This window comes from Acinetobacter sp. YH12102 (assembly GCF_013419125.1).
GTDB classification, from domain to species: domain Bacteria; phylum Pseudomonadota; class Gammaproteobacteria; order Pseudomonadales; family Moraxellaceae; genus Acinetobacter; species Acinetobacter pseudolwoffii.
This window is the reverse complement of the sequence record NZ_VPAS01000010.1, coordinates 1-57,671: the sequence shown is the minus strand read 5'-3', so window position 1 is coordinate 57,671 and position 57,671 is coordinate 1. Positions and strand designations below refer to the sequence as shown.

The following is a 57,671-nucleotide window of genomic DNA, read 5'->3' as shown; positions in this document are numbered from 1 at the left end:
CTCGCAAGTCGGTGCCAAGCTACAACTGGAACACTTACCGATCAATCCTGCCCTGCAGGCCTTAAGTGAAGCACAAAAATGGCAATATGCACTGGCCGGTGGCGACGATTATGAATTATGTTTTACAATAAGCCCGCAAAATTACGAAAAATTATTGCAAAAACAACTTGATGTTTCGATTAGTATAGTCGGCACAATTCAGCAGCAGCACGGCTTAACTTTTGAAAAAGATGGCGTAGATCATTTGCTTCAATTTAATGGGTATCAACATTTTGCATAAACCTGCGATCAATTTTAAAGCCATGTCATGGACCGACCGACTGATTGTGTTTATTGGCGTTGGCTTCGGCTCAGGACTGGTGCCTAAAGCACCGGGGACCTTTGGTTCGGCTTTTGCACTGTTATTTATCCCGATTTGGCTGCATCTTGATTTTTTAAACAGTCTTTTTGCCATTGCCATCATGTCCCTGATTGGCATATATATCTGCGGGCATACTGCCAAGGTCATGGGCGTTCATGATGATGGCCGCATTGTCTGGGATGAATTCGCCGGACAATCCATCACATTTTTACCCCTGATCTATCTCGGCCAGATGAACTGGCTCTGGCTGCTGGTCGGTTTTGCGCTATTCAGATTATTTGATATCTGGAAACCGTGGCCGATTCGGGTCATTGACCGTCAGGTCGACGGCGGTTTTGGCATCATGCTGGATGACATCATTGCTGGCCTGTGGGCGGCTCTTTGTATTTTGATTTATTTTTACTTCACCGTGGCATAAGCCATATTTAGGATTAGAACATGTCAACGACTGTTATTATTCTTGCTGCAGGTAAAGGCACGCGCATGCGTTCAAGCTTACCGAAAGTATTACAACCGCTTGCAGGACGTCCTTTACTGGGTCATGTCATTGACACAGCAAAAAAATTAAACGCAGATAATATTATTACCATTTACGGGCACGGTGGCGAGCAGGTTCAAGCTGCTTTTACAGCGCAAAAAATTAAATGGGTTGAACAGAGCGAACAGCTGGGGACCGGTCATGCCGTACAAATGACTTTACCTGTCCTGCCCCAAGACGGCGTATCGTTGATTCTTTCTGGTGATGTACCCTGTATTAACCCGTTCACCTTGCAAAAATTACTCGATGCCACTGCAGAAACTGGCATTGGTCTGGTCACGCTCACCTTGCCAGATGCCAATGGTTATGGTCGCATCGTGCGTAAAAATGGTCAGATTCAGGCCATTGTTGAACATAAAGATGCAACGAACGAGCAACGTCAGATCCAAGAAATTAATACTGGCATTTATGCGGTCAGCAATGCCAAGTTGCATCAATGGCTGCCAAATTTAAGCAATGAGAATGTTCAGGGTGAATACTATCTGACCGATATTGTGGCGATGGCTCTGGCCGATGGTATGCAGGTTGCTTCGGTAGAACCTGAACAAGCCTTTGAAGTTGAAGGCGTAAATGACCGTGTGCAACTGGCAGCATTAGAACGTCAGTTTCAGGCATGTCAGGCCAAACAGCTGATGCAGCAAGGTGTACATCTGATTGATCCGAGCCGTTTTGATTTGCGTGGTAATTTAACTGTCGGTCAAGATGTACAGATTGATATCAACGTGATTATCGAAGGTGATTGCGAGCTGGGCGACCATGTTGAAATTGGTGCTGGCTGTATCATCAAAAATACCAAGATTGCAGCTGGGACTAAAGTGCAACCTTATAGCATTTTTGACAATGCTATCGTTGGTGAAGATACCCAGATTGGCCCTTTTGCACGACTGCGTCCGGGTGCGAAGCTTGCTGCCGAGGTGCATATCGGTAACTTTGTAGAAGTGAAAAATACCACGATTGGCGTAGGCTCTAAAGCCAACCACTTCACCTATCTCGGTGATGCTGAAATCGGTGCCGGTTCTAATATTGGTGCAGGTACCATTACCTGCAATTATGATGGTGCGAATAAATTTAAAACCATCATTGGTGATCAGGCTTTCATTGGTTCGAACAGTTCATTGGTTGCACCTGTGAAAATTGGCAATGGGGCTACAGTGGGTGCAGGCTCGACGATTACTCGTGATGTGGAAGACAACAGTTTGGCGGTAGAACGTTCTAAGCAATTTGCCAAAGAAAACTATCCACGTCCGCAAAAAATCAAGAAATAAGGGGGAATAAATATGTGTGGTATCGTCGGTGGCATTGCAGAACGTAGCATTACCAATATTTTGATTGAAGGCTTAAAACGCCTGGAATACCGGGGTTATGATTCAGCAGGTTTGGCACTCATCAACAATAGCCAGGTCCTGCGTGAACGTCGTGTCGGCAAGGTCGCGAATCTTGAACAGGCCGTGAATGAATCACAGATCAGCGGTTCACTTGGCATTGCACATACACGCTGGGCAACCCATGGCAAACCGACTGAAGAAAATGCCCATCCGCATATTTCTGAAAATGTGGCAGTGGTTCATAACGGGATCATTGAGAACTATCAAGAACTCAAAGATGATCTTGAAGCTTTGGGTTATGTCTTTACTTCACAGACCGATACAGAAGTGGTTGCACATCTGATCAATGACGCCCTGAAATCCACCCCCAGCTTAATGGAAGCTGTGCGCCAGGTGGTACCACAACTCAAAGGTGCTTATGCCCTAGGTATCGTGCATACAGATCATCCGGATGAACTGATTACCGTACGTGAAGGTTCTCCACTCGTCATTGGTGTGGGGATTGGCGAGAACTTTATCAGTTCTGACCAGCTGGCACTGCTCCCGATTACCAACCGTTTTATCTACCTGGAAGAAGGTGATATTGCCCGTTTGACCCGCAGCACGATTGAAGTTTTCGTCGATGGTCAACTGGTCGATCGTCCGGTCAAGGAACTGGATGCTGCGGTCAGCAATGCCTCTAAAGGTGAATATAAACACTACATGCTCAAAGAAATTTATGAGCAGCCTGAAGCGATCAAACAGACCATTTCCCAGGCTTTAAATGGCAATGACCTGCGCAAAGACTTCCTTGCCAGTGCAGAACAGGACTTCACAAAAATCCAGCAAATCCAGATTATTGCCTGTGGTACCAGTTATCATGCCGGCATGATTGCCAAATACTGGTTTGAACAGCTGATTGATCTGCCGTGTCAGGTCGAGATTGCCAGCGAATTCCGTTATCGTACGCCAGTCATTGTGAATCACACACTCTATGTGTGTATTTCCCAATCCGGTGAAACTGCCGATACCTTGGCTGCATTACGTGATACACAGAAACGTGCAGCGGCCAAAGGGCTAGACATCACTACGATGACCATCTGTAATGTCGCTACATCATCGATGGTACGTGAGACCCAGCATAGTCTGTTGACACTGGCAGGCCCTGAAATTGGTGTGGCGTCTACCAAAGCCTTTACCACCCAGCTTGCTGCTTTAATGCTGTTGGTATTGAAAATTGGTTCGGTCAAAAATAGCATTTCTACAGAACAGATGACGAAGATCAGCACAGAACTCTGGCATTTGCCTAAAGTGATTCTGGACACTTTACGTCATGATAATGAAATTTTAGGTCTGTCTGAGCTGTTGGTTGAAAAGCAGCATTGCCTGTTCCTGGGCCGTGGTACGCACTTCCCGATCGCACTGGAAGGTGCACTCAAGCTGAAAGAAATTTCCTATATTCATGCTGAAGGCTATGCTGCAGGTGAGCTGAAACATGGTCCATTGGCACTGGTCGACAATGACATGCCGGTGGTGATTCTGGCACCGCAAGATGACATGCTGGATAAACTGAAATCCAATATGGAAGAAGTTCAGGCACGTGGTGGCGAACTGTTTGTCTTTGCCGATGAAAACAGCGGCATTAAAGCCAAAGAGCGTCAGCATGTGGTACATATTCCGGCAGTCAATGCAGTGCTGGCACCGATTGTATATAGCATCCCGGTGCAGTTACTGTCTTATCATGTGGCAGTGCTGCGTGGTACAGATGTCGATCAGCCACGTAATCTGGCAAAATCGGTTACGGTAGAATAATTAAAATTGAATCAGGGCTGGGGAACCGGCCTTTTTTCTTCTGAATGGAGAGCCTATAAATGACCAAACTGACTTGCTTCAAAGCCTATGACATTCGCGGCAAACTCGGCACCGAGCTCAATGAAGAGATTGCCTATAAAATTGGCCGTGCTTATGGACAGATTTATCAACCTAAAACGGTGGTCATTGGCTGTGACATCCGGCTCAGCAGTGAAGGTTTAAAACAGGCCACCATTCACGGTTTAAATGATGCGGGTGTCAATGTTCTGGATCTGGGCATGACCGGCACGGAAGAAGTTTATTTTGGCGCCTTCCATCTGGATGTTCAAGGTGGTATTGAAATCACGGCCAGCCATAATCCGATGGACTATAATGGCATGAAACTGGTACGTGAAAATGCCCGTCCAATCAGTGCCGATACTGGTCTTAAAGAGATTCAGGCTTTAGCAGAATCAGATGAATTTATTGACGTCAGTAATAAAGGCCGTACTGAGAAATACAATATTCTGCCTGAATTTGTAAATCATCTGATGAGCTATATTGATCCGGCAAAAATCCGTCCGATGAAACTGGTGATGAATGCCGGGAATGGAGCAGCAGGCCATGTGATTGATGCGATTGAGCAAAAGTTTCAACAACTCAATATTCCGGTCGAATTTATCAAAATTCATCATGAAGCTGACGGCAATTTCCCGAATGGGATTCCCAATCCGATTTTAACTGAAAACCGTGACAGCACCCGTGATGCGGTCATTCAGCATGGCGCAGATATGGGCATTGCCTGGGATGGTGACTTTGACCGCTGCTTCCTGTTCGATGAAAAAGGCCAGTTTATTGAAGGCTATTATATTGTCGGCCTTCTGGCTCAAGCGTTCTTGCTGAAGCAATCTGGCGAAAAAATTGTACATGATCCACGTCTGGTCTGGAATACACTGGATATTGTAGAGCAATACCAAGGGATCACGGTTCAGTCAAAATCAGGTCACGCCTTTATTAAAGATGTGATGCGTGAGCATAATGCGGCCTATGGTGGGGAAATGAGTGCCCATCATTATTTCCGTGACTTTGCCTATTGCGATAGCGGCATGATTCCATGGTTACTGGCGATAGTAGTACTGTCTGAAACAGGAAAATCCTTATCTTCTCTGGTGGAGGAGATGATCGCCAAGTTCCCATGTTCAGGTGAAATTAATTTTAAAGTGGCCGATACCCAGGCAACCATCCAAAAACTTTTCGATCATTATGCCGATCAGCAGCCGGAGATCGATCAGACCGATGGGGTCAGCCTTAATTTTGGTGCATGGCGTTTTAATGTGCGGGCATCGAATACTGAACCGCTATTGCGTCTGAATATTGAAAGCCGCCGTGATCATAATCCACGCCCAATGCAGGACTATGTCGATGAATTGACTCAGCTGATTCAGAGTTAATCTTCACGCATACAGCACAATAAAAATGGGAGCTGTTCATCAAAAGCTCCCGTTTTATATTTATATCGCTATAAAAATTTTAACGATAGCCATTCGGATTCTGCTTCTGCCAGTTCCAGCTGTCAGCGAGCATGTCCTCTAAACCATACTGAGGTTGCCAGCCCAACTCTTGGACTGCACGGGTATTGTCTGCAAAACAGGTGGCCACATCGCCTTCACGACGAGGGGCTAATTCAAATGCAATCGCAACACCATTCACCTGCTCAAACGTATCTTTAACTTGTAGAACCGAAATGCCATTACCTGTACCAATATTCCAGGCACGGCAACCTTGCGCAGTTAAACGATTATTGAGGGCACATAAGTGTGCATTGGCTAAGTCGACTACGTGTATATAATCGCGCACACCAGTCCCATCCACCGTGTCATAATCATGACCGAAAATAGATAGCTTTTCACGACGACCGACTGCCACTTGAGTCACAAAAGGCATCAGGTTATTGGGAATACCTTGTGGATCTTCCCCAATCTGGCCACTTTTATGCGCGCCGACCGGATTAAAATAACGTAATAAGGCAATCGACCAACGTTCATCCGCCACAGACAACTTTTCTAAGAGCTGCTCAACAATCAGTTTGGTATAGCCATAGTTATTGGTCGGCATTCCGGTAGGCATCTCTTCATTTAAAGGTGAAGGATTATTTTCGCCATACACCGTTGCTGAGGAACTAAACACCAGTTTAAAAACCTGTGCGCGTTGCATCGCCTGAACCAGGCTGATTGAACCGGCAATATTATTGTCAAAATAAGCCAATGGTATTTGCTGGCTTTCTCCGACCGCTTTCAGACCGGCAAAATGAATCACGGCCTCAATCGAGTGTTGCTGAAATACCTGATCTAATAATTGAGCATCACGGATATCACCTTGTATAAATGTCAGGCTTTTTTGGGTCAACTGTTGCACCCGATTTAAAGACTCAGCAGCGCTATTGCACAGATTATCTAAAACCACCACCTCATGGCCGGCATTTAATAACTCAACACAAGTATGCGAACCAATATAGCCTGCCCCGCCCGTTACCAGAATTTTAGCCATGCTGCTTCCCTAATAAAATGTTAATTAAACCTTGAGTTGAACCATCCAGACCACCTAGCTCAGACTGTTCACCATTCAAAATAGGCAGCAACTGGTTGGCAATTTCCTTACCTTTTTCCACGCCCCACTGGTCAAATGGGTTGATATTCCACAGCACCGATTGCACAAAAACTTTATGTTCATATAGAGCAATCAGCATACCCAGACTATAAGGATTCAGCTCTTGCATCAACAGCGTACTGCTCGGTTGGTTGCCTTCATACTGCTTATAAGCCGGCAAGCTCGCCAATTCATTTTGATCCAGCGCTTCATTACCAAAAGCCAGTAAACGCGATTGTGCCAGACAATTCGACAATGCCAAATGATGCTGTTCAATTAATGCCTCAGCACTATCGGCATAGGTATATTGCTGACTGTTATAGCGCTCTACCGGGGCAATAAAGTCACAACTGACCGACTGAGTTCCCTGATGCAGGAGTTGATAGAAGGCATGTTGCGCATTCGGGCCGACCTCTCCCCAAATAATCGGACAGGTATCTAGCTGTACTTTTTCACCATTGCGCTGGATCGACTTGCCATTCGATTCCATTTCCAGCTGCTGCAAGTAGGAAGCAAAATATTTTAGCCGCCCATCATAAGGCAGGATGGCATGGGTCTGAATATCCAGGAAATTATTATTCCAGGCCCCTAACAGTCCCATCAAGACCGGAATATTCTGTTCAAAAGGCTGATACTGAAAATGCTGATCTACTGCATAAGCACCTGCCAGCAGCTGCTTAAAACCTTCAATTCCGATACTCAAGGCAATCGGCAATCCGATACAGGACCACAGCGAATAACGCCCTCCGACCCAGTCCCACAACAACAGCTGGTTTTCCGGTGCAATCCCCCACGCTGTCATTTTCTCCGGTTTGGTCGATACCCCAATAAAATGATGCTTGAGAATATAGGGATGCTGACCCAATGCTTTTTCCAGCCACAAACGTACGGTCTGGGCATTGGTCAGGGTATCAATCGTGCCAAATGATTTGGATGAAATGATAAACAGTGTGGTTTCCGGACGCAGCTGATGCAACAACTCGGACAACTGACTGCCATCCATGGTCGAAACAAAATGTACGTTGAGTGGTTGGGCAGACTGATATTTAAAATCAGATAAGGCATGCGTGACCATCAACGGCCCAAGATCTGAACCACCGACCCCAATATTGACCACATCCTGAATCACTTCCCCGGTGGCACCACGACGCTGTCCGGCATGAATTTGTTCTACCAAGGCATACATACGCTCAAGTTGCGCATGCACATCAGCGGCCAGCTCGGCATGTTGCTGATCCTGTGCCGGTAAGCGTAAGGCCCAATGCATGGCTGCACGCTGCTCGGTATAGTTGATTGCCTGATTGGAAAATAAAGATCCGATCCAGGATCTGAGGTTTTGTGCATCCACCCATTCAATCAGGCCCTGCATCACCTTGTCATTGACTCTATGTTTACTGTAGTCGAAGACCAGCTGCTCAAACTGGATCGAATACTGGTTAAAACGCTGGGGATCTGCAGCAAACAGTTCTCGCAGATGAACCGCATCAAGTTGCTGTTTACTTGAGGCGAGATTCTGATACACCATTTCAGGATTTGGATCTGGATTAAACTGGCTCAACATTAGCGTCCCACCCCAATATAATTAAAACCACGTGCCTTGATATAAGCCGGATCATACAGATTACGCCCATCTAAAATCAGTGGATGCTGCATCAGTTTAATCAAATAAGGATAATCCGGACTGCCATACTGTTTCCACGCCGTCATCAGACACAAGGCATCTGCACCTTCGACGGCCTGATATTGATCTTCACACAAGATTAAATCGTCCCGTGCGCCATAGACCTTTTCAATATTAGCCAGTGCCTGTGGATCATGCAGTTTGACCGTCACCCCTTGCGCCCATAATGCAGTGAGCATGGCATGCACTGGAGATTGCTGGATGCTCGGGGTATTTTCTTTAAAGGCTGCGCCCCAAATCGCCACCACTTTGCCTTGTAAATCGCCACGGAAATAATTCCATAGTTTGCGGAACAGTAATTCTTTTTGTTGTTCGTTAATCTCCCAGACCTGTTCCAGCAACTGGTTTTTCACCCCTGAATCTGCTACTGCATGCGTCAAGGTGCGGATATCATGCGAGAAGTTCTCTCCACCAAAACCGACGCCCGGAAACAGATAAGCCGAACCAATCCGGTTATCCGCCGCCATGCCTTGGCGCACCTGTTCAATATCGATGCCGAGTTTTTCTGCCACGCTGGCCAGATCATTCATATAACTGATCCGGGTGGCCAGCATGCCGGAAATACTGAGTTTGGTAAATTCGGCATCCAGTACCGGCATAAACAGATACTGCTGCGCACGCGGAAATAAGGGACGTAACAGCTCTCTGATTTTAGCCTGTGTATCTGCATGATCACAGCCCACGATCAGCTGGGCGGCCTGAACAAAACTACGCAGGGCATTACCTTCCTGAATAATATCGGGCAGATAAATCCAGTCATCATTCGGCAGCAGTTGTTGAAAACGTTGGGTGCCATGCAAGCCAAAGGTCGAAGCATTAATCATCAGCTTCGGATGAGCAAAACAGGCATGCCGAATGGTATCCAGCATCTGAAATGCCTGCTGCTCTTCGGTGGCGTTAAAACTAAAGAAAAAAACATCCTGATTAAAATCCAGATGCTGAAAATCACAACAGTTTAAAAAACCGGATTTTTCCTGTTTGTGCAGCAATGACTGCAAGGATTCATCCTGAAAATAAGTCCGGGCCGGCTCATCTGCACTGAAGCTGTTACACCACACCACCTGATGACCACATTCAGACAAAAGGGCCGAAATGACCCCGGAAAATAAGGTTTTCCCCAGTACTGCGACTTTCATAGTATTCCTTTGTTATTATTTTTTATTATAAAGCGAGTTCTTGGATCAACGCTTTAAACTCGTGACCGAGCTTGGGATGATCAACCCCATAATGTAATACAGCTTTAAGATAGCCAAGTTTGTTGCCACAGTCAAAAGTTTGACCTTTCATACGATAAGCTTCCACTGCTTCAGTCTGCTGTAACATGGCAATCGCATCGGTGAGCTGAATTTCATTGCCTGCCCCGCGTGGTGTCTGTTCCAGAAGCTGCATGATTTTTGCCGGCAGGACATAACGTCCAACCACAGACAGATTCGATGGTGCAGTGCCGACTGCCGGTTTTTCAACAATCCCTTGCATGACAATGCTTTCGCCTTCGGCCGGAGATGCGGCCACATCGACAATCCCATACTGGTCCACCAGATGTTCAGGTACCGCTTCGACCATGATTTGTGCTGCTTGAGATACATCATAGCGTTGAATCATGCGAGACAAATCATTTTCCGGATCCTGATCCTTGACCAGCACATCTGGTAATAATACCGCAAAATCTTCATCGCCAATCACGGCTTTGGCACACAGTACCGCATGGCCCAAGCCCAAAGGCTGCGGTTGACGTACACTAATAATACTTACACCGCTAGGCAGAATTTCAGTAATTTCTTTAAGTAAATCGGTTTTGTTTTTTTGCTCAAGCGTGGTTTCAAGTTCAAAATTACGATCGAAGTAATTTTCAATCGATGCTTTTGAAGAATGAGTCACCAAAATAATTTGTTCAATCCCGGCGGCTACCGCTTCACGGACCACATATTCAATCGCCGGACGATCAACCACCGTGACCATTTCTTTGGGAATCGATTTGCTGGCCGGTAAAAAACGCGTACCAAGGCCGGCCACAGGAAGAATTGCTTTCTTAATCATATCTATAAATAACCTAGTTCACTTGAATTTCGTTGCCACGGACATAACCATCGACATAGTATTCCAGCTGCGCCAATGCCCATTCAATATCAGATTGGGTCGCTGAAAGTTCATGCATCCGGTTAAAGACCTCCAGGATTTCTGCCAATGGATAATGCTTCTCGACTGATCTCAAAATACGCTTATGCGAGGTGATTTCTGTATTTTCTTCATCAATCAGCAGTTCTTCATACAGCTTTTCACCCGGACGTAAGCCGGTATATTGAATTTCAATATCGCCATTTGGATTTTTTTCTTCACGGACTTTGAGTCCACTGAGTGAAATCATTTGTCGTGCCAGATCCTGAATCCGTACCGGTTCGCCCATATCCAGCAAGAATACATCTCCGCCCGTACCGAGGGCACCAGCCTGAATCACCAGCTGCGAGGCTTCCGGAATGGTCATAAAGAAACGGGTCACTTCAGGATCGGTCACCGTGATTGGCCCACCCTTGGCAATCTGCTGTTTAAACAGCGGTACCACTGAGCCAGAAGAACCCAGTACATTACCAAAGCGGACAATACTGATCTGGGTCTGGTCCTGAGCTTCTGCCATGGCCTGACAATACAGCTCTGCCATGCGCTTGGTCGCACCCATCACGTTAGTTGGACGTACCGCTTTATCGGTTGAAATCAGTACAAAGGTTTCGACGCCTTTTTTCACCGCAGCATTGACACTAAATGCCGTTCCCACCGCGTTATTTTTCAGGCCTGCTAATGGGTTACACTCCACCAGAGGTACATGTTTATAAGCTGCTGCATGATAAACTGTTTGGATCTCATATTGTTCAATCACCCGCTCCAGCTTGCGTTCATCCAGTACTGAGCCCAGGATCGGAATAATGTCACATGATGCTGTGAGACGTAATTCTTTATCAATACTATATAAAGCAAATTCTGTCAGTTCATAAATAATAATCTTGGCCGGCTGGTTTTTAATAATCTGACGACAAAGCTCAGAACCAATTGAGCCACCTGCGCCTGTCACCATCACCACTTTATCTTGAATATTTTTGGCTAAAAGTTCTGCCACCGGAGGGACAGGATCGCGGCCCAAGAGGTCAATAATATCCACTTCCTGAATATCGGAAATTCGAATTTCACCGTCGACCAGTTTAGTCAGGCCGGGAATTTCGGTAATTTTAAGATGCGCCGGTTCTAAAGATTTAACAATTTCACTTTTACGTATCCGCCCGACTGAGGGCAGTGCAATCAGAATTTCACTAATCTTTAATTTAGGGAAATATTTCAAGGCAATATCTGGTAAATAAACTTGAATACCCCCAATATTTTGGCCATTTAAAGACGGATTATCGTCAATAAATATAATCGGCACATGCTCATTGGAGCGATTTAAGGTGGCTGCCACCTGCTGCCCTGCATTGCCAGCGCCGTAAATCGCGATCCGTTTTTTAGGCACTCCGGCCTGTAAATAAGAACGCACGATAAAACGGATAAAACCGCGGCTAAACCAGACCCAGGCAAACATCATAAAGCCAAACATCAACGGGATGGATGTCGGAATAAAGGCATGGGTGCTATAAGCCAATAAATACAGGCCAATCACGGATAAGATCGTTGCCAAACCCAGTTTAACAATAAAAAATTCATTGAAGGTACGAACAATAAAGCGATATACACCGCAGAGAAATAGAGCCAATACAGCAATAGCACTGACCCAAACCGCACCAAAAGGAATATTGGGTACAACTTCTGCGCCGAGGTCAAATTGGCGGATGGCATAACACAGCCAGATTAGAACAGGGAAAATACAAAAGTCTAAAATGACTAAAAACGCGAGTTTTGCTGAACGTGGAGATTCGACTAAAGGCAGGATGATGGACTTCACGTGATATGTCTTCTCAATAGTACTTATAAGTTTCAATCCAATTTAGGTATTAGAATGACTAAATTGAAACTTGGGTAAATTTATCAAATGCACCTGTTGGTGCATTCTACGTGATTGAATCATGATTAGATTATATGCGACTAATGATCTGCTGGATGGCAGATTCAGTTGTTTGAATATTATTTTCTGTTAATGTCGGATGGACCAAGAACATCAAACTGGTTTCACCCAGTTTTTGCGCATTTTGCAAACGCTGTGTCGGTCGCCATGCTGTACCATCAAAAGCATGCTCCAAATACACCTCGGAACAAGATCCACTAAAACATGGCACACCCAAGGCATTCATCTCTGCCATAATCCGGTCACGTGACCAGCCTTCAGGCAACTGATCTGTATTGACCTGCACATAACATTTATATGCGGCATGGACATAATCATCGGATGGGCGATGCACGCTAAAATATGGACTGTCTGCAAATGCAGCATAAATTTTTTCCATATTGGCCATGCGTTTTGCAGTCCACTCGGGCATCATTTTAAGCTGAATACGGCCAATTACTGCCTGCATTTCCATCATGCGCCAGTTGGTACCAAAGGAATCATGTAACCAGCGGAATCCCGGTGGATGCTGCTTGTTATAGATGCTATCAAAATTCTTGCCATGGTCTTTATAAGACCACATTTTTTTCCACAGCTCTTCATCATTGGTGGTGACCATACCGCCTTCACCGCCTGTGGTCATGATCTTGTCCTGACAAAACGACCAGGCTGCGATATGACCGATGGAACCAGCCGACTTGCCTTTGTATTTTGCGCCATGTGCCTGTGCACAGTCTTCAATCACATACAGGCCTTTATCGGAAGCCAGCTGCATGATCGGATCCATGTCACACATCCAGCCAGCCAGATGCACACAAATAATCGCTTTGGTATTTGGGGTCAGTACTGCTTGGATGGTTTCAGCAGAAATATTCTGTGAATCCAGCTCAACATCAGCAAAAATTGGATTTGCTCCAGCCGTCACAATCGAACTGGCCGAGGCCAGAAAGGTGCGTGAAGTGACAATTACATCATCCCCAGCGCCAATCCCTAAGGCTTTTAAAGCAACATCGAGTGCCACGGTTCCATTGGCTAAAGCCACTGCATATTTGGTTTCTGCAAACTGGGCAAATTCTTTTTCAAACTCACGGCATTCTTGCCCTGTCCAGTAGTTGACTTTATTCGACAATAGAACCCGGGAAACCGCATCCGCTTCTTTCTGGGTAAAACTTGGCCATGGTTCAAATGCAGTATTTAGCATTTTTCTTCCTTAAATATAATCTTGGAAATTAATATCAATATTTGGAGTGGTATCTACAGGGCAAACAGCATTAATAAATTCAGATGCAGCAGGTAAAGCGTCAAACTCCCGCTTAAGAATAGCTACACTATATAAATCGTGCCATTCACCTTTACGGAAGATTGCTTCACGCTGACGTCCTTCAACTTTCCAGCCACATTTTTTGACATAGGCCCCCATGCTAGGACCATTAAAATCTAAAATTGCGCCATGTAAACGTCTTAGACCTACATTGTAAAAAGCCCAAGCCATACTCAGCATAATTGCTTCAGTACCAAAACCTTTTTTAGTTTTTTCTGGTAAAAGTTTTATTGCAGACATAGCAGCTTGATTGTGCCAGTCAATATCCCATAACCCTGTAATACCAATTGCTTCATTGGTTTCATTGTCAACAACAACTAAACGATAATTTAAATTATTTGTATTCGATTGGATCCAGTTTTTTTGTGAAAATAAGGAGACAGGAAAAGTCCAACCCACCACATTTTCAGAAACCAAAGGATTGTTAATTAGCTGTTGTAAAACAACATCATCATTCAATTCAATGGGTCTTAAAGACAATAGCTTACTTTTAATCATTTCGATCAATACTCATACTTTTCTATATAAAGGGAAGAAATCTGAAATATTATCTATTTCAACATCAGTAAAATTTAAATCTGAGCACAACGTTCTATAGATATTGTTATTGGTTATCAATCTAACTGTATAAAATGAATAATCATCTGCAGAAAATCCCTTTTTAAACTTATATAAGGCATCTTGCTGCCCACCAACACCGCCACCTAAATGTAAAAAGGTATAACCCTGTGAAGCTCCCCAATTTACCATATAATCTAAAATCAGTTTAGAAGGTTGATATTTTCGCCCTTCTATTGTTGTCCCTGATAAATGATATTGAATAATGGCATTCTCTAGCATAAACAAAGAGGCACCAATGATCTGGTCATTCAATTTAACCACAACTAATTTTAGCTTTTCGGCTAAAAGTTTCTTCATGGTATAGAAATATTCTTTATCAAAAAAATAGAAGTCAGATGCATCTAGATAACGCATTGTTTCCAAATAAATTTCAATAAAATCATCAAAATACAAAAAATCAGCATCATCTACAAGACAAATATTTTCATTCTTTTTCGATTTTTTTAAATCGTATTTATGACCAGAAGAGTATTTGCTATATATCTCAGGATAAGAGTTATTAAGCTTGATAGCTAAAGTAGTGCCATTCTCAAAAACGGCTCCACCCGCTACTACTACTTTATTTAATAAAGGATGTAATCTCAAAAATACTGAGATACAGTTTGTATTACTTAAGCAATCTTTTAGTAATTCAAAAATATTTTCTCTAAAATCGGTATCTGTATTTTTTTTAAAAGCTACCCCACCATAGCCATAAGGTGTGATTAAATCAAAAAAAGAGGTGTTTTTAATTTTTCGTTTAATCAATGGAAAGAAAGCACAGTTTTTTTCATCTTCTAAAAAAATACAGTAGATTTCTCCTTCCTGTAAGTCTTTATTCAGTAAAAGCCATTCTATCGAATGATATATATCTGTATCAAAATTCAACAATTGATTCTTGATAGTAGATAAATTATCCTCAGTGACTACAGAAAATTTATAATTCACAGAATATACCGTCCAAAATATTAGTTAATTTCTTTAGGTCTTGTAAATCGTACCTAAAATCTGCATGTAAAGAAACTAAAACATATCCATTAATTAAATGAATATCACCCTTATAATTTGGCCACAATACTATTGGGTATACATTATTATCAATAAGCTTTGATCTGATATGAGAGTAACCTTCTAATGACACACAAAAAGAAAAGTAGCTATTATTTTTAAAAATTTGAATAACAGTACTATTTTTATAGTATGAATACAAAAACTCTAAATTTTTTTTCTTATTTTTATAAAGAGTATCAATATCTAGTGTAGATAGGAGCGCTAAAGTATCTTCCGAAATACTATAAATATCAGTAGTATTATTCAGGAACTCTTCAAAAGCATTAAACTCGGTTAAAAAATCTTTCTTATCAATATCTCCACCATGTAAATATACTTTTTTAAGATACATTGCTCTTTTCAAGAATTTCAAATTATCATCATTTATTGATGATATTTTTTTAAGTGAAGAGCAAAGTTTTGGAAATAAAAAGCCACCTTCACCTGTTGGGAATATTTTACGCAAAGAGCCAAATTGAAATTCAGGCGTAAAAGAATAAGAAAACTTTGAAAGTGGGTTATGTGTTTTATCTATGATAACTTTTAATGAATTATCACCAATCGTTCTTACTTTATTTCCCATATATTCAACTAAAATGACTGTCGCATCTCTAGGGAATAATGAAAGATCGACAACAGAGATAGGCGAACACTCATACAATTTTACTTCAATCTGGCTTTCAATGAGTCGCGTAACATCATGACAATAGTACGAAGGCACATATATCTCTGTTAAACCTTCATAAGTCTTCTTATAAAGTACTAAATCCAATAAGGCATATCGACCACTTAAATAAAGTTCACAATCATTCCAAGATATATTAGAAACACTTGATATCAGCTCTGTTGAAATCTCATGAAATGAAGAGCCCATTTCCCAACGATTATTTTTCACTTTCTTTCTGCTTTTTTTCGATCAAATCTTTCAAACCGACATCATCGACTTCTTCAAACTTTTGTCCAGTTTTAATACCATCAGCACCTAATACTACCAATATCGTCTTGACTATAATTTTTATATCTAACCAAAGGCTTAGATTATCAACATATTTAACGTCTAAATCTGTTCTTTGTGTAAAGCTTAAAGATTGTCTACCCATCACTTGTGCCAGACCCGTCATACCAGGCTTAACATCATGTCTTTTTAATTGCTGATCATTAAAAAGTTCTAAATGTAAATCCAACAATGGTCTTGGTCCTACAAGGCTCATTTCACCTTTAATGACATTTATGATTTCTGGCAACTCATCTAAACTTGTTTTTCTTAAAAAAGCACCCACTTTTGTGACACGATCTGCATCAGACAACAATCGATTTTCACCCTCTTTAGGCTCACGCATAGTTCTGAATTTATACATAATAAAAGGTTTATTATTTTTCCCAATTCTTTCTTGTTTAAAGAAAATGGGACTACCCATTGAGAAAAAAACAAAAAATGAAAGTAGTACTAAGATAGGTAAAAGAAGTATAAAAATTATAAATCCAAAAAAAATATCCATTATACTTTTTAAATAGTCTCTATACATTCTATCTACCCAACCACTTCTAAAAATTTAATCAGTCTTTTATTTACAACATTTTCATCAAATTTTTCTTTTGCAATTTCATAACTTGCTGCACCCATCAACGATATCTGCTCAGGATTCTCAATAAAATAAATCATTTTTTCAGCCAAAGCCTCAGGATTCCATTTTGGTACTAAAAATCCATTTACACCATCAACAATTGTTTCTCTACAACCAGGAACATCCGTAGTGATAATTGCACGCCCTATAGCCATCGCTTCTTGTGTACTACGTGGAACACCTTCTCGATAGGATGGTAATACAAAAATATGGTTTTCTGCTATCCAATCACTCACATTACTGACGTGACCTGGATAATGAATAATATTAGTTTGAATAAGTTGATTAAGCTCAGCTTCAGATAAGGCACCTAAATTTGCATGGTCAATGGCACCGAGTACTGTAAACTCTGTTTCAGGATATTTTTCTTTTACCAGTTTTGCCGCCTGAACAAATTCATGTATTCCTTTTTCTTTAAGCAGGCGACCAATAAATAAAAACTTAATAGGTGTACGAATGCTGTTCAGTGGTTGATATGGGTAATCTTGTAAATTTAAGCCAATCCCACCTAAAACCTCTACATTTTTGACATGTATTGCATGTTTTTCAAGTAAATCTTTAGGGTCATCAGGATTTAAAAAAATAAGCTGATCAAGTTGTGGTAATGCTATTTTATATAAAAAAACCTGTGTTTTTTTAATAATTTGCGTTTTTTTTCTTAAGCCTTCTTGCTGCTCTGTAAATGTATAGCCTAAACCTTCAAGCATACCTATCACACGTGGTACTTTAGCTAATTTGGCTGCCAAAGTACCAAAAATGACGGGTTTAGAAAAATAAGAGAATACTAAATCAGGATTAATTGCTTTAATTTTTTTTGAGAGTTGATATGTTGCAATTATATCTGCGAGTGGGTTTAGTCCACCACGATTTAAAGTATAAGTAATGGGAATTGCGCCGAGTTGTTCGATTTTTTTTAGATCTTCTTCCGTATATTCAGACGTAAATGCATAGACTTGATGTCCATTCTTTAACAGTGTACGAATTAAATCTGCACGAAAGCCATAAAAACTTGTAGCAACCGTACCTATAATTAAAACTTTGGTCATATTTAAATCTTTTTAGTAACAACTTGGTTAAGTATTTGTTGATAATAATCTAGATCAATATTGTTGAATTTTTCATTTCTACGACGCGCCAACTTTTGCAAATTGCCAGTATAGTAAAAAACCTTACTCACTAATATCTTAAAATTTAATCTTAAAATTTCAATGTCTAAATTATTTTTTGAATGAGACTGAGAATATATTTTCAAAGTATCCCTATAAGAGTTTATTAATCTATCAAGTGATAAATTACCTTCTTCTCTATAATATAAAAGTAGATCAGGCATCACAGCCATCTTAAAGTCATTATCTACTATTGCTCTCGTCCATAACTCAAAATCCTCTGCCCTAGGAAATTTTTCAGAGTAATAATTACGTTCATACCAAGATTTCCGAGCCATTACAGAGGGATGTACAATAGGATAACTTAACTTAGGCAATGTAAAATCAAAATGTAGCTTTTTAACACTTCTAAAGCCTTTAACTTGATTATCACTATTAATTGAAATTAGACCAGAAGAAACCAAATCAAATTTTGTATTTTTTTTGAGAAAGTTAATCTGCTTTTCTAGTCTTTGAGGATGCATAATATCATCAGCATCCATTCTAGCTATAAAATTTCCCTTTGACTCTTTTATTATTTGATTTAATCTAAACGGTAGTTTTTTATTTCCCCCATCAGATATAACTTTTATACGTTTATCATATTTTGCATAACTATTAGCTATCTGAACAGAAGAATCAATTGATCCATCATCAACAAGTATTAACTCCCAGTTTTTGTATGATTGAGAAATCACAGATTGGATTGATAAAGCCAAATATTTTTCGGCATTATAAAATGGAATACCAACACTAACAATATCTTCATTGCGCATTTAAAACACCTCAAAAATCGGGTTAAGACTGTATGGAATCAAGTCCCCAAAACTAAATAAATTCAAATAAAAATAAATACAGGAAACAATTATAAATAAAAATGTAATGACTCTTGAGTTAAATCTCTCAATAATAATAGGAATTAAAAGCATAAGTAAAGGAGAGAAATAGCTTAGTAGACGTTGTGGACCCGACGGATTGGTGCCAAGTAAAGCAATAGGTATTACCAGTATAATACCTAAAATATAAATTTGCTCTAATACAGCATATTTAATATTTAAAATTCTTTCTTTACGGCCAAAAAAGTATAACAGAAATACCCAGAATAGATAAAATAGTAGTACAAAATAACCACCTGCTAATTCACTCGCTTGATTATATGCTTCATATCTTACATTATCTCTAGATAAATATGAAATGACCACACTACTAAAAACTGAGGAGAACAAAAACACTATAAGCATTTTATATTCTATTTTTATTTTAAATTGCAATAAAAAGGGGAATATCAACATAATCAATGCCGATACATGAAATAAAGAAGCTATAGCAACACTTAAAAAATAATATAAAAACTTTCTTTGAATAAGAAAATGTAATGCAAAGAAACAAATGGAAATAGCTAAACCTTGCCTTAAAATATTAAAAGAAAATGTATAAATACCAAATGTAATAAAAACAAAAATTGACAATAAGTAATTACTAGAGTATTTCCTTAAAATGTAAAAAAAACCTGAAAGAATAATAGAGCCACATAATAAAAATAACCAAAAATAATTGTGACTAAAGCTTAATACCAGATACTCCAATACCTGATATCCAAACTCAATATTATTATTAAAATTATAATACTCCACAAGAATTAGATTAATAAATTTATCAGTATAGACAATTGTATCTGTCCCCACAGAAAAATCACGCAACGAAAAAAGTAAAAGTAAACAAAAAAAGGGAAAATAAAGGGACTTTCTACCAAAAGATCGCTTCTCTATATAAATCCAAAGTGTAACCACAAATAATATAAAAAAATAAGGAATCATTTATCTTTCCTTAACATTTCTTTTAACTTTTCCACAAATAGCATACCAAATACTGAAACAATTAAACCATAGATTAAATACTTAAATTTATGTATTAAAGAGGTATTTATGGAAAAAGTTTCTTTAGCATATATAAAGTAGCTCAAATTATCAAAAATTAACCCATTATATAACAATCCTAAAACTTTTTTATTATCCTTTCTATGATAAGACTCATAATAAACACTGCGTTCTTTAAATATTTCTCTTGAAAAATCGAAATCGTAAGATCCTCTACCAATTAGAGACAAGTAAATATCATAGGCAATTTCTTCACTATAAAGTTTATTTGTATTAATCTCTATAGACGATTTAGTAAAACTAGAACCATGTTGCCTATAAAAATATAATACTTCCTGTATATTGTAAAAATTATAGTTTATACTTGCTCTTTGCAACCAATTATAATCAGCAGCACCTATTCGATTAAAAACTAAATCAAAGCCACCAATATTTTTATAGATTTCTTTCTTAAATAAACATGCTCCCCATATTATTGGCACCTGAATTCTATTCATAAAATTCAAAGGATATTCAGGATTTCTTATAACCCTCATAACTCTATTCTTAAATACTAAACCAACACTTGAGCTCACCAAGTCTACATTCTTTTCTTTAATCTTGGAGATTTGTTTTTCCAACCTATCCTTTGAGGAATAATCATCTGCGTCTTGTAAGGCAATAAAATCTCCTTGACAAGATTCCAATAATTTATTAGTTGTTAATAAGTTACCTAGATTATGTTCATTTAATAAAATCTTTATTCGATCATCTTTAAATGACTTAATCAACTCTAGGGTTCTATCTTGAGAACCATCATCACAAATAATTAACTCTAAGTTACTATATGTCTGATCTAAAATACTTTGAATAGCTATTTCAATAGTATTTTCTGAATTATATGCTGGTATAATAACTGAAATTAAATCACTCATTAATAAACCAATCTCCCAAAAATAAATTTAAATATATTTTATCATTTAAGCGCATTCAATAAAAATAATTTAGATTTACATCTTAAAGTCTCAAGCTTTTTATTAACTTCTAAATAATTAATAGGCTTAAAATCTACATCTATCTCACAATTTGGATCAACCAACCTATCTTGTAAATTCAAAATATTACAAAGTGAAATAAATCTATCTTTTCCTCTATTATCATTTAACAAAACCACGAATTGTTTATTAAAAATAATAGAGAAAACCATCCCATGAAATGAATCAGTTATTACAAAATTTGTAGTATAAAATGATGCTACCCAATCTTCTATAGATAACATAGAGCTCTTAGTTAATAGATTAGAAGTAATATTATGTTGATACTTTAGGTTTATTTTCTTTATTAATTCATTCTTCTTAGAATTATCATCAAGTATGTACGTAATACAATCATAATTGACTTGCGATGTATTCTTAATCATATCTAAATAAAAAGACTGATCTATAAGTAATGTTGGATCTAAAACCAATTCAGCATCCTGTCTGTCGAAATCTTTTTTACAAATTTCCTGCCCACTACTCTCTCGTACCGACACAGCATTAAATTCTGATAAATATTTTTTTATATTAAGATTTTCGCTAGGAGCTTCCCAAGTATTTATTCCAAAAGAAGCTGCATAAGATACTTTTTTGATTTTTTTACTTAATTTAAAATTTAGAAAATAAGTATCATATTCTGTATCATTAATGTACGTATAACGCCATACTTGATCGCTCCCCACAATAATCGCATATACTTTTTTTGTATTTAAAAAATTTTCTATTTCACTCCTATAAGTCATAATTTCTGTCTGATTTGGCATATAGCAATTAAAAAATCGGGTATTGTTTTTATATTTAATATAAGAAAACCTATAACCTTTTAAATTTTGAAAAGGGAATCTTTCTAGAATTCTAATAATAATAGATTTCCAGCCTTTTTGAATTGGATATTTTCTTAGCAAAACTGGATTAAAACCTTCTTTCTGTAGAAAATTATATAATGCTGCAGTCTGGAGTATTCCACCATAATTATACTTAAGACCTAAAGTTAAAATAGCAATATTCTTCATTTCACCTTCACTCGCAGACCACTTAGATATTTTTTGATATAAGCATTAAATCTTGTCAGCAATCTTAAACTAAATAAGCATTTTTTCATTTTCTCATTGAAACTTTTAATATTTCTTTCACTTCTCCAGTATTTCAAGCTATTAGCTCTTGTTTTACCTCTAAAGATTTGAATACTATTTAATAAGAAATCCTGATTAATTAAAAAACGCTTTCTCTTATGTAAGGAATATCCAATACTATTACTTGCCTCCTCCATTCTGAGTTTTAAACCATTATGCCTGTGATTAAAACTTCCTTGCTGCGATTTCAATACTATATTTTCTGACAAAGTATCTAAAACCAATTTATTAGATGTAAGGCCAAATTTAATAATGTCATCAGCTATTTGACTTCTAGTAATTACAATACTATTTCCCAACCCACTTTTATCATAAGGATCTATCCATGCATCTCCTAATGATATATCAGCTAATTCTGTTACAACATCATCACAAAAATCACAAGCATTTGATTTAAATAGTCCTGTACCCCACATATCACCCAATGTTTTCATTTCCACCATATGTATTTTATTAGTATTTTTCTCTACACAAGAAAACTTATAATCTAAAGCAAAACTTTCTTTATTTTTTACTCGGTATTCTGCATTTTGGTATTCAGAAAAACAACCTGCCGATTGCGCTAAAAAATCTGTATAATATTTACTTTTCAACCCCCCACAAATTATTCCCACAACAAATGGTATTTTATCTTTTAGCTCAGGATAGTAGTATTGCTTTAAGCGCACTGCCTTCACAAAGCAAGCCACTCCCGATACAGCGACCTTTCCATCTATAGTAGAAATTTTCTCAAATAACTCTGCCATTGTTACTGGCACATAACGGGTTTTTGAAATTTTTGTAATTTCTTGAAAGTTCGAAAAAAATTGATAAGAATATTCACCATTTTTTTCTTTAACTATAAATAAGTGATCTACAATTTTTTCTTCTAATAGTCTTTTAAACACATATGTTGCTATACCGCCAGAAGAAGAGGTTTCTCTAAACTGCTTAGCATATCCTGCATATAAATTAGTGTAATACCCAAGTTTACTATTATAATTCATAGAATTATCTTTTAAAAATAGCTCTCCTAGCTCATCTTCATTTTTTTGTTGTGTTGCAAATGGACAAACCATTACCATTTTTTCTTGAGTAGAGTTTAGCCCTAATTGTGGAACCAAAAAGCCATTTTCATCCCAAATCATTTTAGACTGCTTATAAAAATCTTCAGAAATACAAGCCCCACAACCTGTACATAAGTTGTTTTTAACTATTGACTCTATATTCATTTTATATAACCACTAATTTTAGAAAAAAGAAATAATCTTTCCGAGGATTTCAACCCAAATACTATAACACTAAGAAAAACACTTATAACTATGAGAAATGACTCTGATATAAATGATAAAAAAGAGCTATTTAAATCTAATTTGCCCAATAAAAAGTATATTAGTAAAATAGAACTAGTCACTACCAATAAAGACCTTAAAATAACTGACTTTAAGTATAAAGAAATACTAAATCTAGTCAAACTACTAATGAAATATAATCTCAATCCTAAACTCACGAAAGCCATTACTAAAGCAACCCAATAAATAACAATAGGCTCACATCCAGACTGTAATAAAAAATAACTGATAGGTAAGTTTAAAAATACAGCTATACTAACTACAGCCTGATAAGCTTTAACTTTTCCCGTTGCTTGTATCCCTGTCATTAAGGAACCAGAAAGACAGTCTACCAATAAAATAACAAGAGCCAACTGTACGAAATCTACTAAAAATAGTGGTAGTTGATTTAACCAAAGTTCTAACAAGAATTTAGTATTAAATAAAACAGGTAGTATAACTATAAAAGCTAAAAAAAAGCTAAACTTAGAAGCAGAATTAATTAGTATTATATTACGCTCATAATCTTCTTCTGCATAACTTTTATAAATTTGTGGGTTGATTGCTGTCACAATAGAGTTAATTAAACCACCAATAGCCGAACTCACATTAGTCGTAATAGCATAGGCAGAATTAGCAATAACACCTACAAAAATATTTAACAAAATATTCACACCCTGCGTTTTTGCCATAAAAGAAAAATTACCAAATATATTCCAGAAAGAATAAATTGTTATTTCTCTTAATAAACTCGGATTAACCTTATTAAAATTAAAACCCTTATCAAATTTTTTAAAACAATAAAAGTAATAAATTATAAAAACTACCACAACTGAAGTTAAATACATTAAAGAATATTTTTCTAAAATAGAATATTCAAATAAATATAATAAATATATTATAATGAGCTTGGCAACAGCATCAAACAAAGACAAAAATGCAAAAAAAGACATTTTTTCTTGAGCAAGTATTAATGAACTAAATGGTGCTTGTATAATTGATATAAAGACTGAAAAAATAGAGCAATAATAAACAAAATAAGCTGATTTTAAATATTTTAAGTCCACAACCAAAATTTTCTTCATCACCTGATCTTTCAATAAAAAAAGCAAAACCGCAATTAATATTGCAATACTTAAATGTAAAATAAGGCTACTCACCCAAACAGCACTCAGCATTCCTTCATCTTTTTTTCCAATATAATATGCTAAATATCTTTGAGTAGATGAAACCATTGCTCCATTAATAAATGAAAAAAGTACAGCAACCCCGAATACGAGATTGAATAAACCATATTCCTCAACACCTAATATGGATAAAAGTTCACGCACAGAGTACAAACCAACAATTGTTATCACGATAGTTCGTATTGCTAAAAAAACTGAATTTCTGACAATCAAACTATTATTTTTCATTGATTATTATCTGCCTAAATATAATTACATTATGATCGTAATGAACTCTCAGACTGATCAACTACATACTTTAAATCAAATAAAACATACTTACCCTTACCCAATGCATGTATTTCTGTAGCTGTCATCTTTTTAAACTGATCATGCACAACTGCTAAAATAATTGCGTCATATAAGGTATGGTGTTGACCACTTTTAAGTTCATCAATTCGTTTCTGGTAGATATCAAAGCCGACGACAGGTACTTTTTTCCCAAATTCAACTGCAAGTGGCAAGCCCACATAGCCCAAACCAATCACCGATTTTTTTAAATCTGCAATAGATAGCATTTCAACGCCTTATTAATGTACTGTACTTATGAAGATTAAATCTTTCGGCAGGCATACTAGCAGAAAACTATGAAATTTCTATTATGATTTGTGCTCAAATCCTCTCAAAAACAGCGTGGCGTATATTTTTTGTAAAAATTAATTATTTTATTTGTAATTATTAAATTATTTACACTTTAACTCTATTCAGTTTTTATCATCAATCCAGAAAGATAGTTACAAATTGCTATGTATATAGTCAATAACTTGGGTAGAATAGCGTCAATTTTAAAATTTAAAAATAATCTCTGGGAAAACGTGTGCGACACTTTCAACTAGCTGCTTTATTGGCATGTGGCATTGCTACTACAGGGTGTGCAGTCACCTCTGGTTTACAAACATATGACTTACCTAGCGAAGGCGTTTTTCAAACCGACCTCGGCACAGAAGTGAATGTCATAAAACTTACTCAAGATTCTATTATGGCTGTTCAGCCTGCCGTACAGAATATTCAACAAGAATATGCACATCTGTTTAACACACAGCATCGTAACTACAATCTGAGTTCAGGTGATATTTTATCGATTTACTTATGGGCTTATCCTGAACTCACATCTCCAACTAATATTAGTAGTGATCAGTCTGCTCAAGCGAATGGTTTCCAAATCGATTCCGAAGGCTATATTCAGTTTCCAATTATTGGCCGTTATAAAGCCGCAGGAAAATCACTGACCCAAGTCAATCGTGAATTACGTCATCAGCTATCACGTTACCTAAAAAATCCGGATGTAATCGCACGAGTATTATCTTATCAAGGTCAACGTTATTCGGTTCAAGGTAATGTTCTGAAAGGCGGTCAATTCTATTTAAGCGATCAACCTGTTAGTGTTTATACTGCTTTAGGGATGGCAGGCGGTGTAAATGCACAGCAAGGAGATAATTCTTCTATTACCTTAGTACGCCAAGGACGCTCATATAGTCTGAATACTGTAGAGCTAGAAAAAGCAGGCCTCTCACTCCATAATCTGCTGATTCAGCCCAATGACACCTTATATGTCAATAATCGTGAAAATCAGAAAATTTATGTGATGGGTGAATCCGGTAAAAATCAGTCATTGCCCATACGTGATCAAGGCATGAGTCTGAGTGATGTATTAGGAGAAAGTCTGGGCTTAAATCCACTTTCTGCCAGTCGCAGTAAGGTTTATGTGGTGCGTAGTCAGCCCACGACTACTCACACTGAAGTCTACCAGATGGACTTGACCAGTATTGCTGATTTTGGTCTGGCCAATCAGTTTAAGATGCGCAGCAATGATATTGTGTATGTTGATGCCTCTGGCTTGGCGCGCTGGCAGCGTGTCGTCAACCAGATTATCCCATTCTCAAATGCTTTGTATAATTTAGACCGTTTGGGGAATTAATGAAAATCAATCATATTTTAGTGGTTTGTATTGGCAATATTTGTCGTAGCCCCATGGCAGAATACTTTTTAAAACAGCAATATCCGCATTTACAGATTGAGTCTGCGGGTATTGCGGGTGTGGTTGGACATGCAGCCGATGAAAAAGCCAGTCTATGCATGCAACGCTTTGAGATTGATATGAGTGCGCATATTGCAAAAAAACTCAATGCTGAGCTGATTAAAAAAGCTGACCTAGTTCTTGTGATGAGTCAGAATCAGCAAAAACATATAGAACAGACCTGGCCATTTGCTAAAGGTAAAACCTTTAGACTGGGGCATTGGCAAAGTAAAAATATTGCCGATCCTTATCAGCATGATCAAACATTTTTTGATGACACCTGTCAATTAATTCAAGACTGTATTGCTGACTGGAAAAAATATATTTAATTTTTTTAATTTTTTCACTTTTTGATATTTAAATTATGAGCCAAACCGCCAACACCGAAGACACCATTGACTTAAAGGAATTGTTTTTTTCCTTGATTGCACAATGGAAACTGATTGCCCTGTGCGTTACTTTAAGTTTGATCTGTGCCTTACTCTACTTAAGAACCACACCAGATACATATACAGTCGATGCATTGGTACAAGTTGAAGATAGTAAAGGTACTTCAGCTGCACTATTGGGTGATTTATCCGGCATGATCGACCAAAAATCTCCAGCGCAAGCCGAAATTGAGATTTTAAAATCGCGTTTGGTGCTCGGCGAAGTCATCAATCATTTAAATTTAAATATTCGCATATCTGGTACAGAAGACAGTTTCTGGAACCGGTTAATGGCCAAGCATAAGTACAGCACTGAATACTCAAAAAAATCAGTATTATTTAAAGATAATCAGAATAGTTTTGATGTTCGCCAGTTTGATATTCCACAATATTTTCAGGATAAAAACTTAATTTTAAGTTTTAAAGAAGGCAAATATAGCCTGACTGATGAGACAACTGAACAGGTGGTTTTTTCTGCGCCTCTAAACCAGATCAGTCAATCCTCATCTGAATACGGCCTTTGGAAAGTAGGTGTTTTTAGTCAAGACCGTTTCGATGCCGCTTATAATATCCGAAAGCAAAGCTTGCCTGCTGCTATGCAGACTTTAACCGCCAGCTATTCCATCGCTGAAAAAGGAAAATTGACTGGCGTATTAGGTCTCAATTATCAAGGTGAAGATAAAAAGCATATTACGCAAGTACTGAATGCCATTCTAGCTGCTTATAGCCAACAGAATATTGAACGTCGATCTGCAGAAACTGCGCAGACACTTAAATTCCTAGAAAATCAATTACCGGAATTAAAACAACAACTTGATGTTGCAGAGCGTGAATTCAACCGCTTCCGCCAACAAGCAAATACAGTGGATGTTACCAAAGAATCGGAATTATATTTAACCCAAAGCATTACTTTAGAGACACAAAAAATCCAGCTAGAGCAGCAGGTTGCAGAAGCTTCATCCAAATATATGGATGAACATCCGATGATGCAGCAAATGAATGCACAACTCGCTGCAATCAATAAAAAAATTGCAGAGCTAGATGGAACATTAAAACGTTTACCTGAACTACAGCGCCAGTACTTACAATTGTTCCGTGAAGTTGAAGTCAAACAACAGCTATATACAGGTCTATTGAATTCATACCAGCAACTTCGTATTGCCAAAGCCGGTGAAATTGGCAATGTACGTATTGTCGATACTGCAGTTGAACCCATTCAACCGATTAAACCGAAGAAATTACAAATCCTGATTTTGTCGATTTTTCTGGGAGGATTCCTCGGTACATTATTAGCACTGTTACGTAATATGATGCGTTCAGGCATTAAGGATGCTGCTCAGATTGAAAATGAGCTGGATCTACCAGTATATGCCACCGTGCCACGTTCTTTAACTCAAGCGAGTCGTAATAATCTGCTAAATAAGAGAAAAAATATTCCTATTCTTGCAGTGAAAGACAGCGGTGATATTGCAATTGAAAGCCTGCGTAGTATGCGCACCGCAATTCACTTTGCCTTAATGAATGCCAGCAATAATGTGATTGCATTGTCAGGCCCTGCCCCTGAGATTGGGAAATCTTTTATTACTGTTAACCTTGCAACCATTTTGGCGCAAGGTGGAAAACGGGTACTCGTCATTGATGGTGATATGCGTCGTGGTTATTTGCATAAATATTTCAATGCAGAGCTAAGCCCTGGCTTAGCAGAACTGTTAAATCTTCAAAATAGCTATGAAGATATTGTCCAAAATTCTACTGTAGAAAACCTGTTCTTTGTTACTCGCGGCAAGAGTCCAGTCAATCCGTCTGAACTGTTAAGTACCGATAAATTCAAGGCTTTCCTGGATCAGGCATCTGCTCATTTTGATCATATTTTAATTGATACTCCGCCAGTACTTGCTGTGACTGATGGTATTATTATTGCGCAATATGCAGGGGTCAATTTATTGATTGCCCGTCATGGAAAAACGCAAATTAAAGAACTTGAAATTACGGTGAATCGTTTTGAACAGGCCAATGTAAAAGTTAATGGTGTGATTCTCAATGATGTACAAAAAGGTGCAGCGGGTAGCTATGGTTATAATTATGCCTATGCCTATACTGCACATAAAGATAATGACTAATCTATTCTAAACTCGACTTTCACACTCTGTCTGAGCAGGGTGTGAAATTATCCTTCCTTACATTTATTGCAAATGATTGTTGTTGAAAAAATCAACTAAAAAACCTATCGTGGTTATAGTTTAAAACTCCTGAGAATATACAAGAATGTTATCCAAAACACTGCTCGCTACCTTGGCATTAAGTTCTTCCCTCGCCTTTGCACAAGGCATCGTTTTAAATGACCAAAACTTACGTACCGATTTAAACTGGCTCAATCAGCAGGGTGTGATTCAAATCAGTACTTCCACTTGGCCCATCAGTGGTGATGAAATTCAACGTGCTCTTGCTCAAGCTAAAATCAGCAATAATACTCAGCAAAAAGTCATTGATACTGTATGGGCACATTTGAATGCCAATAACCAGTCGCTCAAAGCATCCTTATTTGCAGAAACTGATCAAAAGAATATTCCTCAAGCCTTTGGCGATCAGCAAAAAACGCAATATCAGGCAGGTATCGAGCTAAATGCGGGTAACGAGAACTGGGATGCCAGAATTCGTATGAATGCAGAAAAAGACCTACAGATTGAGAATGATCAAGATCTGAATATTGAAGGTTCATATATCGCTGGAAAATTATGGAATCAATGGTTGATTGCTGGACAGATCCCGACCTACTGGGGTCCTGCACATGATGGTAGTTTAATTCGTGGTGATGCCAGCCGCCCTGTCTATGGCGTGACGATGCAACGCGCCGAACAGAATGCTTTTGCAAACAAATGGTTGTCCTGGATTGGGCCTTGGCAATATCAAGCTTTTGCAGGGCAGTTGCAGGATTATGATGCTGTGCCTGATGCCAAACTGATTGGCTTACGTGTCACTGCACAACCCTTGCCTTATTTAGAACTGGGTGCATCGCGTGCTATGCAATGGGGTGGTGAAGGTCGACCTGAAAGCCTGAGCTCACTTTGGGATGCTTTTGTTGGCAATAAAGACAATGGTGGTACAGGTGAACCTGATCCATCAAATCAAATTGCCGGTTTTGATGCACGCTTAAATCTACATCCCCTCGTGCAAGTCCCGATGGGTATCTATGCGCAATATGTCGGTGAAGATGAAGCAGGCGGCTTGCCGGCCAAAAAAATGTATTTGGCTGGAATCGATTATTCATCAAGTTATAACAATATGCCTTTCCAACTGTATACCGAATGGGCAGATACCCGTACCAATGGTAAAGCACAAGGCATTTCCTATAATCACACCAACTACACCGATGGTTTTTACCAGCATGGTTATCCCTTGGCGCATGCCATAGGTGGTGATGGTCAAATGCTGTCTGTAGGTGGCGATATTCGTTTGGATCATCTCAATCGTGTTAATACACGCATCCTATTTGCGAAATTTGATCAAGCAGCTAATCGACGTGATAGAGGCATTACTAATTTAGCTTTTCCAGCGCAGGATGAATTAAAAGCGCTAGATCTAACCTGGACACATTATCTACGCCCAGATATTCCACTTAAACTGAATGGGTGGGTGGGTGACTCTGATGTACACGGTAACGATGGCGGTGTATCAATTGGTATCGAATTCCCCTTAGAAAAGGGCTTATTTTCCTATTAAGACCTATTCAACACTCAAGTTCGGGTGATAGCGACAACTTTTCCATACCTTCCAAAATACTGATGAAACTGAAAATAAAAAAACCAGCACTTGCTGGTTTTTTTATTAAGTATCCGGTAATGCATCGAGCTACCCTACACCGACTGAACCAGTCTTTAAAAAAGTAATCGACCCCAGCCCGCTGATAAATCAGCTACTGATGAGAGAGGGATCAATAATCACCATACTTATCAACTCATATATGGCTCAGTAGCTCAGGACTGGCTATACCTTTTATTAATCACTTGCGTCAGCATCAATTTTCTAACCTGAATGTCACCTTAGTCTCAAACCACTTGTCATACACTTAGTATTTTTTGTAGAACTGTCAATCTAACATTCAGTTTTTCAATAGTATTTCATTCGATACCTGTAGCTGGTAGCCATAGGTACATTATGCTAATACTCGCTTATGCTCAAAATTAATAGTTTAGATATAATCTTGCAGTACTCCGCATTTAGCTTTCGTGAAAGTCTTATTTATCCATGCTTGGTGTTATTTCACCTCTTTTGTAAATAAGCTAGTGTCATGAATACTTTTTTTTGAAAACCGCGCAGCACCGACTTCCTGATCAGGAGCATTAATTCCCTCTTGGCTTAGCATTACCTTAGCAGTTTTGAACATAATTTTAAAATCAAACCAAATATTATACTGTTCAACATATTGCACATCTAATTCAAATTTTTCTTCCCAAGATAAATTGTTGCGTCCACTCACCTGAGCAAGCCCTGTCATACCCGGTTTTACCTCATGGCGTCGCATTTGTTCATCTGTATAATGTTCTAGAAACTCTTTCATTTGAGGGCGAGGCCCAACAATACTCATATCCCCTTTTAAAACATTAATCAGTTGAGGCATTTCGTCTAAGCTGGTTGAACGTATTTTCTGCCCAAATGATGTGATACGAAATTTATCAGGCAAAAGATTGCCATCTTTATCTACTGCATTTCTCATAGATCGGAACTTAATCATTTTAAATAATTTACCATTTTTACCTGGGCGTTCTTGGTAAAAGAAAATGGGAGAGCCTAAATTTTTCCGCACTTTATAAGCCATAACGATAAAAACTGGAAATAATACTAATAAAGCTATTAGTGCAATAACTATATCCACTATTCTTTTAGATAATTTTTCTTTAGTAAAAATATTAGAAAAAGAATAAAAATGAACATGAGGAAATAAAGATTTTTTTAAACTAAAATTCTTTTTATCCATATAATGCCAAGAGCTTTTCTTATCTGTTTCATTAACTCCATTCTTCTTTGAGGAAAATTGTATTATTCCATTCTTATGCCCCTGTATATTTTTAGAATATTTATTTGATAAACTATTATCTTTTTCAATAAATAAAGGCTTATGCCTTACAATATTGCTTCCTTCAACGTTTTTGATCTTATTTTTTTCTTTTTTTAGATCCATTAATAAACACCTCAATATGTCTATTTATCAATCATAACAATTATATTTTTTTAAAAGTAGAAATATGTTTATCAAAAAAATATCAACTAACAATTTATTATAGATTAATCTTTCTTTATTAAAAAAATCATACAACTAGGTTCTATGATATTTCACTTAATTGAGAAATTAAGACTTTAAGAAAATTTCAATTAAATAAACCACTTTAGAAATTATATCTTTTCATGAGCTTTTAATATATTTAATAAATAATTGTGAAAGTTACTATTTATTGAAAAAAAATCTATTTTTTAAATACAACACACCTCACACTAAAAAATATGTGACAAAATGTAAAATAGTTTTAAATAAGGTGAATTAATTCACCTTATTAATTAATTTTAAGCAAGTCTAAGCCAGATAAGTAAAAAGAAGGAATCTTATTCAATATGACATCTAAGATTTATATAAAAATCTTATTGATATTTCTACGAGATAAATCCAAAAAAATTGGACAGCTTTAAAAGTAAACTACTTTATTTTTAGAATGTTGATGGCGTTTATTATCAGTATGAAACACTAAAAAAAAAGAGGCAGAAAATTCACCTCTTATAAAGTATTGATTTATGCTTCAAGGTGGAGGTATTTCTATATGAGTTAGGTCACTATACATCTATACTATAAAAATCATGCACAATCGCACGAGCACCAAAACTTTCTTTTTGATTAATCAGTCCTGTATTTAAAAACTTTCCTTCTTTTTCATTTGAGATACCGAAATCAAATATCTTAGTAGACTGCATATTTTTATTGATTAAAAAATCGATTAGAATATCTAAGGCTCTTTCTTCCCTTCCCTTATCATTACTGGCTAAATACTGTAAATGGACTACTTTCTCAGTTTCAAAAGTCACTGCTGCTGCAACAATCTGACTTTCAAAACAACATTTATAAGCCCTTATGTTATTAGGGAATCTACTTTTTAATAAATCTATTTCCGTTTCATTATGAACTGGCTTTTGATGATGATGTTGACCTAAGACTTCACGAATAACTTCCCAGACTATGCTTGGCTGTTCGACTTCTTCATAAGTTAATCCAGATTTTTTTGCTTTATTGATTGCCCATTTTTTAGATTTTGAATAGTAAATTTTTTCCTGTAAGTTAATAGAAGTACTAATATCCCGACGATAGAGCCTTGCTTCATTTAGAAATAAAGCATATAAATCCTCTTGAGCAGGATAATGATGATAAATATTAGGTATACATTTATATATAATTTTTTTAATATAATTTTCTTTTAAAAAACCTTTTAACTGAGAAAAAAGACTTAACATATCAATAGCACGACAATCCCTATCAATCAAAAAACCACCAAATGTTAAGCCTTGATGACTATAAAAAATATTATCTTTAATATTTCCAGGCAATAAAGCCACGATTTTATCTTTATCATTTTTAAACATTAAAGAAAAGTCTTCAAATCGATCAGAATGGTAGTCCATAAAATTCCGATTAAACATGAAATGATAATTTTTACAGTTTAATAAAAACTCATTCCATACTTCTTTATCAGCATCTTCATATTTTTTTATTTGAAAACTTACAGCTTCTTTCACCGTAATCTCCTTTATCATTATAAATTTTCATAAGGTATAAAATCTAAATAATATTTTTTAAAAATAATTATTAAAAAAACCTTAAGACTTATCAATTCCTAGCATTTTGGATAATCTATAATTGATCAAATCTGCATTAAAATTTTTTTTAGCATATAAAAATCCTTGATATCCCATCTTATTTACTTGTTCAGGATGCTCTATAAAATAAATCATTTTTTCCACTAATGCAGCTATATCCCATTTTGGAATAAGAAAACCAGTCACCCCATCTACTACAGTCTCATTACAGCCTGGAACATCAGTGGTAATCACTGGGCGTCCTATAGCCATCGCTTCTTGTGTGCTGCGAGGCACACCTTCACGATAGGATGGCAATACAAATACTGCGCTATTACATATTCGTTGAGCAACATCTGTGACGAAGCCAGCATATTCTATAATCCCTGTTTCTATCAATTGATCTAATTCTGCCTGTTTTAAACTTGTCAGGTTTTCAGTATCTAAGCCACCTATAATTTTAAACAGTATTTCAGGATATTGTTTTTTAACTATTCTGGCAGCTTCTAAATACTCAAATATGCCCTTTTCAGCGATTAATCGAGCTACAAAAATAAAAGATATACTTTTTTGATTATCCCATTTTTTGTAGGCATACTCTTTTAAATTAAGGCCTATCGGCCCCAAGACTTCAATGGCATTTTTTTTATGATAAATATTATAGCGTTGTACTAAGTCCTTAGGATCATCATGATTTAAGAATATAATTTTATCTAAATAAGGAAATACAATTCTGTATAAAGATACTTGTATAAAGCGTATAAATTTAGCTTTCAAACTTTGACCATGTTTATGCATTGTAAAAGGCGAACCTAAGCCTTCAATCATGCCATAGACATAAGGAACTTTATTCTTATATGCAGCCAAAGTTGCATAAATGACCGGCTTAGTTGAATATGAAAATACAATATCGGGTTGAATTTCTTTTATTTTCTGTATGAGTTGATAAGTTGAACGTAGATCAGTCAATGGATTTAACCCACCACGGCTAAGTTTATAGGTAATAGGAGTCACTCCAAGATTTTTTATTTTATCCAACCAGTCATTGCTATATTCAGATACGAAAGCATAAACATGATAATTTTTTGCTAAACAGGACAACATGAAATCTTTACGAAAACCATAAAGATTATATGCAGTGGTTCCAATTATAATAATTTTTTTATTTATCATTATTTTAATCGTCCTATAAGTTCTAATTGTGAAGCATAAGAAATTTTATCCTCGTCTGAAACAGTGGTCATCCTGCGCTTATGTAAAATATGCATTAAATTCAAAAAACTTAATATTTTTACAATCATTTTTTTTATTTCAAATTTCAATACAATCTTATTTTTGTCTATATCAGAAATAACATTATTATAATATTTTTTGATCACTTCAATTTGAGTATTATAACCACGAATCATTTTTTCTTTTTTTACATTTTCTACTTCTCTATAAAAATATAAGGGTTCTTGCATAACCACATAATTGAAATCATTTTTTATCGCTGCCGAGAGCCATAATTCATAATCTTCCGCTAGACAGTTATTAACTTGATAGGGATTTCTTTTACACCATGCCTTTCGTGCAAGCAGTGAAGGATGTAATAAATTGGTCAGGCCTTGCAAAATTTCTTTGGGTTGCATTTGATGATTAGAATAAATTCTTTTCCCTAAAATTTCATTTTTATTTCCAATCGAATACAAGCTGGTTACCACTAAATCAATCTCTGGATTTTCATTTAAGACTTTTATCTGTTTTTCCAGCCGGTCTACTGCCATTAAATCATCAGCATCCATACGTGCAATAATGTCATATTGTGCTTCATTAATAATTTGATTTAAGCGATAAGGTAATCTTCTATTGCATCCATCAGCAATGATACGAATCCGAGGATCGACAAATGATTGGGCTATCTCTAAAGACCGGTCTGTTGATCCATCATCTACCAATATCAATTCCCAATTTTGAAAAGTTTGAGCCAGTACTGACTTAATCGCATCTTCCAAGTATTTTTCTGCATTAAAAAATGGAATTCCTATAGAAATATACATATTTATTCTTCCTTCTTATTATTTGAAAATAGTAAAAAAGCCGCCAACAAAAACCAGAAAATAAGCGTTCTTGCACTATAAGTGGTAAACCCATATAACATTGGCCCTAATAATATCATTTTGTTTGAAAGTGAAAGTTTCCTGAATATTTGATATAAAAATATTAAAAATAAGAATATACCTACAATTCCATAATAAAATAAGATCCCTAACCAGGTTGAGTGAATTTCATTGCCTGTGGGGTTATATAACCAGTAAGCTCCTTGCCCAGCCCCAAAAATCAAATATTGAGGATAATCAAAGAAACTAAAAAGACCGCGTCCTTCTACTTGGCTATCTCTTTGATTTAATCCTTCTATAAATCGTAATACAACATTATCAAAAACCCCCATGTTATATAAAAAGTAGCTTAAAACACCAAAAAAAACCAAGGTCCCAAAGAATACAAATATTCTTTTATTTAAATCTCCTTTTTGACTAAAAATAAATCCTAACGTTAACATTAAAAATCCAATTGAAGCAGATCTTGACATGGTCAATAAAATCAAAAACAAGGCCAAAGAATAAACGATTATTTTTTTAGAGTTGCTTCCAGAAATATATAAATAAATTGCACAGGTACTGAGCACCCAAAATGCCATTTGATTAGGATCATTAAAAAGACCATTGTATCGTGGGTCAAAATCATAACGACCTAAGTTACTTGCCCAGATAATAATTTCAATGACATAGGAGAAAGGAATAAGAAATAATAGTTTTTCATGGAAAAAATTAATCTGAACCTGATTCAGGTTCATCATTAATAAAAAGAATAATAAATTGAAGACCCAGTAAATAGTTGACATCATATAACTGGAATCTAGGACGATTAAATACCAGGCAAAATTTATACAAATTGCATATGCGACAAACAATAAAATTATATTAGAGTATTCAATATTTATTGAAGAACTTTTATTAAATAATAATAAAATAGCCCCCATAATAAAGATGTGACTAAACTGAGGAATCCCACTGGACCAAAAATAAAACTGAGATAAAAAAAATGAAAACAATACAAGATATATAACAACTTTATCTCTTATATTACTATCACTTAAAAAAATAATGTTATTTTTTGAATTACTCTCATTTAAAATAATCATTATCTATTCCTTTTATATTATCTGATGCTTTAAAAAAGCAAAAGAACTGATTAATATTTCATATTGTTAATATTATTGTTTTTTATTTAAATTTTTTAAAACTATTAATATATTTTTCAAATTAACAATATTTATCAAACTTAATTTTTATTAAAACTCTTTTTTAATAAATAACCAGTAAAAAAATCTGAAAAAATCATATGTCAAAATTTCAGATGGATACTCTCTCAAAATTCCCAGCATTTTTTCTAATGATTTCTTTTTGGATATTAACCCTAATTCAAACGCATTTATCCATAACGCTCTTTTTTTTGCTTTATTAAAAAATATATGATTTTGGTACTCATTTAAAATCATCATTCTTGAATCATGCATGAGAGAGGTTTGCTTATGCATATTATTATCATGTAGCCTGTATTTAGCAAACAGGACGGGAAGATAACATAACTCCCCTTCTTGTGCTAAAAGCAACCACATATACCAGTCTTCAATTTTCACCTCAGCATCATAACCACCGATTTTTTTTAAAGCATTTGATCTAATCAGTTGTGTCATGGCGGGTAACTCATGCTCTAACAATAAAATTTGTTCAAAACTATAGTTTTTTCTTTTTTTAATTCTATTTTTTACCTGATTAGAATCATGATCAATAACTGATATTCCTCCAAACACTGCAATACAATTTTTGTTATGCTTTAAAAACTCGGATTGTATTTTTATTTTATCTTCCAAGATTATATCATCAGAAGCGAGAGAAGAAAAATATTCTCCTTGCGCCCATTCTAAGGCTTCATTCAAGGTTGCACTCAAGCCCTTATTCGGTCGATGCCTAAATTCAAACCGGGTAAATCGTTTTTCACATCGTGGAATCAGTTCTTGTATTTTTTCTACTGAAGAATCTGTAGATCCATCATCAATGACAATTAACTCAATATTCTGATAAGACTGGTTAATGACACTCTGAATACTATCGCATACAAATTTTTCATGATTATAACTTGGTATAATGACAGAAACTAAAGCTTGGCCATTTATCATATTATCTCTCTTTGTTTTAATGATTTAAATATAAAAAAACTGATGACGACCCAATACATTCCATAGTTTATGAGGTGGGCTATTGAAACACCTTCAAATCCAAAAAGCTGGGTACATACATAGGTCAAAGCAATAAGAGATAAGGTAAATATAATCTCTGTAGAGATGTACAGTTTGGTCATTGCTTTACTGAGCATCAAATAAGCCAGTATCCAGCTTCCTATTTTTAGTGCATCCCCCATCATTTGCCAAAAGAACAGGCTTTGCATGGGTGCGAAAGATGGACTGAATAAGACCTTGATAATCAAGTCACGCAGCACAAAAATGACTACTCCGCCTGCCACAGCCAGTGGAAAAAGAAATTTATAGCCTAAATAAACTTCTTTCTTAATTTCATCAATCATCTTGAGTTCTGACAAGCGCGGTAAGTAATAGACTCCCAATGTTGTTGTGACCAGCATCAGGTATACGGTGCTTAGACGGATCATGGCTTCCCAGTAACCGGCATACGCCAGGCCAAATTCCTGACTTAAATAGGCTCGAATTAAGATTTGCGATAAAGGCACACAGATCGCACTGACCAATGCCATCCAGATAAAAGAACTAAGTTTTTTAGTAATTTCTAAGTCTATTTTTCCAAACAGAGAGGAAAACTTAAACCAATCCGCTCGATAACACAGAAATAACGTCACTATAAACGCAATAGATTGATAAATGGATAATGCAATTAAGGCACCATATAAATGTAATTTTATTGCTAAAATACTCGTAACAATAAGCGCAAATAAACTACCCGCAATATTGGCAAGTACCAGCTTTAATATTTCTTTTTTGCCATTAAGTATCGCTAAAAACAGGGTATTAAAATTAAAGAATAATAAAAATACTGCAAACCATACAAAAACTGTTTGATATTCAAGTGTATGAAATATATAAAGTGATAGCTGCCTTTGGAAAATTAAAATTAAAAATGCGAACATCAGACTAAATACAAAAACAATACTGCCTGCTGTTTTCCAGATTGCACGTTGTTTGCTTTCATCTTCATGATATTCAGCAGTATATTTAATGACTGCGGTATTAATTGCACTACCCGCAAAAGTAGTCACCATTTGAATAAAATTTTGGAATTGACCTAAAGCTGCATATCCAGTCGGCCCCAGATATACAGCCAGAATTTTATTCAGTACAAACAGGGTTATGGTCTTAATCAGGACCGCCACCCCATTCAGTACACTGGTCTTAAGTAAATTCATCTATATTTGAAAACCATTACATAACTGAACAACTTGCTTTGCTTCATCCATGGATAAAGTAGGCCCTATCGGCAAGCTCAAGACCTGCGCATGAATTTGTTCTGAAATTGGTAAGTTTAAGTTATTCCATGCTTTATAAGCTTGCTGCTTATGGGGCGGAATCGGATAATGAATCAATGTCTGTACCCCATGCTCTGCCAAATATTTTTGTAATTCCTCCCGATATCTGGTCTGGATCACAAATAAATGCCAAACATGCTGCATATCAGTTGCGGTATTTATATTTTTAAGTGGAAGCACAATGGCTGGATTCTGAATTTCTTTTAAATAGAGATCTGCAATCTGACGACGATGCTGGTTTTCCTGATCTAAAAATGGCAGTTTTACATTCAGGATAGCCGCCTGAATTTCATCAAGGCGACTATTTACTCCCATGACCAGATTTTTATATTTTTCATGTGAGCCATAATTACGTATAGCCTTAAGCATATGGGCCAATTCAGCATCATTGGTGGTAATTGCCCCGGCATCACCCAGCGCACCCAGGTTTTTTCCTGGATAAAAACTGAAGCCTGAAGCATCTCCCCAATTCCCTGCTTTTTTACCCTCGATTTCAGCGCCATGGGCTTGTGCCGAATCCTCTAAAACCAGTAAATTATGTTTCTTGGCAATCGCCATAATTTCTGGCATGGCAGCAAGCTGTCCATATAAATGAACAGGCAAAATTGCCTTTGTTTTGATGGTAATCGCGGCTTCAATTTTTTTAACATCAATATTGAACGTATGGATATCCGGTTCGACCAATACCGGTTTCAGATGATTCTGTGAAATTGCCAAAATACTTGCAATATAGGTATTTGAAGGTACGATCACTTCATCGCCTTCATTCAGTTTACCCAGTTCTTTCCATGCACGCAGGGTCAGAATTAGAGCATCCAATCCATTGGCAACCCCTATGGCATACTCTGTACCACAATAATTCGCAAAATTTCGTTCAAAATCCTCTAACTCTTTGCCACAGATATACCAACCAGAATCAATGACCTGTGTACAAGCTGCTATAAGTTTGTCACGGTATTGAGCATTTATCGCTTTTAGCTCAAGAAAAGGTATCATTCTTATCAATCTCGTATAAAAATTTGTTATTCATTTTTTAATTTCACATTTATCAAAACTAATCTCTTGATATGAATTAAAGTGAAAACCCCAATATTATTTATTCAGTTCATAATTCTTAGATTTAAAACTTGGCTCTAATAAAAATTTCTTCATCTTTTTATTTAGAGGCTTTTCAATATATTTATACATTATAAAGCTGGCTATTAAAGTCACAATAAATATAATCAATGAAAACAACATTAAATCTATATCAAATAAAAACATCTTTTTTATATAATTTAAAACTTGTATTTCCAAAACATGAAGCAAATAAAAACAAAAACTGATTTCTCCCGCCAAAACCATATATTTATTTGATAGAAACTTGGTAATAATACTTTTTTCATTAACAACATGAGACAATGAAAAAACAAGAATAATGGTAGCCATAGGTAACCAATAATAAATTGAGTATCTATAACTGATATTTATCTTGCTATGAAATACAAAGAATAAGACAAAAAGTAAAATCGCTCCTGATTCAAATACAAAAGTAGGTATCTTCATTTTAGAATAATTAACTTTTATTTTCTCATAAAGATCAAACAGGATAATACCAAGTAAAAAATCTGAAAAACGTACCCATGGTGAAATGTACAGCCAATAGTGATTCTGGTTTTTATCAAGCTGCATATTCAAAACCAAAATAGCTATAAGATAAAAAATAAATATATAGCTTCTTATTTTTTCAGAAATTAAAAATACAAATGGAAAAAGTAAATAGAAGAACAATTCATCGGAAATGCTCCAGGATGGAGAGTTTAATGAAAAATGAATATTTTCTTCTAAAAAAAAGCTTTGTATTAGAAAAATGTGTTGAATTAAGTATTCCCATCCTTGTCCAGACTGGCTAAAGGTCAACAGAAGTACAATTGCCGTAGTTGCTAGATGTACTGGATATACTCTTGCTAAACGAGAAATATAAAACTCTTTTTTTGAAAAATTTCCTCTAAAAAATTTTTCTTTATAGTTATAGGATAAAATAAATCCGCTTAATATAAAGAAAAAACTGACGCCTAAAAATCCTTCGTCAAAAATACTGTTAAAAATATTTGCATAATGCGTGTCATTTTTTAAAAAGGCCAAATGACTAAGAAAAACAAATAGTGCAAAAAACATACGCAATGATGTAAGCGGCTTAATCATCTCATACATCTCCTTTATATTTATTATTATTTAAAATTCTATTTTCTGAAGTCTCTTGAGTAACAAAGCCATCATACTTGTGAATTATTTTTCTTAATTTTATGATCTCATTTTCTATGCAATAAAAGTTTTATCTGCTTCTTTTAAAAACTGGTCATAATTACGGATATAGTCACTTTCATCATAATAATCGCTTGCCAATACCAACAATATGCAATCTTCAGAAAAATCATGCATTTCATGCCAAACCATGGGCGGAATTAATAATCCTTTATTGGGCTGACTTACGCACACTTCTTGTTTTTCTTTACTGTTATCCATTAATATTTTACAGCTGCCTTGAATACAAAACCCAATTTGTTGAAGCTCTTTATGTGCATGAAACCCGCGAGGAACATCAGGCTGAGCGCCAAAAATATAGTAGAGCCTCTGTATATGAAAGGGAATATTCCGATTGGCTTCAGCGACCACCAAACTGCCACGATGATCTCCCAGATTAGGTAAATCAATCCATTCAATAAGATTCATCATGATTACCCCACCAAAGAAATCAGATATTGACCATAGCCATTTTTACTCATCGTTTGACCAATGGCTAACACTTGTTCTTTGCTTAACCAGCTATTATTCATTGCAATTTCTTCTAGACAGGCAACTTTATAACCTTGACGCTTTTCAAGGGTTTCCACAAATTGAGCTGCCTCAAGTAGACTTCCCTGTGTACCTGTATCTAACCAGGCAAAGCCACGTCCCAGCAATTCAACATTTAAATCACCACGTTCCAGATATGCCTGGTTAATGGAGGTAATTTCCAGTTCACCTCGCTCAGAAGGTTGTACTTGTTTGGCAATCTGAATCACATCATTGTCATAAAAATACAGACCCGTTACAGCAAAGTTAGATTTAGGTTTTTCCGGTTTTTCTTCAATTGAAATAGCACGTTGCTGTTGATCAAATTCCACCACCCCAAAGCGTTCAGGATCTTTTACCTGATAGCCAAAAACAGTGGCTCCTTTTTGACGTTCAGCAGCCTGACGCAGCATGGGGGTAAAACCTTGCCCATAAAAGATATTATCGCCGAGCACTAAGCACACATTACTTTGCCCAATAAACTTTTCACCCAGAATAAAGGCTTGTGCCAAACCATCAGGTCGAGGCTGAATCGCATAACTTAGCTGCATGCCAAATTGTGAGCCATCACCTAATAATCGCTTAAACCCATCAATATCTTCCGGGGTACTGATGACAAGAACCTCCTGAATACCGGCTAACATCAACACAGATAATGGGTAATAAACCATAGGTTTATCATAAATCGGAAGTAACTGTTTCGAGATTCCTTTAGTGATTGGATGCAAGCGTGTGCCCGAACCACCTGCTAAAATAATCCCCTTTGTTGATCTTGACATTAGACTGCCTCCCCTAAACGTTCACGCTGATAAGAACCATCCTGAACGCGACGGCACCATTGCAGATTATCCAGATACCACTGCACAGTTTTACGAATACCGGTCTCGAAGGACTCTTGTGGTTTCCAGCCAAGTTCACGCTCAATTTTTGAAGCATCAATGGCATAACGTAAATCATGACCAGGCCGATCACTGACGAAGCTAATCAGGCTTTCATATATTTGGCCATTGAGTCGTGGCTTAAGTTCATCCAAGATGGCGCAAATGGTTTTAACCACATCAATATTCTGTTTTTCATTATGCCCCCCAATATTATAGGTTTCGCCTACCCTGCCTTTGGTCGCAACCTGATATAAAGCACGGGCATGATCTTCTACAAAAAGCCAATCCCGAATCTGCTGACCATTGCCATAAACAGGTAAGGATTTTCCATCCAGCGCATTTAAGATGATCAAAGGAATCAGTTTTTCAGGAAAATGATAAGGCCCGTAATTATTTGAGCAATTTGTGACCACGACCGGCAAACCATAGGTTCGATGCCAAGCACGTACTAAATGATCCGAGCTGGCTTTACTTGCCGAGTAAGGTGAACTTGGCAAATAAGCTGTGGCTTCAGTAAATAAGTCGGTTGTCCCCTCTAAATCCCCATAGACTTCATCTGTTGAAATATGATGAAATTTAAATTTAGACTTTTTGATTTCACCCAAATTTTGCCAATATTTTCGTGCGACCTCCAAGAGGGTATATGTACCTACAATATTGGTGCTGATAAATTCAGCTGGACCATCGATCGAACGATCCACATGAGACTCTGCTGCCAAATGCATGACGATATCTGGCTGAAATTCTGAAAATAATCGTGTTAAAGATACATGATCACAAATATCAGTTTGAGCAAATTGATAACGGGGATGAGCTGATATAGAAATTAATGACTCCAAGTTGCCTGCATAAGTTAACTTATCAACATTTAAAACATGATGTTCAGTCGCTTTGATGATATGCCGGACGGTAGCAGATCCAATAAAACCAGCTCCACCAGTCACTAATATTTTTTTCACCATTCCCAGTATTCCTTTTATTTTTATTTTACTTTTCAAATATTTTTTTAATTCATTGATGCCTTCTGGCATAGATATTCTTATTTGATTATTTATAACATATATTAATTTTATTCAACACACCACCTATAAAAATATTATTCTCAAATATAGTTACATTTTATGGATAAGTATTTTTCTTATACCACTTACCCAATACTTTATAATTATTGTTTTTTTAAAACACTTTTCAACCAATAAAAATCAGCTTAAGCTTTACAACTACTGATATATTACTTTCAACTAATAAGAGATTATTAATTAACACTTCATTTATATAATCTAGTTAATGCCGAATAAATATATGTGAAATTTAATAAAAATAGAATCTAAAAAACCTTTAAAGTATACACAAATAATATGAAAATACTTTCATTGCTACTAAGTTTTTGTTTTGTATAGTTATACTGTGACAATCACCTTAATCTGCAAGCAATAAAATTTATAAACAATCCATTTTACCTGAATAAACTAAGCAGTGCTTGTATCTCGACACCTTAATTTAATGGAAGTTTTAGATACTTTTTTTAATAAATACTATTGATCTATTTTAATTCAAACGTATACTTAGAACTAAAAATAAGTATAGACAAGCTATATAATTTGTTATAACTTTTAGATGTTAATCACATAAACCATGTTAAAAAAATTAATAATTACGAATAAATACTAATTTTAAATATATAAAAATAAAGGGGTTTCAAGTGAACAATAGACACCTTATAGGCGTTTTAACCTTAAGCCTATCATTAGTCGGATGTGCAGCAACATCTGGCTTTCAAACCTATGATTTACCAGATGAAGGAATTTATCAAACCGAACTGGGAACTCAAGTTAATCTGGTAAAATTGACTCAGGACAATCTACCTGCAGTGCAGTCAGCCCAAACTCAAAACCTGAATCATTACGCACCTTTATTTCAGCATGAAATGCAGGATTATCGTTTGAATCCAGGTGATATTTTATCCTTTCAATTATGGGCCTACCCGGAAATTAGTGCAGTTCCAACAGCAACTGATAATACCAATGGTTATCAAATTGACCGAAATGGTTATATCCATTTTCCATTAATTGGACGCTATAAAACAGTAGGGAAAACCCTTCCGGAGGTTAATCGGGAAGTACGCCGACTATTAATTCCTTATTTAAACAATCCAGATGTGGTGGTGAGAGTACTTTCTTATCAAGGGCAGCGTTATTCAGTGGTGGGTAATGTGAAATCAGCTGGGCAGTTTTATTTGTCTGATCAGCCCGTGAGCGTTTATACAGCACTGGGTCTGGCCGGCGGCATTAACGAGCAAGGTAACTCTAGCTCTATTCAATTGGTGCGTCAGGGTGTGGCCTATGACCTCAATACAATTGCATTAGAAAAGGCAGGATATTCATTACATAAGCTGTTAATTCAACCCAATGACACCCTGTATATCAGTCCTCGTGAAAATCAGAAAATCTATGTCATGGGTGAAGCAGGCACGAATACCCCCTTACCCATACGTGACCAAGGGATGACTCTCGCGGATGTTCTCGGTGAAAGTGAAGGGATTAATCCCTATTCAGCCAGTGCTAGTCGCATTTACGTCTTACGTGACAATTCAAATAACCAAATGACTGAAATATATCATTTAAGTTTAAAAAATCTTGGAGATTTTGGCTTGGCCAAAAAGTTTAAAATGCACAGCAATGATATTGTCTATGTGGATGCCACAGGTCTGACTCGTTGGGAACGAGTGGTTAGCCAGATTCTTCCCTTTTCAAATGTTGCTGGTACAGCTATACGCTAGCAGGTAGTTCAGCTATGCATATTAAAAAGATTTTGGGGAGCTGTTTTGAAAATATTAACCATCGATTAATGACTGAATGTTTACTAACGAGATCTGCCCGTATTTGTAGATTAAATCTATAAATATAGATGGCTGAAGTAATGCTCAGCGCTGATCACAAGACAGCATTTTTACGTAATAGCATGGGATCTGCCTGCAACTCCATGTAGTTCAACACTAAATATGAAGCAGATTGAGTAAAAATAATCTTATCCTGATCATCATAAAAATATCTGGGTTTACCAGACTAGATTTTTTTTGAGGGAACAATAAAGCCAGCATATTTGGGATTCATTTTTGCAGGGGCAGCAGGTCTTTGATGAAGTTCTGTAATTTAATTCAACACGACGTCATCGACTGGAAAAATCACTTTTAAACTTTTAGAAAGCAAAATTATGAACAAAAATAACAATACCGAAAATATGATTGACCTAAAAGGGGTGTTATTTTCCTTGTTTGCGCAATGGAAACTTATCCTCGTATGTGCCTTGCTCAGCGTGCTTGCTGTCCTGCTCTATTTACGCACTGTAGCGATTAATTATAAGGTCGATGCCATCGTCCAAGTCGAAGAAAGTAGAGGTGCCTCAGCTGCTTTATTGGGTAACCTTTCAAGTGTCATTGGACAAATGTCTTCATCTAATGCTGAAGTTGAGGTATTAAAATCACGCAATATTCTGGAATCAGTAATTAATCGCTTAAATTTGGATCTTCAGATTGCCAGTACTGAAGACACTTTTGTTCAGCGACTATTTCAAGGTGTAAATTATCAAACCGAATATCAACCTGAAACTGTGCGCTTTAAAGAGGGTCAAAAAAGCTTCGACATTCGACAGTTTGAAGTTCCTGCCGCCTATTTGGATAAAAATCTGCTACTGCAATTTCAACAACAGGGTTTTAGTCTGATCAATCCTGTGACAGAAGAAACCATTTTCAAGGGTGCACTGAACCAGCCAGTACAATTCAAGACTGCGCAGGGCGACTGGAAAATCGCGATCTTTACTCAGGATCCGCTAGATAGCAGTTATCAGGTGCAAAAGCTCTCTTTGCCCTCAGCGATTGATTCTATTCTTGCCAATTATTCAATTGTAGAAAAAGGCGAACTTAGCGGGATTTTGCAGCTTCGCTACCAAGGTCATGACAAACAGCACATCACCAAAGTTCTGAATACTATTTTGGCAATTTATAGCCAAAATAATATTACCCGTCGTTCGGCAGAAACTGCTCAGACCCTCGCTTTCTTGGATGCTCAATTACCGGATTTAAGAAAACAGCTGGATGATGCAGAGCGGGTCTTTAACCAATTCCGTCAACAGCATAATACTGTCGACATCACCCGGGAGTCAGAATTATATTTAAATCAGAGTGTGACTTTAGAAACACAACGAGCTCTACTCGAACAGAGACAGGCGGAAATAGGCGCTAAATATGCAGCAGCACATCCGACCATGCGAGAAGTTACTGCTCAACTTCGTGTGATTAATGGCAAGATTCGTGAGCTCAATACGACACTTAAAAATCTTCCAGAAATACAACGCCAGTATTTACAACTGTCTCGTGAAGTCGAAGTCAAACAACAACTGTATACCAATTTGGTCAATTCCTACCAACAACTGCGAATTGCCAAAGCCGGCGAGATTGGCAATGTACATGTTATTGATACTGCGCTTGAACCGATTGACGTGATTAAACAGAAACAGCCATTAATTCTGTTCTTAACTTTTTGCTTCGGTACTTTCTTGGGAATTCTGGTGGCATTATTCCGCAATATGTTCCGTTCTGGAGTGAAAGATAGTAGCCAAATAGAATACCAACTGGATCTTCCCGTCTATGCCAATATTGCACACTCCCCTGTTCAGAAACCGGGACTGAAACTGCTGAAAAAGAAAAAACTGCCTTTCTTATTAGCCCTTAAACATAGTGATGATATGGCGATCGAAAGCTTGCGCAGCATCCGGACAGCAAGTCATTTCGCTCTGTCTCAGGCCAAAAACAATATTATTATGATCTCGGGTCCAGCGCCTAGAGTTGGAAAATCATTTGTTTCCAGCAATCTGGCAGTCATCATGGCAGAAAAACATAAACGCGTATTGATCATTGATGCGGACTTGCGTCGTGGTCATATACACAAATATTTTGATTTGGATAATCAATATGGATTAACTGAATACCTGAATGAGCAAATTACCTTGGAACAGATGGTGCAAAGCACCAATGTAGCAAACCTCAGCGTCATCACCTGTGGTGAAAATCCAGTCAATCCATCCGAACTTCTCAATTCGGTACGGTTTCAGGAATTACTGCAACACCTGACGCCACACTATGATCATATTATAATTGATACGCCTCCTGTCCTGGCGGTCACGGATGCGATCATCGTGTCCCGATATGTCGGACTCAATCTGGTGGTGGCCCGCTATGCAAAAACACAAATGAAGGAATTGGCACTGACAGTGAACCGTTTTAAACAAGCGGGAAGTACCGTAAATGGCTTTATCCTGAATGATATCCAGCGTTCAGCAGGTGGTAGTTATAGCTATGATTATACTTATAGCTATAAAACTGAAACAAAAACCAGTTGATCTTTTTGAATAAAAAAACCAGCCATTGCTGGTTTTTTTATTTTTTTAAAGCTCTACCAAACTGCGATATTTGCTTGCTAAAAAACCACCCATTCTACAAGATTTCTCAAAATTTTCTGCTAAGATGGAATGAACCTCAACGATAACATTAGATTGGAATAATACATGAGCAAGGCCTTACCGATTGCTGTCGCTGTTCTTCTAGGCGGTGCCGCGCTAGTACCTGTTTACTATGCAACTCAAAACCCAGCTGCTCAAACGACTAAAGCATCTAAAGATGCCTCTGCTGTTTCTAAAATCAGCTATGCTCTCGGTTATGAAGTGGCTCATCAAACCCCACCTGAACTCGATATTAATAGCTTCGTGACAGGCGTACGTGAAGGACATGCGCGTACTGAACCGGCGTATACTGAAGAAGAATTACAGGCAGCTTACGAACAGTTCCAGAAAGAAATGCAGCAAAAGCAACTCGATAGCACTAAACAGGCACAAGCATCGAGTGACAGTTTCCTGACAGAAAATGCCAAAAAAGCGGGTGTAAAAACCACAGCTTCCGGTTTGCAATACCTAGTGACTAAAGAAGGCACGGGCAAACAGCCAGCTGCTTCTTCAATCGTGAAAGTCCATTACACCGGCAAACTGGTGGATGGTACTGTATTTGACAGTTCGGTTGAACGTGGCGAGCCGATTGAGTTTCCACTCAATCAAGTGATTCCAGGCTGGACTGAAGGTCTGCAACTGATGAAAGAAGGCGGTAAAGCGACCCTGTATATCCCATCTCAACTTGGTTATGGTGAACAAGGCGTGCCAGGGACGATTCCTCCACACAGTACTTTGATTTTTGATGTGGAACTCATTGAAGTCAAATAATCTATAAATAAGGAGAGCAATGCGCTCTCCTTTATTTTGAGAATAAATATGAAAATACAAATAAGCTTGATGGTTTTACTGCTAAGTTCTGGCAATCTGCTTGCCAAAGATGTGACCAATAAAAGCCCGGAAGCTGAACAGGTCGGTTATAGCTTTGGTTATCTGATGGGAAAAAGTAATGCCGACTCTTTGCAAGGGATTGATCTGGATGCTTTCAGTGCCGGTTTAAAAGCTGCTGCTGCCGGAAAACAATCCACTTTAACTGAAGAAGACATGGCTCGAGTGCTGACCCAGTTTAAACGTCAAAGTGAAGCCAAAGAGCTGATTGAATTAAAACAAAAAGCTGAAGAAAACACCAAAATCGGTCAGGCTTTTCTGACAGAAAATGCCAAAAAAGCAGGGATAAAAACGACTAAATCTGGCCTGCAATATCAGATTCTTCAGGAAGGCAAAGGCAAATCGCCAAAAGCCGATAGCAATGTCCGCGTACATTATGAAGGCCGTTTGATTGATGGCACGGTTTTTGACAGTTCAATTGCCCGTAATCAGCCTGTGGTCTTCCGTACCACCCAAGTGATTACCGGTTGGACTGAAGGCCTGCAACTGATGAAAGAAGGTGCCAAATACCGCTTCTTCATTCCTGCAGAACTGGCCTATGGACAAATTGGTTCAGGTGATGTGATTGAGCCAAACAGTACCTTAATTTTTGATGTGGAATTACTGGAAATTATGAAGTAATCAATACTGTTTTTTTAAATATTCAATCAGAGAGGCGCGATAGCGGCCTCTCTTTTTTATATGGATGAAGCATAATTAATCGAATGTTTTCATGTCACATTCAGATCAGTTTTGCTATGTTATATGTTAATTAAACGGTTCAACAAGAATAGAGGACGTCAGCATGGCAGCAATCAAGACCCGTGAAATTCATTATACTGCGCCGGATGGTAGCGCATTGATTGGCTATTTTGCCGCTCCAGAAACAGATACACCCCTTGCAGGTGTGCTGGTCGCACCAGAATGGTGGGGTCGTAATGAATATACCGAACAGCGTGCTCGCGAACTTGCAGAACATGGCTATGCGGCCTTGGCGATTGACATGTATGGTGACAAAAAAGTGACCACCCATTCTGATCAGGCCTACCAGTGGATGATGCAGACCTTTGAAGATCCGGACACCATCGTTGATCGTGCGACAGCAGCTTTAAATACCTTGGCAGCACAGGATGAAGTCAATGCAGAGAAACTTGCTGCCATCGGTTTTTGTTACGGCGGTAAAGTGGTGCTGGACCTGGCGCGTGCCAATGCCCCTTTAAAAGCAGTGACCACCTTCCACGGGACACTTACTGCCAAAGCACCGGCTCAAGAAGGTCAGGTTCAGGCCGAAATACTAGTCTTGCACGGTGAGCTAGACAGCATGGTCACCTTAGATGATGTCGCCAGTTTCCGTGAAGAAATGCATGCGGCCAACGTCGAGCATGAGGTGATTGTCTTTGAAGATGCCAAACATGGCTTTAGCAACCCGCTCGCCGACGAACGGGCCAAAGCCAATGGCGTGGATCTTGGTTACAATGCTGAAGCGGAACAAAAAAGCTTGGCGGCGATGTATGCCTTATTGGAACGTCATTTGGCTTAAATAGATATAAGTGCTCGACTTGAAATCAAGCTGAGCACTTTAAAGAATCATTGAAGAAAAGAACGATAAATCCTACCAGAGGAGAATGCTGACTATGGCTGAAACCAACTGCCCTTACTGTAACTATGACGAATATGATGTCATTGCTAAAAATGATTATGGTGTGGTGCTGCCTGAACCGAATTCATTATCCGAAGGTCACTGTGTAGTGATTCCACTCCGGCATGTGGCTTCATTTTTTGAAGTGACGGACAAAGAACGTAAAAGCCTGATGTCTTTGCTCGAACAGGCACGTAATGAGCTCAATTTACGTTACCAGCCCGCCGGTTTCCATGTCGGTTTTATTGATGGCGAAGTGTTTCAGGAAAAGGTCGAACATCTGCATATTCATATTATTCCGCGCTATAAAGACAAAGTATTGAAGCTGGATGAACGCTGGGGGATTAGCGACTAAATCTTTGCTGTTTTAAAATAAATGCTCTTCGGAGCATTTATTGTTTGTGTTATTAAGCCGATATCCCTACACACTACTCCGCAGTTTTTATCTACTTTTCACATTTTAGGCCTGCCGATTCCGCTATAATGGCTGCTGCTTATTCGGTTGCTATTTATCCATGTTTGTATTTTCAGATGCCCTGTTAGAATGGTTTGATGTGCATGGTCGTCATGACTTGCCCTGGCAGGTGACAGATGATCCCTACAAAGTCTGGGTCTCTGAAATCATGTTGCAACAAACCCAGGTCAAAACTGTGCTGCAATATTATGAACGCTTTATTCAGCGTTTTCCGACCGTTCAGGACTTGGGTCAAGCCTCTTGGGATGAGGTTGCACCTTACTGGGCAGGACTGGGCTATTATGCCCGTGCCCGTAACCTGCACAAAGCTGCCGGCATGGTGACAGCACAGCAGCAGTTTCCTCAAACCCTGGAACAATGGATTGCCTTGCCGGGGATCGGCCGTTCCACCGCTGGTGCCTTAATGTCACTGGGTTTACGCCAATACGGCGTGATCATGGATGGCAATGTCAAACGGGTCTTGTCGCGTTTCTTCGCGATTGAAGATGATCTGTCCAAACCTATCCATGAACGTGCCTTATGGCAACTGGCCGAAGAATTATGTCCGGTCGAACGTAATCATGACTATACCCAGGCGATTATGGATCTCGGTGCTACGGTCTGCACTCCGAAAAAACCTCTGTGCCTATACTGTCCGATGCAGCAACATTGCAAAGCGCATCAGCAAGGTCTGGAAAATGAATTACCATTCAAGAAAGCCAAAAAACCGGTGCCAGTGCGCTCAGCACAAGTATTATTGATTCAGTCCTCTAATGAATGGCTGTGGCAACAACGACCCAACAGTGGCCTGTGGGGCGGACTCTGGTGTTTGCCAATTATTGAAAATGCCCATGAATTCGAACAGCAATGTCAGCAGCTTGGCCTAAAAAATATCCTCAAAAAAGTCCAGATCAGCCATAGTTTCACCCACTTCACCTGGCAGCTTGAAGCAACCGTTTTCGCAGTGGATCAGGATCAGCAGGAACATCTGGCGATTGAACTACAAAGCAACTGGATGCGTCCAGAGACAGCCATTGATTGCGGTCTGCCGACAGCAATGAAAAAATTGATCTCTGCCGTTAACCTATGACATAGTCTGGACAAAGCATCATATCGATCAGCTCAGAATGAGCATTGCCAATATTTAAGGATGAATAACGTGCGCCAATACCTTGCTTTGACCTGGGTGGCTTTGATTGCCATATTACTGACCGCCTGTAGCAGTACGCCGAAACAACCTTCTTCTGCACAGTTAAATCCGCTACTGGTACAAAAACTGCAAAATAAGCGAATGCCTTCTTCACTGCCCATCCCGGTGGCACGTGTACAGGCACGTGAATTACAGGATACTTGGGGGGCGTCGCGCAGTCGCGGACGTTTGCATGAGGGCATTGACATCATGGCTCCACGTGGAACCAAAGTCTTTAGTGCCACAGAAGGTCTGATTGCAGATTTACGCAATAACAATTTGGGTGGTAAAGTAGTCTGGATTCTCGGTCCGGGCGGCTCCTGGCATTATTATGCACATCTGGATGGACATAAACGCGGCCTGAAAGTGGGTGATCCTGTCAAAAAAGGCCAGCTCATCGGCTATGTGGGCAATAGCGGTAATGCCCGACATACTGCACCACATCTGCATTATGGTATTTATTTACAGGGCAAGGGACGCGGTGTGGTCAACCCCTACCCCTATTTACGTTAATTTTAGGATATTTACATGTCAGAAACGTTGATCAATCGTCTGGTAGAATTTGCTGAATCAGGCAATCAACAAAAAATCGTACTGAATGGTCAAAGCTATCAGGGCTGGGTGATGGAAATTACCGAAGAGGCGCTGCTGATCAGTACCGGTTATGCCGACAAAAGTGGTAAAGACATGTGGATTCAATTTAGCGATCTGGATCAGGCTGAACTGTCTTACTGGGATAATCAGCAAGATCAATGGGCTGTGTTTAAATTATAAAACTATAAAAATAAGGAGCATGGCATGACTCTGCAACGCTGTGGCTGGTGCTCCAATGATCCGCTGTATATCACCTATCATGATCAGGAATGGGGACAAGCCCTGCTGGATGAAAATCGCCTGTTTGAAATGCTGTGTCTGGAAGGACAGCAGGCCGGTCTAGCCTGGATTACCGTACTCAGAAAACGTGAAGCGTATCGTGAACATTTTTTTCAATATTCCATTCAGTCGATTACAGCACTTACAGATCAACAACTCGAACTCAAGCTTAAGGATGCTCGCCTGATCCGTCATCGTGGCAAGCTGCATGCCATTCGCGAGAATGCCCAAGCATGGCTCAGGCTGCAACAGCAAGACATCAATTTAGGGCAATGGCTCTGGTCTTTTGCCCAGCAACCACGACTGAATAATGATGTTGCGGATTATCGTCAGGCACCCGCACAAACCATTGAGAGCCAGATCATGTCAAAAGCCTTAAAAAAGGCCGGTTTTAAATTTGTCGGACCCACCATTTGCTATGCCTTTATGCAGGCCGTCGGTATGGTCGATGATCACGAAAATCATTGTCACTTTAAAACAAGATCCTCCCATTCAAATAAGAGCTGAATTTATGTCGAATAATATTATCCACGCTTATGCTGCAATGTCAGCCGGTGCAGAACTCGAACCTTATCAATTCGATGCTGGTGAACTACAGCCACATCAGGTCGAAGTCAAAGTAGAATACTGTGGCCTGTGTCATTCTGATATTTCAGTCCTCAATAATGACTGGGGTTCATCCGTTTATCCGGTCGTGGCTGGACACGAGATTATTGGCATCATCACGCAACTGGGTGGCGAAGCCAAAGGCCTGAAAGTGGGACAACGGGTTGGCATTGGCTGGACTGCGGAAAGCTGCCAGTATTGCGATCCGTGTATTTCAGGTCAGCAGGTACTCTGTACTGGCGGCCAAGTGGCGACTATTGTCGGACATGCCGGTGGTTTTGCCGACAAGGTCCGTGCTGGCTGGCAATGGGTCATTCCCCTGCCTGAAGATCTGAATCCTGAAAGTGCCGGCCCCCTGCTCTGTGGCGGAATTACCGTATTTGATCCTATCCTGAAACATCAGATTCAGGCCATTCATCATGTTGGCGTAATTGGTATTGGTGGTTTAGGGCATATGGCCATCAAGCTGCTGAAAGCCTGGGGCTGTGAGATTACCGCTTTTACCTCAAATCTGGACAAGACCGATGAGCTGAAAGGCATGGGCGCTGACCATGTGGTGAATAGCCGTGATTCGGCTGCCTTAAAAGCCCAGCGTGGCAAGTTCGATTTATTGCTGAGTACGGTCAATGTCACCTTGAACTGGCAGGCTTATCTGGCCACTTTAGCACCGAACGGTACTGTGCATATGCTGGGTCTGCCATTAGAACCGATGCCGATTCCGGCGGGCATGCTGATTGGCGGCGCCAAGTCTGTTACCGGCTCTCCAACCGGTTCACCGGCAGCCTTACGTCAGTTACTGCAATTTGCTGCGCGTAAAAATATTGCCCCACAAATTGAAGTCTTCCCGATGTCACAGCTGAATCAAGCAATTGAACATCTGCATTCGGGTAAAGCCCGCTACCGGATTGTACTTAAAGCAGATTTTGAAGCTTAAACTCTGCCTGTTTCAATCTGTCAAAAAGACCCAGCAATTGGGTCTTTTTTTTATTGCAATACTTCCGGCAAAACTGCAAGGCCTGCAGGCTTGGCCAGCTCTGCTTTCATCTTTTGTAGCATCTGATAAGGCTGTTGCTGCACGAACATATTTACAAAAGTTAAGGGAATCGAGCCTTCCGGATTGGCATAACCATAAGTTGAAACCTTGACCTGATTATTGGCCAGCTTTTGAAAAGTCCAATCCCCCTGATAATCGGTCAAACGCACATAATTCGGATTTAAGGGATAACCGGTCTGAATGGCTTTATTCTTGATACTAATCTGTCCATTAGGTTGCTTGATCATCTTGCCCTGCACAATCAGATCACGGTCTTTTAAGGGAAATGGAAAATCCAGCACCATATACAAGGTAAATTCGCCTTTTTTATCATCACGGGACAAGACCTTGATGCTGCCCATATAGGGCACCCATTGTACCGCCTGCTCGATATCCAGAATCAGCGACACGGCATTTTCAATCGAGGCATGGTAGGTGGTTTCAGCTTTATACAGAAAGACCGGGTTTTGCTGATTCTGATAGGTCCAGACCTTGATATTATTTTTATCAATACTAAGTTTGGTATTCTCGGCCGGCTTTGCCTGCGCAATGGCACCAAGCGCCACTGCACAGAGCAGGAAAATCATTTTTTGCATTTTATTATTCGTCTTATTTTAGTTTTAGATCTTTTTTATAAATGATTTTGACTGGATTTTAAACCTGAATATCGTTAAAACCCAGCACGTCTTTCATGTCATATTTACGTGCATCACGGCCGACCACCCAGGCAGCAGCACGTACTGCACCGCTGGCAAAGTTCATGCGGTTGGTGGCTTTATGGGTAATTTCCACACGTTCACCATCAGCAATAAACATGGCGGTATGTTCACCGACGATATCACCACCACGAATGGTCTGGAAACCAATGCTTTGACGCTCACGCGGACCGGTATGACCTTCGCGGCAGTACACAGCATCTTCTTTCAGGTCACGGCCTAAAGCATCCGCAATCGCTTCACCCCACATAAGTGCAGTCCCCGATGGCGCATCCACTTTATGACGGTGATGTGCCTCAATCACTTCGATATCCACCGTATCGCCAAAGACTTTCGATGCCAGTTCAAGCAGTTTAATCGATACGTTCACACCGACTGAATAATTCGCCGCATAGACCACTGGTGTTTCAGTTGCAGAGTCATCTAGGTAGGCTTTTTGCTCGTCATTCATCCCCGTGGTACCAATCACGATGGCAACACCTGCTTCACGGCAGATTTTCAGATGATTGACGGTCGCTGCTGGCGCGGTGAAATCAATCACGACATCACAGTTTTTGACCACCTCTGCAAGACTACCCACCACCTTGACACCGACTGCACCAATCCCGGCAAGTTCGCCCGCATCTGCGCCTAATAGGGTACTTTCAGGGCGTTCTACTGCAGCTGCCAATTGATAACCGGCTTCATGCACAGCCTGAATGAGGATACGCCCCATACGGCCGCCTGCACCCAAGATTCCAATGCGTGGTGTAGCTGACATAACATAGTCCTGATGTTGATCCAAAATTGCTTTTACTATAGCAAAACTGCGGAATAACACTAAGATGCATTGCATAAAAATCAATGAAAAGATATGAAAGGTGTTATGAGCGATTTTTATATATCTAGAATTTTCTGATTAGATTGGCTTTATAAAGTTGTGGAACATTGCTCAAATAGTAAGCGTGGAACGTGAATAATCATAAAAAAAGCCCAATCGGTGAGGATTGGGTTTTTCAATACAACATAAACAACTGAATTAAAACAAATAATTTAAAGCTGTTATTCACCAATTAAAATGTCTATGCGATAAACCATTTAAAATGTCCTGTTTTTAACCACAAGAGTCAAGCACAGGATTTAAATTTCTTTGTCCAATAACAGCTTTCTGAGCTTTACGGCTCGGCATACTTTTCTTGGCACGGGAACGTTTATTCTGTTTCTCCAATTCTTCATGTTGTTGCTGGATATGCGCCAGGACTGAACCTAACCGTTTATTCTCAACAATCTCATTTTGCTGCAGCCCAGCCAATTTATTGAAGATGCTGTAGTTGAGCTTTCGTCCTTCATGCATGAGGGCCACAGTGCCATCCGGATACTCCAGAAATGAAACGTATTGCCCAGCAAGCTTATGATTCAGCTCTGTCGGTTCAAGCAGATAAATACATTTGTCATAGGTAATCGTCAGGTTCTTGGTGACCTTACGCGGTTCCTGCCAGGTAAAAATATCATCCAGTTCAAGATCAGATTCGGTTAATGGTCGATGCAGGTTCTTTGAGTTTCGCGCACATTTGGCGAACTTCTGATTGAACTGCT

At 38.2% G+C, this 57,671-nt stretch carries 52 protein-coding genes and 1 pseudogene (1 of these 53 running past the window's edge); 20 read left to right on the top strand and 33 right to left on the bottom strand.

The window, feature by feature from the left end:
• The 5 genes in view from thiL to FTU42_RS10490 are tightly spaced (at most 59 nt apart) and all read left to right on the top strand, a layout consistent with a single transcriptional unit that may run on beyond the window.
• Window positions 1-280 carry the end of a thiamine-phosphate kinase gene (thiL, locus tag FTU42_RS10510; protein ID WP_074383718.1) on the top strand. The gene continues 638 nt to the left of window position 1, outside the view, so 280 of the gene's 918 nt are visible here — the last part of the coding sequence; its start codon lies beyond the left edge, outside the window; it ends in the stop codon at window positions 278-280.
• Window positions 258-779 carry a phosphatidylglycerophosphatase A gene (locus FTU42_RS10505; RefSeq protein WP_100355413.1) on the top strand — a complete coding sequence of 174 codons (522 nt, stop codon included), beginning with the start codon at window positions 258-260 and terminating at the stop codon, window positions 777-779. The genes thiL and FTU42_RS10505 overlap by 23 nt, the downstream gene beginning before the upstream one ends.
• Window positions 780-799: 20 nt before the next feature.
• Window positions 800-2,164, top strand: a complete 1,365-nt coding sequence (glmU, locus tag FTU42_RS10500) for a bifunctional UDP-N-acetylglucosamine diphosphorylase/glucosamine-1-phosphate N-acetyltransferase GlmU (RefSeq protein WP_180083365.1) — start codon at window positions 800-802, stop codon at window positions 2,162-2,164.
• A 12-nt stretch (window positions 2,165-2,176) separates the two neighbouring features.
• The gene (gene glmS, locus FTU42_RS10495) at window positions 2,177-4,015 is read left to right on the top strand and encodes a glutamine--fructose-6-phosphate transaminase (isomerizing) (RefSeq protein WP_180083364.1); all 1,839 of its coding nucleotides are present in this window, start codon (window positions 2,177-2,179) and stop codon (window positions 4,013-4,015) included.
• Window positions 4,016-4,074: 59 nt separating this feature from the next.
• Window positions 4,075-5,445, top strand: coding sequence for a phosphomannomutase CpsG (locus FTU42_RS10490; protein ID WP_180083363.1), 1,371 nt, complete (start codon window positions 4,075-4,077; stop codon window positions 5,443-5,445).
• A 79-nt stretch (window positions 5,446-5,524) separates the two neighbouring features.
• Here the strand turns inward: FTU42_RS10490 and galE are convergent, their stop codons facing one another.
• The 18 genes from galE to FTU42_RS14905 form a co-directional block, all read right to left on the bottom strand.
• Window positions 5,525-6,541 (bottom strand): UDP-glucose 4-epimerase GalE, encoded by a 1,017-nt coding sequence (gene galE, locus FTU42_RS10485; RefSeq protein ID WP_129716956.1) that lies wholly within the window; start codon window positions 6,539-6,541, stop codon window positions 5,525-5,527.
• Window positions 6,534-8,165, bottom strand: coding sequence for a glucose-6-phosphate isomerase (pgi, locus tag FTU42_RS10480; RefSeq protein WP_257225574.1), 1,632 nt, complete (start codon window positions 8,163-8,165; stop codon window positions 6,534-6,536). Before pgi ends, galE begins: the two co-directional genes overlap by 8 nt.
• A 35-nt stretch (window positions 8,166-8,200) precedes the next feature.
• Complete coding sequence (locus FTU42_RS10475) at window positions 8,201-9,457, bottom strand: nucleotide sugar dehydrogenase (protein WP_180083361.1); 1,257 nt, start codon at window positions 9,455-9,457, stop codon at window positions 8,201-8,203.
• Between the two features lie 25 nt (window positions 9,458-9,482).
• Window positions 9,483-10,358 (bottom strand): UTP--glucose-1-phosphate uridylyltransferase GalU, encoded by an 876-nt coding sequence (gene galU, locus FTU42_RS10470; protein WP_180075465.1) that lies wholly within the window; start codon window positions 10,356-10,358, stop codon window positions 9,483-9,485.
• 13 nt (window positions 10,359-10,371) lie between these two features.
• Entirely contained in the window at window positions 10,372-12,246 is a 1,875-nt protein-coding gene (locus tag FTU42_RS10465) for a nucleoside-diphosphate sugar epimerase/dehydratase (protein WP_180083360.1), read from the bottom strand.
• A 130-nt stretch (window positions 12,247-12,376) separates the two neighbouring features.
• Window positions 12,377-13,546 carry a DegT/DnrJ/EryC1/StrS aminotransferase family protein gene (locus FTU42_RS10460; protein ID WP_180083359.1) on the bottom strand — a complete coding sequence of 390 codons (1,170 nt, stop codon included), beginning with the start codon at window positions 13,544-13,546 and terminating at the stop codon, window positions 12,377-12,379.
• A 9-nt stretch (window positions 13,547-13,555) separates the two neighbouring features.
• Entirely contained in the window at window positions 13,556-14,164 is a 609-nt protein-coding gene (locus tag FTU42_RS10455) for a GNAT family N-acetyltransferase (RefSeq protein WP_180083388.1), read from the bottom strand.
• 12 nt (window positions 14,165-14,176) lie between these two features.
• Window positions 14,177-15,214, bottom strand: a complete 1,038-nt coding sequence (locus FTU42_RS15025) for a GNAT family N-acetyltransferase (RefSeq protein ID WP_180083358.1) — start codon at window positions 15,212-15,214, stop codon at window positions 14,177-14,179.
• Window positions 15,204-16,211 carry a hypothetical protein gene (locus FTU42_RS10445; protein ID WP_180083357.1) on the bottom strand — a complete coding sequence of 336 codons (1,008 nt, stop codon included), beginning with the start codon at window positions 16,209-16,211 and terminating at the stop codon, window positions 15,204-15,206. The genes FTU42_RS15025 and FTU42_RS10445 overlap by 11 nt, the downstream gene beginning before the upstream one ends.
• Complete coding sequence (locus FTU42_RS10440; RefSeq protein ID WP_180083356.1) at window positions 16,201-16,842, bottom strand: sugar transferase; 642 nt, start codon at window positions 16,840-16,842, stop codon at window positions 16,201-16,203. The genes FTU42_RS10445 and FTU42_RS10440 overlap by 11 nt, the downstream gene beginning before the upstream one ends.
• 5 nt (window positions 16,843-16,847) lie before the next feature.
• Window positions 16,848-17,987, bottom strand: coding sequence for a glycosyltransferase family 4 protein (locus FTU42_RS10435; RefSeq protein WP_180083355.1), 1,140 nt, complete (start codon window positions 17,985-17,987; stop codon window positions 16,848-16,850).
• Between the two features lie 2 nt (window positions 17,988-17,989).
• The gene (locus tag FTU42_RS10430; protein WP_180083354.1) at window positions 17,990-18,862 is read right to left on the bottom strand and encodes a glycosyltransferase; all 873 of its coding nucleotides are present in this window, start codon (window positions 18,860-18,862) and stop codon (window positions 17,990-17,992) included.
• Complete coding sequence (locus FTU42_RS10425) at window positions 18,863-19,903, bottom strand: EpsG family protein (RefSeq protein WP_180083353.1); 1,041 nt, start codon at window positions 19,901-19,903, stop codon at window positions 18,863-18,865.
• Window positions 19,900-20,877 (bottom strand): glycosyltransferase, encoded by a 978-nt coding sequence (locus tag FTU42_RS10420; protein ID WP_180083352.1) that lies wholly within the window; start codon window positions 20,875-20,877, stop codon window positions 19,900-19,902. The genes FTU42_RS10425 and FTU42_RS10420 overlap by 4 nt, the downstream gene beginning before the upstream one ends.
• Window positions 20,878-20,918: 41 nt before the next feature.
• Window positions 20,919-21,992 (bottom strand): polysaccharide pyruvyl transferase family protein, encoded by a 1,074-nt coding sequence (locus FTU42_RS10415; RefSeq protein ID WP_180083351.1) that lies wholly within the window; start codon window positions 21,990-21,992, stop codon window positions 20,919-20,921.
• The gene (locus tag FTU42_RS10410) at window positions 21,989-23,323 is read right to left on the bottom strand and encodes a Coenzyme F420 hydrogenase/dehydrogenase, beta subunit C-terminal domain (RefSeq protein ID WP_180083350.1); all 1,335 of its coding nucleotides are present in this window, start codon (window positions 23,321-23,323) and stop codon (window positions 21,989-21,991) included. The genes FTU42_RS10415 and FTU42_RS10410 overlap by 4 nt, the downstream gene beginning before the upstream one ends.
• Complete coding sequence (locus FTU42_RS10405; RefSeq protein ID WP_180083349.1) at window positions 23,320-24,837, bottom strand: oligosaccharide flippase family protein; 1,518 nt, start codon at window positions 24,835-24,837, stop codon at window positions 23,320-23,322. Before FTU42_RS10405 ends, FTU42_RS10410 begins: the two co-directional genes overlap by 4 nt.
• Window positions 24,838-24,866: 29 nt before the next feature.
• Window positions 24,867-25,166: a hypothetical protein gene (locus FTU42_RS14905; protein WP_257225569.1), complete on the bottom strand. Its 300-nt coding sequence runs from the start codon at window positions 25,164-25,166 to the stop codon at window positions 24,867-24,869.
• A gap of 299 nt (window positions 25,167-25,465) precedes the next feature.
• Here FTU42_RS14905 and FTU42_RS10395 point away from each other — a divergent pair, with 299 nt between their 5' ends.
• The 4 genes from FTU42_RS10395 (at window position 25,466) to FTU42_RS10380 (ending at window position 30,813) form a co-directional block, all read left to right on the top strand.
• Window positions 25,466-26,566, top strand: a complete 1,101-nt coding sequence (locus FTU42_RS10395; protein WP_180083348.1) for a polysaccharide biosynthesis/export family protein — start codon at window positions 25,466-25,468, stop codon at window positions 26,564-26,566.
• Window positions 26,566-26,994 carry a low molecular weight protein-tyrosine-phosphatase gene (locus FTU42_RS10390; RefSeq protein ID WP_005094751.1) on the top strand — a complete coding sequence of 143 codons (429 nt, stop codon included), beginning with the start codon at window positions 26,566-26,568 and terminating at the stop codon, window positions 26,992-26,994. The genes FTU42_RS10395 and FTU42_RS10390 overlap by 1 nt, the downstream gene beginning before the upstream one ends.
• A 35-nt stretch (window positions 26,995-27,029) precedes the next feature.
• Complete coding sequence (locus tag FTU42_RS10385; protein WP_180083347.1) at window positions 27,030-29,213, top strand: polysaccharide biosynthesis tyrosine autokinase; 2,184 nt, start codon at window positions 27,030-27,032, stop codon at window positions 29,211-29,213.
• Between the two features lie 145 nt (window positions 29,214-29,358).
• Window positions 29,359-30,813 carry a capsule assembly Wzi family protein gene (locus tag FTU42_RS10380; protein ID WP_180083346.1) on the top strand — a complete coding sequence of 485 codons (1,455 nt, stop codon included), beginning with the start codon at window positions 29,359-29,361 and terminating at the stop codon, window positions 30,811-30,813.
• A 535-nt stretch (window positions 30,814-31,348) separates the two neighbouring features.
• Here FTU42_RS10380 and FTU42_RS10375 read toward each other — a convergent pair.
• From FTU42_RS10375 to rfbB, 12 genes are all read right to left on the bottom strand, one after another.
• The gene (locus FTU42_RS10375) at window positions 31,349-31,999 is read right to left on the bottom strand and encodes a sugar transferase (protein WP_180083387.1); all 651 of its coding nucleotides are present in this window, start codon (window positions 31,997-31,999) and stop codon (window positions 31,349-31,351) included.
• 917 nt (window positions 32,000-32,916) lie between these two features.
• Complete coding sequence (locus FTU42_RS10370) at window positions 32,917-33,870, bottom strand: GNAT family N-acetyltransferase (RefSeq protein ID WP_180083345.1); 954 nt, start codon at window positions 33,868-33,870, stop codon at window positions 32,917-32,919.
• Between the two features lie 81 nt (window positions 33,871-33,951).
• Entirely contained in the window at window positions 33,952-35,103 is a 1,152-nt protein-coding gene (locus FTU42_RS10365; protein WP_180083344.1) for a glycosyltransferase family 4 protein, read from the bottom strand.
• The gene (locus FTU42_RS10360; protein WP_180083343.1) at window positions 35,103-35,969 is read right to left on the bottom strand and encodes a glycosyltransferase family 2 protein; all 867 of its coding nucleotides are present in this window, start codon (window positions 35,967-35,969) and stop codon (window positions 35,103-35,105) included. Before FTU42_RS10360 ends, FTU42_RS10365 begins: the two co-directional genes overlap by 1 nt.
• A 2-nt stretch (window positions 35,970-35,971) precedes the next feature.
• On the bottom strand, window positions 35,972-37,114 hold the full coding sequence (locus tag FTU42_RS10355; RefSeq protein WP_100329664.1) for an O-antigen ligase: 1,143 nt from the start codon (window positions 37,112-37,114) through the stop codon (window positions 35,972-35,974).
• Between the two features lie 150 nt (window positions 37,115-37,264).
• Window positions 37,265-38,152 carry a glycosyltransferase gene (locus tag FTU42_RS10350; RefSeq protein ID WP_180078354.1) on the bottom strand — a complete coding sequence of 296 codons (888 nt, stop codon included), beginning with the start codon at window positions 38,150-38,152 and terminating at the stop codon, window positions 37,265-37,267.
• Window positions 38,149-39,408 (bottom strand): O-antigen translocase, encoded by a 1,260-nt coding sequence (locus FTU42_RS10345; RefSeq protein ID WP_180083342.1) that lies wholly within the window; start codon window positions 39,406-39,408, stop codon window positions 38,149-38,151. The genes FTU42_RS10350 and FTU42_RS10345 overlap by 4 nt, the downstream gene beginning before the upstream one ends.
• Window positions 39,409-40,524, bottom strand: a complete 1,116-nt coding sequence (locus tag FTU42_RS10340) for a DegT/DnrJ/EryC1/StrS aminotransferase family protein (protein ID WP_005173664.1) — start codon at window positions 40,522-40,524, stop codon at window positions 39,409-39,411.
• 96 nt (window positions 40,525-40,620) lie between these two features.
• Window positions 40,621-41,712, bottom strand: a complete 1,092-nt coding sequence (locus FTU42_RS10335; RefSeq protein ID WP_180083341.1) for an acyltransferase — start codon at window positions 41,710-41,712, stop codon at window positions 40,621-40,623.
• A gap of 114 nt (window positions 41,713-41,826) precedes the next feature.
• Window positions 41,827-42,240 carry an FdtA/QdtA family cupin domain-containing protein gene (locus tag FTU42_RS10330; RefSeq protein ID WP_034609167.1) on the bottom strand — a complete coding sequence of 138 codons (414 nt, stop codon included), beginning with the start codon at window positions 42,238-42,240 and terminating at the stop codon, window positions 41,827-41,829.
• A 5-nt stretch (window positions 42,241-42,245) separates the two neighbouring features.
• The gene (gene rfbA, locus FTU42_RS10325) at window positions 42,246-43,121 is read right to left on the bottom strand and encodes a glucose-1-phosphate thymidylyltransferase RfbA (RefSeq protein WP_180083340.1); all 876 of its coding nucleotides are present in this window, start codon (window positions 43,119-43,121) and stop codon (window positions 42,246-42,248) included.
• The gene (rfbB, locus tag FTU42_RS10320; protein WP_005173650.1) at window positions 43,121-44,185 is read right to left on the bottom strand and encodes a dTDP-glucose 4,6-dehydratase; all 1,065 of its coding nucleotides are present in this window, start codon (window positions 44,183-44,185) and stop codon (window positions 43,121-43,123) included. Before rfbB ends, rfbA begins: the two co-directional genes overlap by 1 nt.
• A gap of 740 nt (window positions 44,186-44,925) precedes the next feature.
• Between rfbB and FTU42_RS10315 the strand changes: the two genes are divergently transcribed.
• From FTU42_RS10315 to FTU42_RS10265, 11 genes are all read left to right on the top strand, one after another.
• Window positions 44,926-46,002 carry a polysaccharide biosynthesis/export family protein gene (locus FTU42_RS10315; RefSeq protein WP_005173647.1) on the top strand — a complete coding sequence of 359 codons (1,077 nt, stop codon included), beginning with the start codon at window positions 44,926-44,928 and terminating at the stop codon, window positions 46,000-46,002.
• A 434-nt stretch (window positions 46,003-46,436) separates the two neighbouring features.
• Window positions 46,437-48,620 (top strand): polysaccharide biosynthesis tyrosine autokinase, encoded by a 2,184-nt coding sequence (locus tag FTU42_RS10310; RefSeq protein WP_180083339.1) that lies wholly within the window; start codon window positions 46,437-46,439, stop codon window positions 48,618-48,620.
• A gap of 165 nt (window positions 48,621-48,785) precedes the next feature.
• Window positions 48,786-49,490, top strand: a complete 705-nt coding sequence (locus FTU42_RS10305) for an FKBP-type peptidyl-prolyl cis-trans isomerase (protein ID WP_005094756.1) — start codon at window positions 48,786-48,788, stop codon at window positions 49,488-49,490.
• A 48-nt stretch (window positions 49,491-49,538) separates the two neighbouring features.
• Window positions 49,539-50,228, top strand: coding sequence for an FKBP-type peptidyl-prolyl cis-trans isomerase (locus tag FTU42_RS10300; RefSeq protein WP_005173644.1), 690 nt, complete (start codon window positions 49,539-49,541; stop codon window positions 50,226-50,228).
• Between the two features lie 163 nt (window positions 50,229-50,391).
• Entirely contained in the window at window positions 50,392-51,126 is a 735-nt protein-coding gene (locus FTU42_RS10295; protein ID WP_180083338.1) for a dienelactone hydrolase family protein, read from the top strand.
• Between the two features lie 94 nt (window positions 51,127-51,220).
• Window positions 51,221-51,580, top strand: a complete 360-nt coding sequence (locus tag FTU42_RS10290) for an HIT family protein (RefSeq protein ID WP_005268188.1) — start codon at window positions 51,221-51,223, stop codon at window positions 51,578-51,580.
• Between the two features lie 160 nt (window positions 51,581-51,740).
• Entirely contained in the window at window positions 51,741-52,769 is a 1,029-nt protein-coding gene (gene mutY, locus FTU42_RS10285; protein ID WP_100355450.1) for an A/G-specific adenine glycosylase, read from the top strand.
• A 69-nt stretch (window positions 52,770-52,838) separates the two neighbouring features.
• Complete coding sequence (locus FTU42_RS10280) at window positions 52,839-53,381, top strand: M23 family metallopeptidase (RefSeq protein ID WP_171294123.1); 543 nt, start codon at window positions 52,839-52,841, stop codon at window positions 53,379-53,381.
• A gap of 15 nt (window positions 53,382-53,396) precedes the next feature.
• The gene (locus tag FTU42_RS10275; RefSeq protein WP_100329654.1) at window positions 53,397-53,642 is read left to right on the top strand and encodes a hypothetical protein; all 246 of its coding nucleotides are present in this window, start codon (window positions 53,397-53,399) and stop codon (window positions 53,640-53,642) included.
• 24 nt (window positions 53,643-53,666) lie between these two features.
• Window positions 53,667-54,248 (top strand): DNA-3-methyladenine glycosylase I, encoded by a 582-nt coding sequence (locus FTU42_RS10270; RefSeq protein ID WP_180083337.1) that lies wholly within the window; start codon window positions 53,667-53,669, stop codon window positions 54,246-54,248.
• Between the two features lie 4 nt (window positions 54,249-54,252).
• On the top strand, window positions 54,253-55,281 hold the full coding sequence (locus FTU42_RS10265) for an NAD(P)-dependent alcohol dehydrogenase (RefSeq protein WP_180083336.1): 1,029 nt from the start codon (window positions 54,253-54,255) through the stop codon (window positions 55,279-55,281).
• Window positions 55,282-55,331: 50 nt separating this feature from the next.
• Here the strand turns inward: FTU42_RS10265 and FTU42_RS10260 are convergent, their stop codons facing one another.
• The 3 genes and pseudogenes from FTU42_RS10260 to FTU42_RS10250 form a co-directional block, all read right to left on the bottom strand.
• Entirely contained in the window at window positions 55,332-55,976 is a 645-nt protein-coding gene (locus tag FTU42_RS10260; protein ID WP_180083335.1) for an START domain-containing protein, read from the bottom strand.
• A gap of 58 nt (window positions 55,977-56,034) precedes the next feature.
• Complete coding sequence (dapB, locus tag FTU42_RS10255) at window positions 56,035-56,856, bottom strand: 4-hydroxy-tetrahydrodipicolinate reductase (protein ID WP_180083334.1); 822 nt, start codon at window positions 56,854-56,856, stop codon at window positions 56,035-56,037.
• A gap of 333 nt (window positions 56,857-57,189) precedes the next feature.
• Window positions 57,190-57,671: pseudogene (locus FTU42_RS10250) on the bottom strand (ISNCY family transposase); the annotation flags it as partial.

What these genes read in the sequence shown, in the direction of transcription:
- FTU42_RS10505 (WP_100355413.1), top strand. Translation starts at nt 258, where the DNA reads ATGGGTATCAACATTTTGCATAAACCTGCGATCAATTTTAAAGCCATG.
- glmU (WP_180083365.1), top strand. Translation starts at nt 800, where the DNA reads ATGTCAACGACTGTTATTATTCTTGCTGCAGGTAAAGGCACGCGCATG.
- glmS (WP_180083364.1), top strand. Translation starts at nt 2,177, where the DNA reads ATGTGTGGTATCGTCGGTGGCATTGCAGAACGTAGCATTACCAATATT.
- FTU42_RS10490 (WP_180083363.1), top strand. Translation starts at nt 4,075, where the DNA reads ATGACCAAACTGACTTGCTTCAAAGCCTATGACATTCGCGGCAAACTC.
- galE (WP_129716956.1), bottom strand. Translation starts at nt 6,541, where the DNA reads ATGGCTAAAATTCTGGTAACGGGCGGGGCAGGCTATATTGGTTCGCAT.
- pgi (WP_257225574.1), bottom strand. Translation starts at nt 8,165, where the DNA reads ATGGTGTATCAGAATCTCGCCTCAAGTAAACAGCAACTTGATGCGGTT.
- FTU42_RS10475 (WP_180083361.1), bottom strand. Translation starts at nt 9,457, where the DNA reads ATGAAAGTCGCAGTACTGGGGAAAACCTTATTTTCCGGGGTCATTTCG.
- galU (WP_180075465.1), bottom strand. Translation starts at nt 10,358, where the DNA reads ATGATTAAGAAAGCAATTCTTCCTGTGGCCGGCCTTGGTACGCGTTTT.
- FTU42_RS10460 (WP_180083359.1), bottom strand. Translation starts at nt 13,546, where the DNA reads ATGCTAAATACTGCATTTGAACCATGGCCAAGTTTTACCCAGAAAGAA.
- FTU42_RS10455 (WP_180083388.1), bottom strand. Translation starts at nt 14,164, where the DNA reads ATGATTAAAAGTAAGCTATTGTCTTTAAGACCCATTGAATTGAATGAT.
- FTU42_RS10440 (WP_180083356.1), bottom strand. Translation starts at nt 16,842, where the DNA reads ATGTATAGAGACTATTTAAAAAGTATAATGGATATTTTTTTTGGATTT.
- FTU42_RS10435 (WP_180083355.1), bottom strand. Translation starts at nt 17,987, where the DNA reads ATGACCAAAGTTTTAATTATAGGTACGGTTGCTACAAGTTTTTATGGC.
- FTU42_RS10430 (WP_180083354.1), bottom strand. Translation starts at nt 18,862, where the DNA reads ATGCGCAATGAAGATATTGTTAGTGTTGGTATTCCATTTTATAATGCC.
- FTU42_RS10425 (WP_180083353.1), bottom strand. Translation starts at nt 19,903, where the DNA reads ATGATTCCTTATTTTTTTATATTATTTGTGGTTACACTTTGGATTTAT.
- FTU42_RS10420 (WP_180083352.1), bottom strand. Translation starts at nt 20,877, where the DNA reads ATGAGTGATTTAATTTCAGTTATTATACCAGCATATAATTCAGAAAAT.
- FTU42_RS10415 (WP_180083351.1), bottom strand. Translation starts at nt 21,992, where the DNA reads ATGAAGAATATTGCTATTTTAACTTTAGGTCTTAAGTATAATTATGGT.
- FTU42_RS10410 (WP_180083350.1), bottom strand. Translation starts at nt 23,323, where the DNA reads ATGAATATAGAGTCAATAGTTAAAAACAACTTATGTACAGGTTGTGGG.
- FTU42_RS10405 (WP_180083349.1), bottom strand. Translation starts at nt 24,837, where the DNA reads ATGAAAAATAATAGTTTGATTGTCAGAAATTCAGTTTTTTTAGCAATA.
- FTU42_RS14905 (WP_257225569.1), bottom strand. Translation starts at nt 25,166, where the DNA reads ATGCTATCTATTGCAGATTTAAAAAAATCGGTGATTGGTTTGGGCTAT.
- FTU42_RS10390 (WP_005094751.1), top strand. Translation starts at nt 26,566, where the DNA reads ATGAAAATCAATCATATTTTAGTGGTTTGTATTGGCAATATTTGTCGT.
- FTU42_RS10385 (WP_180083347.1), top strand. Translation starts at nt 27,030, where the DNA reads ATGAGCCAAACCGCCAACACCGAAGACACCATTGACTTAAAGGAATTG.
- FTU42_RS10380 (WP_180083346.1), top strand. Translation starts at nt 29,359, where the DNA reads ATGTTATCCAAAACACTGCTCGCTACCTTGGCATTAAGTTCTTCCCTC.
- FTU42_RS10365 (WP_180083344.1), bottom strand. Translation starts at nt 35,103, where the DNA reads ATGATAAATAAAAAAATTATTATAATTGGAACCACTGCATATAATCTT.
- FTU42_RS10360 (WP_180083343.1), bottom strand. Translation starts at nt 35,969, where the DNA reads ATGTATATTTCTATAGGAATTCCATTTTTTAATGCAGAAAAATACTTG.
- FTU42_RS10355 (WP_100329664.1), bottom strand. Translation starts at nt 37,114, where the DNA reads ATGATTATTTTAAATGAGAGTAATTCAAAAAATAACATTATTTTTTTA.
- FTU42_RS10350 (WP_180078354.1), bottom strand. Translation starts at nt 38,152, where the DNA reads ATGATAAATGGCCAAGCTTTAGTTTCTGTCATTATACCAAGTTATAAT.
- FTU42_RS10345 (WP_180083342.1), bottom strand. Translation starts at nt 39,408, where the DNA reads ATGAATTTACTTAAGACCAGTGTACTGAATGGGGTGGCGGTCCTGATT.
- FTU42_RS10340 (WP_005173664.1), bottom strand. Translation starts at nt 40,524, where the DNA reads ATGATACCTTTTCTTGAGCTAAAAGCGATAAATGCTCAATACCGTGAC.
- FTU42_RS10335 (WP_180083341.1), bottom strand. Translation starts at nt 41,712, where the DNA reads ATGATTAAGCCGCTTACATCATTGCGTATGTTTTTTGCACTATTTGTT.
- FTU42_RS10330 (WP_034609167.1), bottom strand. Translation starts at nt 42,240, where the DNA reads ATGAATCTTATTGAATGGATTGATTTACCTAATCTGGGAGATCATCGT.
- rfbA (WP_180083340.1), bottom strand. Translation starts at nt 43,121, where the DNA reads ATGTCAAGATCAACAAAGGGGATTATTTTAGCAGGTGGTTCGGGCACA.
- rfbB (WP_005173650.1), bottom strand. Translation starts at nt 44,185, where the DNA reads ATGGTGAAAAAAATATTAGTGACTGGTGGAGCTGGTTTTATTGGATCT.
- FTU42_RS10310 (WP_180083339.1), top strand. Translation starts at nt 46,437, where the DNA reads ATGAACAAAAATAACAATACCGAAAATATGATTGACCTAAAAGGGGTG.
- FTU42_RS10305 (WP_005094756.1), top strand. Translation starts at nt 48,786, where the DNA reads ATGAGCAAGGCCTTACCGATTGCTGTCGCTGTTCTTCTAGGCGGTGCC.
- FTU42_RS10300 (WP_005173644.1), top strand. Translation starts at nt 49,539, where the DNA reads ATGAAAATACAAATAAGCTTGATGGTTTTACTGCTAAGTTCTGGCAAT.
- FTU42_RS10295 (WP_180083338.1), top strand. Translation starts at nt 50,392, where the DNA reads ATGGCAGCAATCAAGACCCGTGAAATTCATTATACTGCGCCGGATGGT.
- FTU42_RS10290 (WP_005268188.1), top strand. Translation starts at nt 51,221, where the DNA reads ATGGCTGAAACCAACTGCCCTTACTGTAACTATGACGAATATGATGTC.
- mutY (WP_100355450.1), top strand. Translation starts at nt 51,741, where the DNA reads ATGTTTGTATTTTCAGATGCCCTGTTAGAATGGTTTGATGTGCATGGT.
- FTU42_RS10275 (WP_100329654.1), top strand. Translation starts at nt 53,397, where the DNA reads ATGTCAGAAACGTTGATCAATCGTCTGGTAGAATTTGCTGAATCAGGC.
- FTU42_RS10270 (WP_180083337.1), top strand. Translation starts at nt 53,667, where the DNA reads ATGACTCTGCAACGCTGTGGCTGGTGCTCCAATGATCCGCTGTATATC.
- FTU42_RS10265 (WP_180083336.1), top strand. Translation starts at nt 54,253, where the DNA reads ATGTCGAATAATATTATCCACGCTTATGCTGCAATGTCAGCCGGTGCA.
- FTU42_RS10260 (WP_180083335.1), bottom strand. Translation starts at nt 55,976, where the DNA reads ATGCAAAAAATGATTTTCCTGCTCTGTGCAGTGGCGCTTGGTGCCATT.
- dapB (WP_180083334.1), bottom strand. Translation starts at nt 56,856, where the DNA reads ATGTCAGCTACACCACGCATTGGAATCTTGGGTGCAGGCGGCCGTATG.